Origin of the sequence: Pseudoalteromonas sp. SCSIO 43088, from assembly GCF_023650795.1 — a bacterium.
Classification (GTDB): Bacteria; Pseudomonadota; Gammaproteobacteria; order Enterobacterales; family Alteromonadaceae; genus Pseudoalteromonas; species Pseudoalteromonas shioyasakiensis.
On record NZ_CP072676.1, the window covers coordinates 403700 to 461370 of the forward strand.

The following is a 57671-nucleotide window of genomic DNA, read 5'->3' on the forward strand; positions in this document are numbered from 1 at the left end:
CAATACCAGCTTAATGGAACCGTGTGTTGAAATCGTCATGGCCGACGAATATAGCGGTGATCCGACTAGCGAGCCGCTGGTGGCAGTGAATGAACAAGTGGCATTTAAGCAAGGTTTCGAAGTGTATGGCAACTTTACTGCGTACCCGCCAAAGGGCAAAACTGCGCGTGTTATTGAGGTTGAGCTAGGTTTAACTGCAAACGACACACCGATAATTAAAAAGCGATTACGCCTTACTGGCGAACGTAAATGGCGCCGTTCACTGCTTGGCCCTGTCGCAACAGATCCTAGCCCAATTACGCCAACAGCTATTTGCTATAGCCGTGCGTTTGGGGGCAAAGCACATCATGATCAAAGCGATTACAGCCTCGAAAACCCTATAGGTGTTGGCTTTAAACTGAAAAACAAGCACGCAGTAGGGCAGCCTTTACCTGCGATAGAGTATGCCAACGAGGTATTAAGAAAACCAAGCCATCGAGTAAGCGTTGCTGGCTTTTCGGCAATTCCGAGTCATTGGTCACCGCGTATAGAGTTAATGCCAGATATTGACGAACAAGCACTTATGGCTGGTAAGTACCCGTTCAAAACGTCATTGGCTAGCAACTTTTACAACACAGCCCCGGCAGATCAACAAACAAAGCAAGTGTTTACAAAAGGCTGGGCGTTTTCGTTAAGCGGATTATATCCATTACAAGAATATGGCCAGCAACAAACTGTAGAGCTCCCTGTGCTTAAGCCACTAGTGCAAGTGGCTAATACGTTAACGAGGCATGATATCGACATGCACTGCGATACCTTAGTGATTGATTCGGACGCACAGTGCTTTTCGCTGTTATGGCGCGGGCATATCAACAGCGACAACGTGGCAAGTAGCAGCAATATAATTGTTGCTGAGCAAGGAGGTAAAGATGCAGTTTGATACTCTTTATCATGTTAATGCCGCGGGGTGCTATACCGAAAGCTTTTATACTTCAGTGGCAAACCAAATGTTGTATTCAAAGCCAAGCAAAGCGCTGATCCGCTGCGATATTAGTTTAGATGCCCCTTATGTATTTGTAGAACTGACTGAGCTTGCAGGGCTTGATAGGCAAACTCGTTGCTTACTAATTTTGTCTCATATTATTGAAAGTATTGAGTTAAAAAAACTTTGTTGTTCATTTAGGGTCAATAAAGTTCAGTTTATATTACCGCACGCCAGTAATGGCGAGCCGCTGATTGATGATGACACATTAAGTGAATTATTGACTGACGCAATGCCTGAGCAAACACCTGCTTTTGAGCAGATAAGTGATTGGCAGCTCGAAGCAACCGACCTCGATACCCTCGTAGTTGCCGTTGATTCGTGTAATAGTTTTGAATACGTGTCTGAGCAAGCCAAACACCACACAGTACAAGTTGTAAATGGCCCTAGCGGCGTAATTAATGGCGAAGGTGGCTATGCACTGTTGGTACACAGACAAGGTTGTTTAAAAGCCACGACTTTTGATGAGTCAATGCCTACTCAGCTTCAAAGCGCAAACATACAGGTTAGTGACTCCTTTATTTTTGCTGGCATGCAGTCGTATGAATGGCAAAAACAGTGGTTTAGCTATACCCAAAAGCACTATAAAAATGATGACGAACTAATAGAGTTTGCCGAACTAAATACCGTACTAGGTTATCAAGGTGTGGCAAACCAATCTGCGGCATTTGCATTAGCTGGAAGCTATTTGCATAACCCGCTGATGGCTGACACTGAACACGTTTTTGTGGTGTTCAATCAGCCAAATGAACAGCTATTTAAGATTTCAAGGAGTGAAAGCGAATGTCATATATAAATGCCATGGCTGGCAAAGAATCAGGCAGCGTACAATACGACATAGACGCACTCACTGCTGACGTACGAAGCGGCGGCAGTGTTACATGGCGCCATAATAACCCGACATTACTAGGTCTAACCAATAGTGCACGAAGCAACGGTGCACTCGGAAAAGCTAATGGTATTGCCATTTTTTCGGACCGCTCTGAAGGCGAATCTGCTTTTTTAGATGAAATAGCCAGACCTAAGTACCGAGAGCATACACTTGGTGAACTGGTTAATCGATTTATTCCAGATTATATTATTCCGCCACCACAATGGGATAACGAGAAAAACCAGCCAATTTTGCCGTGGAACGAACCGCAGACCAATATGAACGTTAACAAACCAATCGATAACCCTCGTGCCTTTTTAGATTTAGTGTCGAATCATTTAGGTTGGCAAGCAGGTACAGAGCAGCAATTAGTTAAAGATACAGAATCAGAGGCACCGCAAACCGCAACAGTCTCAGGACAAAATGTGCTTATTAATGGCCGCACCGCTGTGCATCAAGATAGCGGCGGTAAGTTAACAACAATCGATGTGTGCTTAACCACAATTGGTACCAGCGTTGTGCCTATTCCCTACGGCAATAAAGCCCAATCAAGTGATGTTACCTCTGTTGCAAGTTCAGTCAAAGTGAATGGTCAAGGAGCTGCTAATGTAAAAAGTTACTTTTCTCAAAGCTCGGGTGACTCTCCAGGTGATAAAAAAGGTATCGCTAGCGGAACGAACGACGGTAAAGCCGAATTTATCATGGGATCATTTAACGTAATGATTGAAGGCAAACCTGCGGCTCGCCAAGGCGACCCGATGATATCAAATAATAAAAATACCCCACCCATGCCACTTATGCAGTCTGGCGGCCCCGCACCAAGGGGGCTAAGAGTGCAAGTTAGGGATAGTTTGCAAGCTGAAAATGCAGGGAAGAAGATCATAGTTAAATTATCTGGAGCAGAAAAGCTAGACGAAGATGGGGTAAATATCCAATGAGTGATTTAAGTGTCGCAGACAAAATCAATATAAAAAATGCCCACAGAGAACTTGTTTTTGAACGCCAATCAGATGGTTCAAAAAATGTATCACTGATGGTTAAAGGTGAGTCAGTTGATAGAAGTCAAAAAGGTTTTTACAAAATTCCTTTGTATAAAGTGGATGCAAAAGAAGAAAGTGATAATACAGCTGATATTGAACTGGTTCATATATTCCCCATTAGATATGCACATCCAGCTGATGAAATAGATAATCATAAAACGAATCTCAGAGATGGTTACTTATACATTTTTGTTGATGGTCATTTATGGCGTGAACTCAAGGTTACAACTGAGCAAAACGTGACACGTTTTAATGATGTTAATCTTGCGTGGCAAAAAGGCATCATGACGTGGAAGCAAAATAAAGGTTTCAGAGATGCAACGGGCGAAGAACTCAAAACAGTTATTGTGCCTTATAAACTAAATGGGCAAACCTGTGAGGTTCAAGTAGCTTATTCAGAAGTGCAATGGTCTTGGAAGCAAATAGAGCTTTTTGGCGGCCTTAACCCTGAAGATCCAAGATTGAATTATGGCGAGCCAGTTAAACCCGGCGATAATAATAGCGATGCGCAACTATTACGGGGTGATAGGCTTTTCACGTTAGATAAACTCGGTGATTTTGAACAAGGCTATAATAGCGCCAAACTACCTAAGCATGTTGTGCTTGATGTTGTTAATCAAGCGGGTGTGTATTGTCCAGTTATTCCTGACCAGATAGGCAAAGTACGCCAAGCCGCAGCGGATATTACATTAACGCGTTCTGTTATTAGTTCACTGCCGATAGAGCAACTCGCAAATGGACAAATGGTGTCGAGTGTAGCTGAACTCACAAAAGAACAAAGGGGTCAGCTTGAATTAGCATCGTTTGTTCAACAAACCTTTTTTGCTTTTCCACAGTCTGTTTCAGATAAGTTAGCAACCTATGGTGAAGACAGTGTTTCTGAACAAGAGCAAGATATTGCTGCTGATTATAAAAAATGGGTAGATAACAAATTTGATAAAACAGCGTTCAGAAAATTTTTAGCAACAGCAAAAGTGTTCAAGTTAGGCGAATACATCAATGAATTAAGAGCTAATGTAAAAGATATAATAGAGGACGAAGATAGCGCCTCTAGTTTTTATCAATGTACAAGGGATTATGCATATCACACGGGCAATCGAAGGCTCGATATGTATCAACTTATGTGCGATGTTTTAGCCCCACTTAAAGATTTAACGGCAGACTTGCTTCGTTCAAGCGTAGTGTATGAGCAGGATGCACAAAAGCTTAAACAAATAGACAGTAATGACTTAGGCCAGCATATCATTTTAAAAGTGTTAGGTACCCACCCTGAAGACACTAGTAATCGTGAAAACTTATTGAAATTACACAAGTTACTTTTTCCTGACGAAAAGTGCAGTAACCCAGGCTTAACCGATTACTTAAATTTTAGAGACCCTGACGACCCTAAAAATATCGATTTTGATATGGATGAGTTTTATGCCCTTGAGAGCAAAGACGATGGGCTCGATGGTTACATTGAAGGTGATTTAACGCAAGTATTTAGGCGAAGCAGTCAAGCTGTATGGGGCTTTTTTAATATTATTATGGAAGTCCCCTCTGCTACATATTCAATGTCTCAAGGTAGCGGAACAATTAAAGATGTGTTTACTGCTCGTAGAAAAAAACAATCGACCCTTCAGCAAGAAAGTAACGAGGTTCAGCAGCAAATAGCAAACTTACAAGAACAGATAAAAAATAAACAAAATGAAATTGAAAGCTCCGAAAAATCACGTAATGAACTAATTCAAGAAGCGCGTAATCAAGGGATTGATGGCGATGACATCACAGATCAGTTAAACAGGCAACTTAAACAAAAAAATAAAGAATTAGAACATTACAAAACATTGCTAAAACAAGCCAAAACAAAAAGTAGTGTTACCCGCGCGCATTTATCAACACTGAAAAGTGTTGGACTAGACATGCTTAATAGTGAGGCACGTATTAAGTCAGTTGCGATGTCGTACAACCCGTATCAAAAAATAATGCATCTTGCACATATGATCTCAGACGACTTGCTTGTTGAGATAGATATTGATGTTAACGACTATTATCAAGGCAACTTGCCCGATTCAGTCGTACCGCTTAATTTTGACAGCCGTGCGAAGCGAGCTGAACAACGCATTTTAGAGTTTAATAAAATAACCGAAGGTATTGATGAAGCATTGAGTCAGGGCAGTTACCCTGGGAATGGTGGAACACGCCCGATTGTTAAACTTAAAGTTAACGATAAAGTAACCATACCCGCTCGGTTAGACCTTATTACGAATTTAGATGGCGCTTTAAATGAACTTGAGGCTATGGTTACTAAGCAATACTACCAAGCAAACAGCGCCAGAGAAAAAGTAATAAAAAAAATGGTGGTGTTAGATAAAAATAAGCTAGCTGCATTAGAAGTAGTAGAGAAGGGGCTTGTAGCTGGTTTAGAGAAGGTTGAAAAAGAAAAGCTTAAAACTGATTGGGATTTAGCTGGTTATAAAGATCACAATAAGTCTCTCAAAAAGTACGCACAAACAGCATTTGGTAAACAGCAACAGGGTAAAGTAGGCTCAGCCAGTATTGGCGTTCTGCCTTTTGTTTCTGGGTTAGAGGCCATTAACTTTTATACCGTCATAATGGGTGATGGCGTGAGTGCCATGGATAAAACATCAGCGGCATTAGATTTACTTGATGTAATGGTGGATATTGGTAAAGACCTTGTTGAACGTCGTTATGGTATGCCAAGTTCTGAGCAGTTGAAACTTTTCTCCAAAAACAAAGTGCCAGCTAGTGAGTTTACTAAAAAAATACTCAGAGGAAGAGTAAGTGTAATTACCGCGAAAGTAATATTGTTTTACGCCGCCAATGCAGCGACATTGCTTGCAGGTGCGATTAGTACCTATGTGGCTGTAAGAGATGCCGTTAATGAATATAACAAGGGGAATGTGGGTCTGGCTACGGCTAACTCCATTATGGCTTTAGGTTTTTTAAGTATGACCGCAGCCTCGGGCATTGCTATTGTCACTAAAGGGGCATCTGCATTAATTGCCGTATTTGGTATTGCTGGCTTAGTGATCATTCTTATTGCAGCAGGGCTGATTTATTATTTTAGTGAATCAGAGGTTGAAGCTTGGTTGCATGCATGCCCATGGGGTAAGGCAGCTTTTGTTAATGATGGTTCAACGAGTGTGCGAGCAGAACAATGGCGAAATCGCCCCGATTTAGCGCTTCTTGATGTATACAACGTACTTTACAAGCCTTATACAAAAGTCATCGCAAATAAACACGCTAAAACAGTCTCAATGGGCTTAACAGCTCCTGTAGCTGCAGTTAAAGAAGGTGTTGATACAAAGGTTAGTTGGCGAATGCTTCCTCCTGATAAGGGTATGCTAAATTATTACGCTGCATCATTACTAACTGATTATGACACTAGACTAGCAAGATACAGCAAGAATAAACACTTTACTGAAATTCCATTAGATTCGGTTATTTTCCTTAAAAGTATGTGGGCGTTGCAGCCTGCTCGAACGGGTTGGCAGGCCGAAATAAATAATCACACTTTGTTGGCAGAGCTTGGATTAAAACCTGGCGATCAAATCGAGCTTAAGATAGAGGCGACAGTGTACCCAGAAGGTAAAGGTCAACCAACAATTCAGGGCTTTAATATTATTTATGGCTTACCAATCGAATATTACAAAGTAGGTGAAAAGCCTGGGTTCTTCTCTTGGGGTGATGAGCGTAAGTTTACCCACCGTATTGGCAAAGAAACTAGCAAAGCCATCATTCATTTATAAAAGCTAAATTATAAATCTAAGCTTTAATAAGTAGAGTTGTAAAAAACACATAAGAAGTGCAGCAAATAAAGGAGTAACAATGAGTAGCGATGATAAAGGCTCTATAAAATCAAGCAAGCTGGATGATTTAATTGATAATCTTGTTAGTGATGAGGATCTTGAGCGCTATATTGCTGAACAAAACGACGGTTTAACTCATGAAGAACGAGAAAAAATTAAAAGAGAAAATCGTATTAACGCAATTAACCAGTGGTGCGCCGAAAACCCTGGCAGAGATCCTGCTAGAGCAAAGGATAAAACCATTAAACAGCTGGCGTTAGATGAAAAAGCTGATTTGCGAATAGAGAAATTTACAAGAGATAACCCTGAGGAAGCGGCAGAAATAAGTATAAGAGCTGAAAATAAAGTTAAATACCGTAAGGATAGACAAACCTATACAGAGCAACTGCCAAGAGACTATTTACATAAAGACAGTTATGAAACACGATTAAAAAAAGCAGAAGCACTCAATGGTTGCCGCTTTAAAACTCGTACCTTTAAAAGTAAGCGTTTTACTGATCAATATGCAGCAGAGCTTGAATCCCCAGATAGTGGCTCAACACTTGAGGGACATTGGGTAGAGAATGATGGTAAGCAGTTGGCTATTTCATGGTTTGGAGGGTGGTCAAATTTATTTACTGCTCTAAGTTTCCTGCTAATGGTCGCTGCAGTTATGTTTTTTTTCGTTGATTTGGTTGTTATTGGTTTTGTGTGGGGCGACTATCGATGGGTGCCATTTGCTATATATGCACCTATGTTTATCGTCGGTTTTTATATGCTGAAACATCGCGCAATATTAGCGCACCGAGATAATTTTTACTTTAATCGCCATACCGGCCTTGTAAAAACTCCGCATACTTTATTTAGAAAACCGTTTTATTTACCTTACGAAGACATTGTTTGCTATGGCGCAAATCAGCGTAATGTCGGTTCAGCCCGTGGTGGCTCACGTGTATTTGTATCACTCATGGTGCCATTAAAATACCCTAAACATTATCGCTTCACTAAGCCAACATTTTACGTTGGTGGTTCAAATCGTGATTGGGATTCACTGGCATATGCCACAGCCATGACCTTTATGGATACATCCATCCCGCTTGGTACTCACTTATATCAATCGATAGAGCATTACTTCAAAATTGATAAAGACATAACCGAAAAGCACGGATTCCCTGAGGAGCTAAAACCTTATTTAGATCCAGTCGATTGCCAAGTGAATAGAGAAGCCGTGTGGTAGTGAACTTTGTTAGGTTAGCATTTGTCGCTATTTTTCTTTTTACTTCAACTGAGGTATTCGCAGGCATGTTTGGTTTGTTCAATAAAAGTGATTTTTTGTTATCGGCTCTAGTTCAAGGGGTTTTACTTGATAATGGTAAGCCGGTAGCAAAGCAAAAAGTAATCCGTTCGCTTACTTATGGTAAAGAATATATTGATGAGACGATAACTGATGAGAATGGCCGCTTTCGCTTTGATGAAAAGCTAATAAGAACGGCCAAGCCTGCAAATATGTTTGATAATGACTCGCTTATTCAACATATCTACCTTGAAAATGGCACTCCAGAAGGTATTGTGCTTTGGTATACAAGTATTTCAATCCATGAAAATAGTAATACTCTTAAAGGGTTGCTTAGCGATCTTGTTTGCGAGCTCTCAAAAAGCCCGCAAACAGTTGATATTCAAATAGCGGAGGCGCCTGAGCATACGTTTGCTATTTACGGTATGTGTGAGCTGAGCAAAGTTAAACTTTAATCTCTTTCTAAAAGCACAGCGCCGCTGTGCTCTTCACCTAAATAGTCGTCTTTGTTGTAGATAGGGCATTTTGCCATTGATAAACAGCCGCAGCCAATACAACCGTTAACGCGCTCGCGTAAACGCTGCATGTATTGAATTCGTTCATCTAGTTGAGTTTGCCATACCTTTGAAAGAGCTGCCCAATCTTGTTTAGTGGGTGTGCGTTGCTCGGGTAGGGTGCTTAACGTTTGTTTAATGTCTTCAAGAGTTATCCCCATGGTTTGCGCAGCTTTTATTACGGCAATTCGGCGCAATACATCGGGTTTATAGCGGCGCTGGTTACCGTTATTACGCCAGCTGCGAATAAGCCCTTTAGACTCATAAAAATGCAAGGTTGAAACTTTTACGCCACTGCGTTTTGCCACAAAGCCAACCGCTAGGTTTGCATCAATAAGTTTCTTATCTGACATAATTTGCTCCAAGGTGTTGACCTAAAGTTAGCTTGAGGTTTTACGCTGCGCACATCATAAAAAAGGAGTGATAGTCATGCAACAAAAACCAATAACAAATACGGTAATTATTTATTCAAGTGCGCGAAAAAAGGGTAATACGAGTTTACAAGTTAATGATTATAAAGCGCAATATGGTGGTGATGTGGTATGTCTAGATGACTATGTTATCTCGCCTTATTGCTACGATAAGCAATATAAAAATGATGATTTTTATGCGGTATTTGAAGCGCTGTTGAATTATCAACACTGGGTGCTGGCATCACCTGTGTATTGGTATAACACCACACCGCAGTTTAAAGCGTTTTTAGACCGGATCACTGATTACATGGATGATGAAACACTCAGGCCAAAACTGAGAACACTGCGTGAAAAGCAGTTTTCATTGCTCTCAAATGCAGGATCTGCTCACGCACCTAACGCGTTTATCGAGATGTTTAAAAACACCTTTAATTACTTAGGCATGACCTTTAAAGCGCACCAACATATTGATGCTAGTTAAACGGGTTTAAACAAGGTAGGCTAGAGTAAAAAACAACAGGAACTTTTATGAAATCAACACTGTTAGGTTTATCTTTAGCCTTATTATCTTCGTTTAGTCATGCAGAGCAAGCTGAGCCTGCTATCAAAGGTTTTGGTTTTTATTATGATGTGCCAAACCATGCACCAATCTCTGATCAAACGGTTTTTAAAGTGGCATTTGATGTAGCTGATGCGGCAGAAAAAGGGGCGCAGAATAACAAAATGAACTCATTAGCCCGGTTCATTAATATGCATATAGCCCATGGTGTGAAGCCTGAGAACATTCAACTTGCTTTAGTTGTGCATGGTGGCGCAAGTGTTGATGTACTGGAAAACAGTTTTTATAAACAGCGCTTTGACAGTGACAATAAAAATCAGCAATTGATCTCACAATTGTTGGCACATAATACCGTTGTGTATGTGTGTGGGCAGTCTGCAACGCACATGAAGGTAAAGCAGCAACAGCTTATTCCTGGTGTGCAAATGGCGTTATCGGCAATGACGGCGCATGCACAGTTGCAGCAACAAGGTTACACATTGAATCCATTTTAATGAATATCTTATGCTTCGGTGATTCAAACACCTATGGTATTTCGCCCGTCGATGGTAAGCGCTTTGCAGCCGATGAGCGCTGGCCTAGTTTACTGGGTATTAAATTAGGTGCCGGCTACCAAGTTATTGAAGCCGGCCAGCCCAATCGTACACTGGTGAACGACCCGCCTTTCAGTGGTGATAAACTGGGCATTAAATACTTAGAACCTTACTTAGCGGCTTATCATTTAGATGTGATTGTTATTCAGCTCGGCACGAATGATTTAAAGCGCCGTTTTGCACTGTCGGCTGCTGATATTGCCAATGCCCTCGAAGCACTTATTTTAGATATAAAAAACTACTATTTGCACCGCGAATTGCCCAAAATAATGATACTAAGCCCGCCGGCGGTGTATGAGGTTGGCGCGTATCAATCTATTTATGCTGGAGCGGCTGCAAAGTCTAGCGAGCTAGTTGAGGCTTTTTCTGAAGTGTGTGTGAAACAGCAAACTCTGTTTTTGGATATCACAGCAATCGCTACGCCTAGTCAGCAAGAAGGTGTGCATTTAATTCTTGAATCACATAAGTCTTTAGCAGAGCACTTACAGTTCTTGATTGTAAAACAAAAAAGCCACAGGTTATAAAACACTGTGGCTTGGGTATTGATTCTTTCAATCAAGGGGTTTGGGAGAATCGCTTAAAACTCGTAGCTAATGCTTAAGCGTGTAGTACGAGGCATAATGTAACGACCATTCGGTGCATCAGCATTACGAGGGTCACCTTCAGTGATACCTTGCTCGTCAGTTAAGTTATCAACTGCTAATTGCACTTTAATACCTTCCATAGGCTCAACAATTAAGCCAATGTCTACTTTTTCGTAACCTTCTAACACAACAGTGTTTTCGTTGTCGCCCCAACGATCATCAACCGCTGAGATTGTGCCGTATAAGGTTGCATACATATCGCTTACTTCAAAGTCATAGCTTGGTGTTACACGTACTTGCCATTTTGGCTGACGTTGGCTTTCGTTACCTTCGTTGCTTGGGCTTTCTGTGATTTCTGTTTCTTGAAGCGTTGAGTTTAAGTTAACTGAGAAACCAGATTCGTGGTTGTAGTTATAATCAAGCTCAATACCGTATGCTTCGTTGGTTAAGATTTCAGCTGGTACACCAGGGCGACGAACAAAGGTGTCACCTTTTACTTCGTTAGTGAAGAATGTTGCATAGAAATCGGTGCTATCAGTTAATAGCTTATAACCAAACTCGGCTTGTGTTACTTCTTTAATTAACTTTTCACCACCTTCGTATGCGCTAAAGTTATCGCGGAAGTCGTCAAAGTAAGGCATTTTGTAACCACGGTTTACGCGGGCAAATACACCCATGTCATCGTTAATTGAGTAGTTAATACCCGTTGTCCACGATGTTTTGCTTTCGTCATATTGAACAGACTTGTCGATTACGCCATCAAGACCTTCATCAACCGAGTATTCCACTTCGTGGTTTTCAAAACGAACACCGGCATCAAGCGTAAAGTCATCGTTGAATTTATATTGAGCTGTTGTGTAAAAGGCATTGGTACGTGCATCGCCTGTAGAGTTGATATCATAGTTGAAGTCACAACCATCAACACTTGCATTACACTCGATGCCGTCTAGCATTTCGCCGCCTGCTTCAAGGACGTGATACGCTGTGTTACCTAAGCTCCACCAGTCATTTGCTGATGTGCTTGCTGTGTAATAACCAAAGGCCAGTGATAAGTTATCAAGCTTTTTAGCGAATGCTAAATCATTAGTGAATGCGCTAATTTCTTTTAATACCACCCAACGGCCAAGTTGTTGAACCGCTGTGTCTGCATCGTATTCTGTGCCAGTTACTGCACCTGTTGCTGTTTCACCGTTATCAGCCACTGCACCAACGGTTGTTGCAGAGCCTGCCGGTACTAAGCCATACGTGTTTGCATCACCTTTGGTGATGTTGAAGCGATCTGTGAAGCTCCAACCGTTATCGAATTCAAGTTTGATGCTACCGCCAGAAACATGACCTTTCCAACCACGGCCTTCACCTAAGTCGATCTGTTGCTCGTCATTATTTGCGCCTGTGTAGATAGTCGCTTGGCGATTTAAAGTACCCAGCTGCGTGTAGCTTGCGTCAACGCCGTCAACATTAAGTGGTGTTGGTAAGTACCAAGCACCGTGGTCGTCGGTTTGACGTGTGTATAAATTAATGGTGCCGTTTTCTAATTCTTTAGTGATATTAATTGTGAACTGGCTGCCTTTTTCTGATGTGAATCCAGCATCACGAATACCTGGAGAGCTTTTAACATAACCACCCACCATGAAGAATAAGTCATCAGAAATCTCACCACTTACCATAGCGTCAATGCGTTGTAAGTCGTAATCTGAAGTTGTGTATTTGAATACACCTTCGGTATCTTCACTACCACGTTTAAGGCGGAAGTTAGTTGTTAAACCAGGTTGACCATTTGATACAACAGGGTTTGGACCGCCGCGCAGTGCTTCCATCGTTTCGATTGTTTCATCTAAACGGAATAACGACGAGTTTTCTAAAAATGACAAAGTAGGCGCAGGATAAATTGGCGAACCTTCAAGGCTTAATGTTAAAAATGGTGCATCACCACCACCAGGGAAACCACGTACAAATACGTTCGCGCCAGACTCACCACCCGAGCTTTCTGCCCACACACCCGGCACGGCTTTGAATAAATCAGCTGTACTTTTTGGCGATAATTTAACAATTTGATCTGCATCTATATTGGTTACTGCATAGCCAGCATCAATTTTACGTACGCCAATACCTGCAGGTGTACCAGATACAATAATTCGTTCTACTTTTTCTTTAGCTGGTTGCTCAGTTTGCTCTTCGGCCATAACTGTTTGGCCACTCAAAGCTAGCAAAATTGCAGAGGCTAGCGCACTGCGTGTGTATGTAGTTGTCATTGTGTGTTCCCACTTTTTATGTTGTTGAAAGCAATGTATTAGCGAATATTTTGCAATTGTTAACACCTTGCTTTTATAAACCATAAAGATTTATGCAAACGTTTGCAATTTGTTTTTTCAATTTTTTGTCCTTTTTTTACCCACAGGGTGAGTTGGTCTGTTTTGCTTACTGAAAAAATATTATGCTCTTTGGCGCAGCGATTTGGTCGAAATGGTGGTATATTGCCAGCATATGTTTTAAAGGAAAGCAGTGTTTCAGTATCATGAATGATAGAAAATTAAAGTTAGCTGATCTTGCGAAATTAGCCGGTGTTTCTACGTCGACAGTTTCCCGTGCGCTCAATGATAACCCATTGATAAAAAAGGAAACTCGCGACAAGCTTCAACAGTTAGCAAAAAAACATAACTTTAGTTTAAACACGGCTGCTAGCCGCCTTCGCACCCAAAAAACCAATGTTGTTGCGGTTATTATTAACCTCGATGGTGATACAGAACAGTCTATTAACGACCCTTTCTTACTTAAAATTGTTGGTGAAATAAATTTAGCGCTAAATAAATTTGGCTTAGAGTTATTACTTTCTAATTCGTTTATGGCCAGTGATGATTGGGCAAATTACTTTATTAATAGCCGCCGTGCCGATGGCATTATTGTGGTCGGCCAAGGTAAAAGCCAAGCAAATATTGAAGCTGCAGCGAGTGCTGGTGTTCCTTTGGTTGTGTGGGGCGATCCAAAAACACCCAGCAGTTACCCAATTGTTGGCAGCGATAATTATTTAGGGGGTCGCCTAGCGACTGAGCACTTATTGGCAAATGGCGCTAAAAACATATTGTTTTTAGGTGACCCTGGGCACGCTGAAATTAGTGAACGCCACCGTGGTTATTTAGATGCTATTAATGAAGCCAAAGCCACTCCTCACGTGGTTTCTATCGATATTACTAGTAGTGCTGCTTATAAAGGAATTAACCAATTGTTGGTAGAAAAAGGGCTGTGCTTTGATGGCATTATGGCATGTAGTGACATGGTGGCTTTTGGTGCGATGAAAGCCCTGAAAGAGCGTTACATCAGCATTCCAAACGACGTTGCCCTCGTGGGCTTTGATGATATTGCCATGGCAGATATCAGTCATCCTTCTTTGTCGAGTATTAAACAAAATACTCAACGCGCTTCAGTTATTCTTGTTGAAAAGTTGTTAGCCCAGTTAGCAGGGCAGTCGGTAGAATCTCAAGTTGTTGAAATAGAACTAGTAAATAGGCAGTCGAGCCAGCGCTAAGCCTATTGAATGTTAGCAATATGTGTAATTTTAAATGCAAACGTTTGCATTTTGTTTTGCGCTAAACTAGACTGAATAAAAATAATCATAGGTTGAAGTGAATGAATCCTATAAGAATAACTATCGCGCTGGCATGCAGCTATTTTGTCTTTGCTATTATGCTCAATAGTGTGGGCACTGTTATTTTACAAGCAATCAATAGCTTAGATGTAAGCAAAACTCAGGCGTCTGTTCTTGAAGGATTTAAGGATCTTAGTATTGCCATTGTGTCATTTTTAGTGGCGTCATTTATCCCTCGTATAGGCTATAAAATTGCCATGCTTGGCGCTTTATTACTGGTTGCAGTGATGTGCTTGGTTGTTCCGAGCATTGCCGACTTTTGGGTATTAAAAGCGCTCTTTGCCGCAATTGGTTGCAGCTTTGCAGTAATGAAAATCTCTGTTTACTCTGTTATTGGTCAAGTGACTGATAATGCAAATAAACATTCAGCGTTATTAAACACCATTGAAGGGGTGTTTATGCTTGGCGTGCTGTCGGGTTATTGGATTTTTGCGTTATTTATAGACGCTGATGACCCGCAAAGTAGCCACTGGTTGAATGTTTATTACTTGCTTGCAGCGATTGTTGCGGTGGCGTTTGTTTCTGTGCTTGCGGCACCAATAAAATCGCCAGAGTTAAAAACTAATCAGCAATCGCAGCTTCATGATTTTATTGACATGTTAAAGCTGACTTACCAACCCCTTGTGCTTATTTTTGTTGTTAGTGCATTTATGTATGTACTAATTGAGCAAGGCGTGGGCACTTGGCTGCCGACCTTTAATAACCAAGTTTTAAAATTGCCTGTTGATGTCAGTATCCAACTTGCCAGTTTGTTTGCAGCTGCGTTAGCGCTTGGTCGTTTGGTAGCAGGGCAAGTACTTAGGTTTATTAGTTGGTTTAGTTTATTAATGGGCTGCCTGGTCGCTATGGGGGTGCTCGTATTATTGGTGCTGCCTTTGACTCACGATGTTGATGGTAGCCAAGTGAAAAGTGTGTTTGATGTGCCTTTTGCAGCATACATGCTGCCGTTGATTGGCTTTTTTATGGCACCGATTTACCCGTTACTTAACTCTGTGATGCTGAGTTCACTTGCTAAGCACAAGCATGCGGCTATGACAGGTTTAATTGTGGTTTTTTCAGCATTAGGTGGAACAACAGGCTCAATTATTACGGGCTTTGTATTCGATAAATTTAGCGGTCAGCATGCGTTTTATCTCACATTAGTGCCAATAGCCTTGCTATTAATCACCGTTTCAGTTTTTAAGAAAATCACTCTAAAACCACAGTATCAAGCGGCTTCAAGCGCAGAATAAGGGATTATCATGAACTTCGTTAATAGCCAATTATTTAAAGACGTACAGCTAGCAGAAGTGTTTGCTGATTCAAAAATGTTTGCCGATGCAGTGCCAAACTTATCTTGGCAAAGTGCTTGTGAGTTATATCAACTTGTAGGCCCTTTAAAAGGTGATGCGCTGCGTGAATTTGTGATGTCGAACTTTGTTTTTGCTGATCAGTCTATTCCGACTGCGAAATTAGATACCACATCAGTTAAACAGTATATTCTTGACCTATGGCCGCATTTGCATCGCAATGCTGATACTGATTTAGCAAGCTCACTAATGCCTTTGCAGTTTGATTACATTGTGCCGGGTGGCCGTTTTCAAGAAATTTATTATTGGGATAGTTATTTTACAGCTTTGGGTTTAGAAGATTGTGGCGACCTAGCCACCATTGAAGCCATGGTTAATAACTTTATTGACCTACAAGAACGTAATGGCTGTATTCCAAATGGTAACCGTGTTTATTATAGCTCTCGCTCGCAACCACCTGTTTTGGCGTTAATGATAGCGATGCTATGGGACGCTAAATATAAACATGAAGCAGATTTAACTTGGCTGGCAAACGCGGTAAAAGCACTTGAAGCTGAGTATCAATTTTGGATGCAAGGCTGTAACGATCTTAGCAGTGAAACGCCTGCTATTAGGCGTGTTGTAAAAATGCCTAATAAGGCTATTTTAAACCGCTATTGGGATAGTGCAGCAACACCTCGTCCAGAGTCATTAAAAGAAGATTTGCATGACGCTGAAGGGCTAACAACTGAGCAGCAGCAACGTTATTTTCAACATATTCGTGCTGCATGCGAGTCTGGTTGGGACTTTAGTAGCCGTTGGCTTTGTGATCATAATGATCTAAAAAGCATTGAAACAACCAATATCATACCGGTTGATTTGAATAGCTTACTGTATAACTTAGAGCATACTTTATCTCGTTTTTACCGTTTACTTGGTAAAGAACAAAAGAGCCAGTCGATTGCTGAGCTGGCTACACTGCGCTTAGATGCAATTAATACCTATTGTTGGAATTCTGAGGCGGGTGTTTATCGTGATTACAACATTAGACTCAATCAGCAAAGCAGTGTCGATTCGATGGCAATGGCTGTTCCTTTGTTTGTAGGCGCTGCATCTGTACAACAAGCTCAACAAGTGAAGCAAAAACTGATGAATGAGTTTTTAAAACCCGGTGGTTTAGTGACAACATTGTGTAGCACATCACAACAATGGGATAGTCCTAACGGTTGGGCGCCGCTACAATGGTTCGCTGTAAAAGGTTTAACAGAGTATGGCTTTGTCAGCGAGGCACAGGCGATCATAAAAAACTGGCTGAGTATGATCGAAATGCGTTTTGCAGAAGATAAGTGCCTCCTTGAAAAATACAATGTGTGTGAATTAGTTAGCCGTGCAGGTGGTGGTGAATACACAGTACAACAAGGATTCGGTTGGACGAACGGTGTAACTTCACGTTTTTACAAACTACTTGATGACTCGCTGTAAAAGGGGAGATGTGAGTATTGTTTGTTTACACTCTGTTAACTTTGGTGTCTGGCCATCCAAATGGGTTAGCAATGTTGTAAATTGCCAAAATAAAGGCTTATGAACGGTTGAATCATGTATCTAAATTAGGTATTGTGAATAAAATGTTTCAAGGAAGAAATGAGATGATTCAACCAACTTCTGTATTTCTAAAAACACAGCCAAGGTTACAAAACCGCAGTCAAAATTATCAATATTTAATTAAAATACTCGATGCGTTTTTTATGCGCGTGAAAGTTGATGCAAGCTTGCCTCAAGAGTCTATGCGCGAAGAGTTTAACCTTTATTTGATTGATAGCACTGACGCACATTGGAAAGACTTACTACCTGCGGAGTTAGTGCAACTTGCTAAGCAACATTTAGTGGTTATTTTTAATGCGGACGCTAATGCAATTTGCGAAAAAAACTTACTTTTAAATGGCATTAAAGGGGTGTTTTTTGCAGATCAATCACCTGAAGATATTTTTGCAGGGCTGGTCAGAGTGATCAATGGCGAGCTGTTTTTTAGCCGTAAAAGTATTTCTACTACCTTTAACCATATGCTATCAGCAATGTCTCGCAGCCAATTCAATGCTAGTAACGATTCGGTAAATACAGATATTGACCTCAGCTTACTGACTAAACGAGAAAAATCAGTGATTCACTTACTTGCCCAAGGTGCGAGTAATCGAGATATCGCAGAGCGTTTAAATATCAGCGACCATACAGTTAAAACCCATCTGTACAGTGCATTCAAGAAAACGGCATCGCGTAACCGCGTGGAGCTGGCTAATTGGGCACAAAATTACATGGCAGTGAGTTTGTCTTTACAAAATACACAGTGACAAACTATAGCCAGTTTAATCCCAGTGGTAGTGTTTGATCAGAATATTCGATATGAATCACTCGACGGTGTGTTGGCTTTAACGCTTTACTTGAGCTGTGCAGAAGTAGGGGCTTCATTACTAATAAATCTCCTGCCTGTGCAATACACTCAATGGCTTTTCTATTAGCAACATATTCGTCTATCTCTGCTTTAGATAAAATCCCATTTCGATAGCTGTTAGGGATAACTTTTAAGCAGCCATTTTCAGCCGTGGTATTGTCAAGGTGAATACGCAGGGTGACCATATTATCAAGTAACTCTCGAGGTGGCTGTACATGATGCTGCCCATCTTTAATAGACCAAAATTTCCAGCCAGTTAGATCGTGTTGTTGATTAACTGCGATTGTTCGGTCTTGGTGCCAAGGAACAAGCCAATTTTTATCGGGGTTTTTGTCGAATAAAATGACCCTCACAACCTGCGCATTCGGCGATAAAAATTGCGCGGCTTTTTGTTGTAAGTAGGGCATTCTTATTAGCTTTGCTACTGCTGCTAACTTTTTATCAGCATGACGCAAACCGTGTTTTGGGTGATGAGAAGGTAGTTGCTCTATTTCTGCTATTATTTCAGACACTTGCTCGATGCTTAAAAATCCAGCTTCAAGCAAGTAGCCTTCAAAATCATGTTTCCGTTTAGCTTCCATTATTCGAGCCTCGGTTCGATTTAGATGTGAGCTTATTCATAAAGTACAGTGGAATACACAGTATTAATAATCCCAGCCATTGCCATAATGGCGCAAAAAGAAACACCAGTGCTGATTGTGCATCATTAGAAAAATAGATTGAACCTAAGGTCACAGTACCAAATAAGACACACATAATAGTGACAATAAACGTGGCGATTTGTGTCACTCTTGTTTTACTGTGTTCAACCATCCACGCCATTAATAAGTAGGGCGAAATACCCCATAAAACAAAGCCAATTGGCAGGCTTTTTGAACTGTCAAAATTATCAATGGTGATAACCAGGGTAATCAGTGCGGCTAAAACAATAAGAGAATAAGCGCATTTGGAGAAGGTAATCCATTTCATAAATAAAACCTAATTGACTGAATGCTATAAGTATTTATTTCGATGGATAATTAAGCAGAAAGTTCAAATTGGGCGCTGTGATGTTCAGCGCCACACTAATTAACTCATTAAATTAGACCGTTTTTGCAGACCAAATGCCTTTGTTAATACCTTTTAATACAAGGTCGCTAAGCGCTTTTTCAATTGCTTGCGTGACGCAAATACTCATAGGCTCATTGTCGGTGAATCCGGCTTCTGCTTCTGCAAGACGTTTGTAGCTCACATAGCGAAAGAAGCCTGCGCGCATTTCTTGGCTGAGTACTTTTTTGCTTGTCGCAACGGATAACAAAACTTGGCCTGTGCGAACATCGACAGCGCGTAAATAAATTGAGATTGCATCTTCACGATATAACTCTGATGCGCCAATCCCGAAGTATTCCATACCAATCCCGCCGGTTTTGATATTTGTGTCGTAACTAATAATACCGCCTTCTAAGATTATTTTTGCTGTTGTGAGCGGTGGTAATTCAGGTAGCTTATCGTTTTCGGCTTGCGCAGCGCGAATAATTTTACGCTCAGTTAAGATATTTTGTAGACCTTCGCGTTCTACCGGAATAAACCAATCTGATTCATGCAGTGCTTGCACTAAAATAGAGTTAGCGCCTTGTGTTACTGCGGTAGAGAATGAGCTTACATTTGCCTGTGGTTTGTATTGCCCAGTTTGGTCACGAAATGAGTATACTGACACAGGAATGCTTCCCATTGGTTGAGGAAGGGCCTGCAAAGCCTGGAATGTTTCGGTTGGCTCAAGAGAGTCTGCCAGTTGTTTGGTCGGCGGGATTAAATTGCCCATTGATGAACAACCCGACAGAAGTAATACCATTGCTGCTAATGTGAGTGTCTTCATTATCCAAACCTCGGTACTTCAATTACTGTCACTGTGCCATCAGAGGTGTTGGTAATTCTAACGGTGATTGTGTCACTGGTACTGGTGATAATTTGAATTTCATAATCACCCGTCATAAAGGTCGAGTCACCATTAAAGATGCTGTCGTCGATTTCGTCACCAAATGCCATATCTGTGATTTCTCGTACCATTCTATTTAAGTAGGTACGCTCTAACGAATCTTGAAATTTTTCCCCGTAGGTCTGTTCGACAACCGGCGCTTTGTGCTTGTTTTGTGATTGCGCTTTATTAAGTAGCATGCTGGCATTTAATGGGCTGCCACCAAAGCTTGGGTTAATTGGGGTATAAACGAGTTCGGTTGCCCAACTAGAAAGAGGGCAGAGGATTATTATTAGTGTTGTTAAGTATTTCATTTTACCATCCATTTTTTGCCATATCGGGTGTTGATTGCTGCATTTGACTGCGTGCCATGGCATCCATCACGCTATACATGGCTTGTTTTACACGTTCATCTAATGGCTCTAAGCGACGTCCTAGATAGGTGACGTACACTATTTGGTTATTCATTTTTAAGACAAGTCGAGTCCCCGCTCGGGGTAATACCGTTTCTTTTATTTCGATATTAAAACCTGCTGTTGAAGGTAGATCGCGCCATAGGTTGGCAAACTCAAAATAAAATTGATGGCCAAATCGGCTAATACTTCTATCGAGTACTAAGCCATCGATTTCGAGGTCTTCGCCGTAACTAGCCGTACTTTGAGCTGCAAGCACGATGCAACATATGCGTAGTAAGTTTTTTATTTTCATAATGGAATGAGGGAGCAAGGCTCCCTCTTAAGCGATTATTCTTGGGTTACAGTTGCGGTATTGCCATCACCTAGTTGAGTGATAACAACTGTGCTGTTAGAGCCAATCATTGAGCCTTCAACAAGGTTTGCGTTGCCGTCTTGTACAACGACCAGTGAGTTACCCTCACCGCCTAGCAAGAATGCACTTTCACCGATACCTACAACAAAGTTTTCTGAGCCTGTTTGGCTAATATCAACAGAGTTGTTGCTACCTTCCATAATCAGGTCGATGGCATTGAGTTCACCAACTTGTGTGAAAGCAACTTGGTTGTTGTTGCTATCAAGCACGCTTGCGAATGTTAATGCCGCTTCGTTAAGGTCACCCAGCTGATTAACTGCAATGTCATTATCGTTTGAAGAGAGTGAGTCGTCTGGGTATGAAGACTGCACTAGTACAGTGTTTTCATTGCCGCCTTGAGCAATATCAACGTTGTTGTCGCTACCATTGAAGTTAGCAACGAGAGCACTGTTTGCGTCACCAATTTGGTTAGCAACAAACTCATTGCTATCGCCAATAGCACCTAAGTACACATCATTACCGTTACCATTTTGGAATGCAGTGAGTTCGTTGTCATTGCCAATAGCATCTAAGCCAGCGGTATTGCTGTCATGCTTTTGATTGACCAATAATGTATTGCCATCACCAACAATCACGCCTGACTCAAAGCTGTTGCTGTTGCCTTCTTGATCAGACTTAACCTCGTTGTCATTGCCTGTGATTTCTGCAACTAATGCGCTGTTAGAGTCACCATCTTGCTCAAACTCAACTTCGTTATAATCACCATGCAGCGAAGTAAGCTCAGCGCTGTTGAAGAAACCTGTTTGGTCAATAGTAATTTCATTGCCGTTGCCAATTACTTCATCAGAGGTAAACGCATTGAAAACACCCTCTTGCATTACTTCGATGCTGTTGTCATCACCTCTAATTACATTGAACGTTGCTTCATTTAATAAGCCGCTTTGCTCTGCGCTGATTGTGTTGCTGTTACCCTGTAAATCAAAGTTGTAGAACCAATGGCCACCATCACCTTGCGTTACAGTTGCGCTATTTTCATCACCAACCATGACGTTGATAGCTTCGTTGTTAACACCAAAGAATCCTGCACCTTCTTGCTCAACGCGAATAGCATTGCCAACACCAACGGTTTCAGACAATGCGCCATTCATGGTGCCGTTTTGGCTGTGCGAAACAGTATTATCGTCACCTGTGTTGTAGATAAGAGATAAGTTAGATGTTTGTGCTTGGCTTACTTCAACCATGTTGCCATCACCTACACTGACAGTTTCTGCACGATGACCTGTACCTTGTTGAGCAATAACCGCATCGTTACCAACACCGGTAACCGATACTTGATCTAGGGTAATTGAGTTTGATACACCCAGTGTTGAAACTTGGCTTGCAAGCTCAGTGCTAGATTGTGTTTTATCATCTGTGTTTGCACTTGCTGCAAAGCTTGAACCTAACGCAATAGTAATTGCACAGGTAAGTAGAGACTTTCTTAACTTCATGATTATTTCCTTTAAATTATTATTAATCAAAGCTCTAAAATTATTATTTTCGCTTTTAGAACCATGTACCAGCATGCCTTGCCGGGTTAATTTATGTGATATTCAACTGTTAGCTAACAATCAGAAGTGAATGAAGCAACTTTGTTAGTTGTGACTCTGAGGTCGTACAAATAACAAGAAATTTACTTTAGACAGATTTGGAATAATATAAAATCATCAGTTTTTGTGGTTTTTATAAATTATTTATTTTCAATTGGTTATGTGTGTTTGTTTAGGTTTTAGTATGGGTTTTGATTTAAAAGCAGTAAAAAAGTTGGGGAAATATTAATGGATCATTGAGGGTGCTTTTTTCACAAAAAAGTGTGAATTGGACGTATTTCTATTGATTCAATCAGCAAAAAAGTATGGATTTAAACTTAACATCATTTTTTTTCTTGCCTGTTATCTGCAATTTGCCATTTATGAAATATGCCACGTGATATTCATCATTCAGAAGTAATGAGCTTTGGTGGTCGGATCATAGTGATTCGATCAGTTCAACAAATTATGGATAGTAAATATGAAAACTAAATTATCTGTATTAAGCCTAGCCTTATTACCATGTTTAGGTGCTGCACAAATCAGCACACCAGCAAAAACAACCGTCGTTGGTGCAAGTGAAGACTCTGTACTTGTTATGTATAAAAAAGGCACCTCTGCTGCAATGCGTGCCCATGCTCGTAGCTTAGTTAAAGCCACCATCAGCGATATCAACAAAGATGGTGTCGATGATAACTATTCAGCTATTTTATCTGGCCGTTTAGCTAAATTTAAAATTGCAGGTATGAGCAGCAAAGAAGCTATCAAACGCCTACAAAACCATGCTGCTATTGAATATGTAGAGCCTGACTACCGTGTATCGATTGCCAGTGTACCTAATGATCCTGATTTTTCTTCGTTGTGGGGTTTACACAACGAAGGTCAAACAGGTGGTGTCGCCGATGCTGACATTGATGCAGTTGAAGCATGGTCAATCTCAACCGGTAGCCGCGAAGTTGTTGTTGGTGTAATTGATACCGGTGTTGATTACAGCCACGAAGATTTAGCTGATAACGCATGGATCAACCCTGGCGAAATTCCGGGTGATGGTATCGATAATGACGGTAATGGTTACATCGATGACGTGCACGGTATTAATGCGATTACCGACTCAGGTGATCCAATGGATGACCAAGGCCATGGTACTCACGTATCGGGCACAATAGGTGCGTCAGGTAACAATGGCACCGGTGTTGTTGGTGTGAACCACGAAGTATCAATTGCGGGCTGTAAGTTCTTAAGTGCAGATGGTACAGGTTCAACTTCTGATGCAATTAAGTGTATCGATTACATGGTTGATCTTAAAAATCAAGGCGTAAATGTACGTGTTTTAAATAACAGCTGGGGTGGCGGTGGCTTTAGCCAAGCACTGGCAGATGCTATTACGGCAAGTGAACAAGCCGATATTCTATTTGTAGCAGCAGCGGGTAACGATGCGGTTGATAACGATCAAAACCCTCATTATCCGTCTAACTACGAGCATGACAGCGTATTATCAGTTGCCAGTACTGACAACAGAGATAACATGTCGAGCTTTTCACAATGGGGTTTAACAAGTGTTGATTTAGGCGCACCAGGTAGTGCAATTTTATCAACGGTACCGGGCAATGGTTACGCTAGCTATTCTGGTACATCAATGGCAACACCGCATGTTGCTGGTGCAGCTGCATTAGTGCTTTCGATCAACCCTGATTTATCAGCTCTTGAACTTAAAGAGTTGCTAATGAATAGCGGCGACCAAAATGAAGCTCTGCAAGGCAAAACAGTGTCTGGCAATCGCTTAAATGTGAATCAAGCACTTGAGCAAGCAGATCCAACTCCAAGCTTCAAAATCTCAGTGTCGCCAAGTTCACAGCAAATTACTGCTGGTGAAACTGCAACATATACCTTTGAAATTGGTTCAATCGCCCAGTGGGATGGTGTCGTTAGCCTAGCACTTCAAGCTGATTTAGCGGGCGCAACACTATCGCAAACAGAAGCTGTACCTGGAGATGTAGTTACACTAACGGTGCCAACACAAGAAGCAACAGCATGGGGCAGTTATAGTTTTGTTGTTGATGCAACATCAGGTGAGTTAGCTAAACAAAGCAGTGCGTCACTGTTTGTTAACCCTGTTGGCTTAAATGACTTTACTTTCTCAAATGAAACACCAGTGTCTATTCCTGATAACAATGACACGGGTATTGATTCGGTGATTACTGTAGCTGATGAACTTACTGTGTTCTCAACGGATGCAAGTATTGATATTACTCATACTTACATTGGTGATTTAATCGTCACATTAACGTCGCCGCAAGGAACAACTGCAACACTTCACAGCCAATCTGGCGGTGGTGCTGATGATCTAGTACAAAGCTACTCGCTGGCTAACTTTAATGGCGAAGTTGCGACAGGTGATTGGGTACTCAATGTCAAAGATGTACTGTCTGCTGATACCGGTACTTTAAACAGCTGGTCACTGACGTTTAGCGCTATTGGCGAAGTGAGCTCGCAGCCTCCACAAGCTGGCTTTGCATTTGAAACATCAGGTTTAGATGTCACTTTCACTAATACCAGCACAGATAGCAATGACGATATTGTTGCTTGGGCGTGGGATTTTGGTGACGGTGCTTCATCAACAGATGCTGATCCTATGCATACTTACGCACAAGCAGGCAGCTATGAAGTGACGCTAACTGCGACAGATAGCGAAGGTCAAACAGATATGTTCACGCAAACGGTTGTGGTATCTGATGTTGAAATTGAGCTATCGGTTAAACGTGCTAACAAAACACGTTTAGGTACTATGCGTGTTGATTTAAGCTGGCAAACTGTGGCTGATCAAGTAAGCATCTACCGTAATGGTGAACTACTTGAAACAGTAGCTGATCGTGGTTTCTATCGCGATGTAGAGCGTAAAGCTGAGTTACCAAGCTATGAATATCAAGTTTGTGTATCTGATACTGTTTGTTCTAACCCAGTGACAGTGTCCTTCGACTAACATTGTTTCACTGCTCAAAGCCCAGTTTCCCCACTGGGCTTTTTTTATTGTTTTGCCTTCTTATATTGCGTAAGTAAAGCGAGTACATGCTGTTGACCAAATTGTGCTGCAAATGCTTCGGCGGTTTGCCCTGCTTTATTCGCATGCTCTGTGTCGCAGTCTTGCTTCATTAATGTTTTAGCGATGCTAAATTCACCTCTAAAAATAGCGGCCATCAATGCGGTATTGCCGCGTTTATCTTCAAGGCAAGCATTGGCGCCTAATGCTAATAGTTGCTTTACCGTTTGTTTGTGGCCATGATAAGTGGCAATCATCAGCGCGGTATAGCCTTTTTCATTAACACTGTTGATTGGTAATCCGGCCTCAACAAATTGTTCAATGATGTCGTTCTCTGCGGTTCGCGCAGCAGCAAAATAATAGGCAAGTAAGGTTTGATATTGCGTCTGTGAGTCTGTTTGCTGATCAGCATTAACTGGGTTGCATGTTAATAAAAGGCTCAGCAGTAGAAAAGTAAAAATTCGCATAGTTAACTCCTAAAAAAGAGGAAGGGTATGCCTTCCTCATCAAGGTTGGGAGAGTGAATTAAAGTGAGCTTGCTAGTTTTTTCACGGTTGCTAGGTTACCGCCGACGGCTTTGGTTAAGCGCGTACCGTATTCGCTGTCTGCTTTGTAAAAGTGGCTGAGCATAATGTGCTTTACCTTGCTATCTTTTACCTTCCCTAAATCACCCGCTAAGTTGTTGATCAGGTTAGTACGCTGTTGTTTAGTAAAGCTTTGATATAACACGCCAGCTTGAGCAAAGTTTTGCTGCTTTTTAATGGCTGCTTGCTGTACATAGCCAGCCAGCTTAGTCTGTGCCTTACGAGCAATTGGGTTTTCTTGCACGTTTTCATGGCTTGGCTGATAGTTCACATTGCTGGTGGTATGACCAAAGTTCATCGCACCGTCTTGGTTGTAATTAACCACTTCTACTTTGGCGCGGTTAATTGGCAACTGCTGGTGGTTTGCACCTAAACGATACATTTGGGTGTCGGCATATGAAAACACACGACCTTGTAACAAACGATCTTCTGATGGTTCAATACCCGGTATGATATTCGCAGGGGCCATAGCGACTTGTTCTGTTGCTTGGAAGAAGTTGCCCGGCATACGGTTTAGTGTCATGGTACCCACTTTAGTCTCTTTAACACCTAACCACATTTTTGTTGCATCTAACGGGTTGTAATCAAAGTCATCCAGTTCAGAAGGGTCTAATACTTTTATGTATAAGTCCCATTTCGGGTAATTACCGTTATTGATTTCTTGGTACAGATCACGGGTTAAATGCTGAAAATCTTTACCTTGTACTTCAGCAACTTGCTTAGCATTTAAGTTTTCAATGCCTTGCTGGCTAAGCCAATGAAATTTTACGTATTTTACGTCACCGTCTTTGTTGATCATTTTATAAGAATGCACTCCAAAGCCATCCATTTTACGCAGGCTTGCTGGTGTTCCATGGTCACTATAAACCCATGTCAGCATATGTGTTGAACCTGGTTCATGTGAGAAAAAATCAAAAAAGCGATTTGGATCTTGAATGTTATCAACCGGAGATGGTTTTAATGAATGCACCATATCTGGAAACTTAATCGCATCACGAATAAAGAACACAGGTAAGTTATTACCCACTAAGTCCCAGTTACCTTGATCTGTATAAAACTTTGTAGCAAAACCGCGTGGGTCACGCAGAGTTTCAGGGCTACCTTTACCGTGAATAACCGACGAAAAACGAACGAATACCTCTGTTTCTTTGCCTGCTTTTGCAAACGGCGCAGCAATGGTTAGGTCTTCAAGGTTTTTACTGGCAACAAACACACCATGTGCACCTGTACCACGAGCATGAACAACACGCTCAGGAATACGTTCGCGAGCAAAGCGTTGCAGTTTTTGAATTAGATGAACGTCTTCAAGTAAAACGCTGCCACGCGGGCCAGCTGTAATAGAGTTTTGGTTATCACCTACAGCTGCACCATTGTCTTTGGTAAGTGTAGCAGCGGATGCAGGAAGGCTGATTGCAAGAGCAAGTGCGCTTAAAGTCAGTGTGCGATTAAATTTCATAATAAACCTCTTCATAAGTCACCAAGGCATTGGCGTTTTGTTGCAGCCATTATATGAAGGTGTTTTAGTTTGGTGAAACTGATTGTTTCTATCGTGCTGATAGATTTTAACTATCAATGGTGGGCTTAATTTTATTAGTATTACAAAATGAATTTTTCGCTAAAACTGTGTATAATTTGCGCCCTTTAAATATCTGTTCACGTGTCGTATTAATGTGGGGTTGTGAGTGAAAGCATTGCTGAAACAGCATGGTGTAATTTTTATTCTTCTAAGTATGCTAACCGGGTTAATGGGGGCATTTGTTAACCCATTGATGAGCTTATTCATTGTCGAAGGGCTGCAAACACCGCCCGTGTATTTAGGTGTTTATATGGTGGCGGTCACCATTACTGGCTTAGTTATTAGTCAGTGGTTAGGTGGCATGGCAGATAAAGGCACCAGTGCTCGAAAGTTATTTATGGTGGCTGTATCAGGTATGGTGTGTGCGTTAGTGACCTTTGCGAATGCCACTGCATTTTGGCAAGTATTGCTCGCAGGCGTGTTGTTTCTTGCGATGGGCAATGCGGCAATTCCGCAAATGATGACCGTGGCAAGACAATGGGCGGGGCGTCAACAGAACATCGACATTACCAGTTTTAATTCCCGTTTACGTGCGGCTATTTCCTTTGCTTGGGTCGGCGGCCCGCCGCTTGGTTATTTATTAGCCGCTGGAGGCGAGTTTAGCCGCTCGTTTTACTTTGCTGCGGTGTGTGCCTTGGTTGCACTTATCTTTGCATTTAAGTTTATTCCTGACTACAGCGCTAAAAAATCGCAAAATGGCAGAGAGCCTGCAGCCGCAGCGAGTCTATCATTTTGGTTGCTGGGCTTAGCTATTATGCTTGGTTCAACGGGTAATATTATGTATTCATCGGCACTGCCGCTTTATAGCATTACAGAACTAGGGTTTGCTGAACATACACCCGGGCTGTTTATGGGGGTGGTGGCACTGTTAGAAATTCCTATCATGCTGTATGGGGCAAAGCTTGCTAAAAAATACAATAAAGTTGCGATGCTTGCAGTGGCATTTTGCTGTGCCATTGTATTTTATTTAGGGGTGTTTTTTGCCACTCAAGTATGGCACTTAATCGCGTTGCAAGTTTTAAACGGCCTGTTTTACGGTATTTTTGCGGGCATTGGCTTAACCGTCCTGCAAGATCAGCTTCCCGAGCGAATAGGGTTTACCTCAGCGTTTTACACGAACGCCATTAAACTGGGTGTTATGTGCGGGGCAGGGGCAGCAGGGGTTGTTGCACAGTTTTATAGTTTTAGGTTTGCAACCCTTGGCTCTATGCTAGCTGCAAGTTTAGCCCTTGGCTGCTTAATGTTGTTTAGCTATGTAAAGCGCCAAGAGCAGCAAGGAGCTGTTATGCCAGTACTGCAAGAAGGCCTAGTTGAATAACTAGCTTAAATAGATAAAAATCCGAGCATTGAGCTCGGTTTTTTGATTATGAGTAACTAATCATTAGCCATTTGATCCAGTAAATGCATAACTCGTTCACTGGCTGCTTCCATCTTATTAATGTGATTAATAGCTGCGTCTTTATTGCCAGTTTGCAGCATGACTAATGCTTCAACCCCATTGCGATGAACTTCACGGTGCGGCTCTTCTAATTGACGAAACGCGTTGTGTTGTTTGAAGCCATTTGATTGCTCTGAATTATACCATTTACCTAATCGGCACATGGTGTGATCTGAAAAGTCATCAATCGACTTATTACTTGTGCCATTAGCAACTGAGTAAACTTCACCTTTCCAAACAATATGATCTAGTTTTACGGTTTGCACAAATGAGCGTGTGGCTGCATTAATAATGGTTTCTTTCATTGAGCTACAGTTATTCATGATAGAACCATAGTCATTGTTTAGCGTATCAAAACTTGTTGAAAGCTGAGTGTTATTTTGCTGGATATCTTCAACCGAGGTCACCGTTTCGCCAGTTTTATTGATGATCTCTTTGACTAGATCAGATACTTCTTGGGCTGATTTATTGGTGTTGGTTGCAAGTGTACGAACTTCGTCGGCAACAACGCTAAACCCACGACCAGCCTCACCAGCACGGGCAGCTTCGATTGCGGCATTTAGCGCAAGTAAGTTGGTTTGATCAGAGATTTTAGAGATGGTTGATACAAAGGTGTTGATGCTATCGGCCATATCAGACAGACCCGTAATGTTACTGGTCATGCTGCCCATTTTGCCTGCCATACTCGCCATTTCACTGACAATATGTTGCAGGGCGTTATTTGAGTCATTTAATAGTTGGCTTATTTGTAAAGTAACTTGGCTTTCTTCTTCGATAACAAGGTATGAGTCGAGTACAGTTTGGCGTACCCCCTCAATTTGCGTGATACATTCAATCGAACTATTCAATAAGTTGGCAAGGAACAGTTGGTCTGCATCATCAGCTTGCTGATGTAATTTTGCTTCTAAGCGTTCGTTTTCGTCACGTAATACGTGATTGTCGGCTTTAAGTGCCTCAACTTCAGCTAATAGCGCGTTGTATTGATCTTGGAGTAAAGAGTGGCTTTTGCTAGAGACAAACATGTATGTTCCTAATTCATATGGTTAATACTTATACCAACCCTGATTATAGATCAAAGTATTAACTTATTATCAGTGTTTTTTATTAGAAAGAGGGTAATTACGACTATTTGATTAAGTGTAGTAGAAAAAGCTGACTATTAAAGCCGAAAAAGCCCAGTAAAAACTGGGCTAAAACGAGGGAGGAGAGTAATTAATAAAAAGAGTATTTTAAAGTAAGCGACGTTGTACGGCCGTTAATAGTACGGGCGCGGATAATGTCGTTATCTGGTACTGAGCCTTCTTCTGCTTCTGTGATACCTACGGTGTCGAACAGGTTGTTCACGTTAAGCGATAGACTTAAGTTTTCAGACAGATTGTAACTTACAAAACCATTCACTTGTGTATAGCCATCAAACTCAAGGTCGTTACTGTCTTGTGCGTAAGCATCCGTTGTACCAATAAAGCTTAGACCAGCAGCACCTTTATCAAAGTTGTAAGTTGCCATTAATGAGTAAATAAGGTCAGCTTGACGACGTGGTGTATTACCGACTAACTCTGGCGATAACGCATCTTTAGCAATTTCTGCGTCTGTCCAAGTAAAGTTACCACGGAAATCCCAATCACCTACGTAGTAGGTTGATTCAACCTCAATACCTTTTGCTTCGTACTCGCGGTCAAAGAATTTTTGTGATGTTGCTTCGAAGTTTTGCTCTTCAGTCTCTGCGTAGAATGCAGTTGCAAATACTGATAGTGAATCAAAACGTTTTTTCACACCGATTTCGTATTGATTTACTTCATCAATCGCATCGGCTTCGGCAACCGAACCATCTGCTTCTACTTTACCGAATAGTAAGCGGTCTGCATTTGCGCGGCCACCTTTACTTAAGCGGGCAAATGTCGCAAAACTTGGGTCAATTTGGTAGTTCGCACCAATTGAGTATGAGCTGTAGTGCCAGTCGTAGTTAACAATGCTTGGGTTCGCGTTATCAATACCAACAACACTTTGCTCAGGAATTGAGATGGTACCGTCGCCATTCATATCAATTGTTGATGTTACGGCGCCTGCGTAGTTACCGCGCGCTTCACCTGAATCATAGCGAGCACTTGCATCAATGCTTAAATCGCCAAACTTAGTAGCTAAGTTAATGTAAGGTGCGCGTGTTTCGTACTCTGTATCATAGTTACGCTGACAGCAGTTACCCCAGTAAGGTGTACCATAAGCGTACAAGCCATTATCTGAGTAGCTGTCGCCATTCGCAGCGTAAACGTCAAGTAATGCAGCGTTGTCGCCTTTTAGCTCCATAACATATGAGTTCCAAAGCCACGACATATCAATCGATTGGCTTGATGCAAAGTAACCAAAGGTAACGCTAGTTTCATCAGAAAACGATTTAGTGAGCTTAAGGTCATTAACAATTGAACCCATGTCGTTTAGCGTTACATCAAATGTATGAATACGCATTGCTAAATCGTCATCGCCATAGGCTTCGCCTGCTGAACCACCATTTGCATAAACAAGCGATGCACCATCACCAGCAATACTAGAAGCAATAGAGCTTGCGCTTGCAACTTCAGCTGGAATAAGAGAAATAAAGTTACCGCTTACTGATGATGTTCTAAAGCGGTTTTCGATGCGCCAGTCGTTTTCTAAATCAAATGCAGCTTCAAAACCTACTGAAGTAACAACTGGGTTCATACCGTCGGTCATATCGCCTGTGCTGATTTGGTTATCACCATTTAAACGCAGAGTTTGTGTGAAAAGCGCTGAATGGGGCGTATCTGATTGTGCATCGAAACCTGGGATTGAATCGCCATCTGAGTACATAGGCATAGGTAGGTAACCTACGCTCTTATCATCGAGGTGTTTAAAGTAAACACGAACATAACCAGCATCAAATTCTTTAGTTAGGTTTGCCTTAATTTGGCCACCTTTATTTGATGTATAACCGGTTTCACGTGGGCCTTCACCTTGGCGAACAAAGCCACCAATGTGATAGCGCACAGTGTCGTTTAAATACGTACCATACTCAAAGTCTGTACGAATTGAATCATAATCAAGGCCTACAGTGGTCGATACACTGCCTGATTCGTTCTCACCCGTTTTTGAAATAAAGTTAATGATACCACCTGGGGCATCACTTGCTGCTGTTGATGCTGAGCCACCACGGATTGATTCAACACTTTGCACTGTTGAATCTAAGCGCATGAAAATGTCTGCGTTACCAAAGGCAATATCGCCAAACTGCATTACAGGTAAGCCATCTTCTTGTAGTTGCAAGAATTTAGCACCGCCCGATGCAACCGGTAAACCACGTACCGCGATATTTGCGTTACCTTCACCACCCGTTGATTCTGAACGTACACCCGGGATTGTTCTGAATGCTTCTGCAGTAGAACGTGGTGTTGATACTTCAATTTCAGCTAATGTAACACTGCTAACCGATGAGCTTGATGCCATGATGGTTGTACGGCGTGGTACACCGGTTACAACGATAGTTTCAAGGCCGCTTTTTTTAGCCTCAGGTTGTGCTTGCTCTTCTGCGTGTAAGTTTTGGCTTACTGCTAATGCAAGCGCGCTTAATGTATAAAGGGCATGTTTGTGTGTTGTCATAATGTGCCTCGTCTCAATCCCAGATGGTTTGTTGTCTAAATTGTTATCTTAATCGATTAAGTAAAGATAACAATAATTTTACACAGTGCAAGTCTTTTTAGCGAAAAACTTGCACAATTTATGTTCGATAATTGATTTTTAACGACTTTTATTTAGTGGCTTAATGCACTGTGCTGCGCTAAAGCTTGCTCAGCAGGGTTTCGTAAGTAGTTATATAGCATGGCTAAAAACAGTAAACATGCGAAACCTGTTGCGAGATAAAAGCCGTAACGAATGTGGCCAAAATAGTCACTGATCACACCCATTAATAATGGGCCTGCTGCCGCAGAAAGGGCAGTAAAAAACAAAATAACCCCAGCAACTGCACCGTGCTGTTGCACCGCAAAGCAAGAAATACCTTTTGAGTTTAAAGTTGGGTAGATCATCGACATGAATAGCCCAGATAAAGGGAGTAAGAACACCGCCCAATCAACGCCGCCGAAAATTAAACCTAGATAACACAGTGCAATTCCTAAGCTTAAATACAGCATTGCCGCTTGCCAGCTTAAGTGGTTCAGCAGCCATACCGCTAAGAAACGCCCAGCAGCGCGTAAAATGAAAAATAAGGTCAGTGCATAGGTTGCCAGTAATTGCCACGGGCCGTTGTAATCGCCAAGTAGAGTAGGCATCCATACATAAATAGCCACTTCGGTTGCAACATAAAGGGCAATCGCTAACGAAAAGCCCAGTGCATATGGATTTTTCATCATACTCATGGTGGTTGCAAGAGAGGCCGGTTTAGCGTGTTCTTCAAGCTTTTTAGGTTTAGGGTAATCTGCACGCCAAGCAATTAAGGTTAAAATTAAACATAAAACCCCAGCGATAACGTAAAGGTAGGTCCAGCTTACCTTTTGGGTGATTAAAAAGCTGACAAGGGCAGGGCCTACAATGGCGCCAACACCAAAGAAGCCTTCGACCAAATTCATGGTTTTTGTGTGCTCTAAATTGTTTTTAGAAATATCACCTAACAGCGCCAAAGCACCGGTTTTAAATAACCCAATAGCAAGACCAATACAGCTAAGTAACACTACAAATATGCTAAAACTACTGCTAACGGCGAACAGAAAACAACAAATAGTGAATATGCCGAGCCCCAGCATGATGGTTTGCTTGCGACCAAAACTGTCGGCCAAAAAACCTAAGAACAGGCCACTAAAAGCAATAAGTGCCATAGGTGCATAATGGAAAGCACTGGCTTGGGTCATGCTTAAATTAAATTCTTCGATAAGCTCAGGAATGATCATACCAACCGCATCAGAGGTCATCGCAAACATAAAAAACATCATGTATGTCAGCCATCTAATGGTTTGCAAAGGATCGTGTGTTCTATTCATTGTTGTATCCCCACCGAAAGGTCTGCGCCTTTACTATGTATATTAGTGTATAAAAACTATAAAAACTGCTTGAATAATTTGCTGTCGTGGTTAAAGATATATCTTAATCGATTAAGTTTCAACTTGGTATTAACAATTATGATCAACAATAAAGTGCAATTAATCACCTACGCAGACCGTATTACTGGTCAAGGTATTGATGAATTAAGTAATTTATTAAATGGCCCACTTAACAATGTGTTTGCAGGTGTACATTTGTTGCCATTTTATAATCCGATTGATGGCAGTGATGCTGGCTTTGATCCTATTGATCATAGTGAAGTAGACTCGCGCCTTGGTAGCTGGGACGATATTAAAGTGCTTGGTGCAAACTATGACCTTATGGCTGACTTAATTGTTAACCATGTTTCAGCACAATCTTTCCAATTTAAAGATGTACTCGCTAAAGGCAAGCAATCTGAATTTTGGGATTTATTTTTAACTAAAGACGATGTATTCCCAAATGGCATGTCTGAGGCTGAGCAACAAGCAATTTACCGTCCGCGTCCGGGTAGCTGCTTTACACCTATTGCGTGTGGTGATGGCCAAACCTATGATTTTTGGACCACATTTACCGATAACCAAATTGATATTAATGTGAAATCAACGGCGGGTATCGAGTATTTAAATACGGTGCTTGGCAAATTCGCTGATAATAATGTCAACATTATTCGTTTAGATGCGGCAGGCTATGCGATTAAAGAAGCTGGCACAAACTGCTTTATGTTGGATGAAACTTTTGAGTATTTAAATAAGCTTTCGGCACAAGCTAATGAAGCGGGTATGGAAACCATTGCCGAGATCCACAGCCATTTCCAGACTCAGGTTGAAGTCGCAAAGCGTGTAAATATGGTTTATGACTTTGCTTTACCACCCCTTATTTTACACAGCTTGTTTAGCAATGATGCGCAAGCTTTACTGAATTGGTTAACTATTTCGCCGCGAAACTGTTTAACGGTACTCGATACCCATGATGGCATTGGCATCATTGACGCAGGCCCAATGGGTGATAAACCGGGTTTATTAAATGCAGCAGAAATTGATAACTTGGTTGAAACCATTCATGAAAAGAGTGAAGGGCAAAGCCGCTTAGCAACTGGTGCAGCAGCAAGTAATGTCGATTTATATCAAGTTAACTGCACATATTACAATGCATTGGGCGCAGATGACTTTGATTACTTATTAGCGCGTGCGATTCAGTTCTTCGCGCCAGGTATTCCACAAGTTTATTATGGTGGCCTGTTCGCTTGTGAAAACGATATGGAATTACTGGCTCGTACCAATGTAGGTCGTGATATCAATCGCCCTTATTTAAATGCGCAAGACATTGATGCTGCGCTTGCTAAACCTGTGGTGAAAGGGTTGATCAAGCTAATTCAATTACGTAATGAGCACCCAGCATTTAACGGTGAGTTTATTGCTAAAGGTGAAAGCAGTGTGTGTCGTTTAAGCTGGCATGATGATACCAGCTCAATCGAGTTAAAAGTTGACTTCGCTAGCCGCGAAGTGATCATTGTTGATCACCGAGACGGCGAAAAGAACATTGTTGATTTGGCTGACTTTTTAGCTTAACTACTTTGACCCAATTGCAGTTGATAGTCGATTTCGGCTGTTTGCTGCTCTTTCGATAGAAACAAGGTCGCAGCAATGCGGCCTTTTTCTTCGCTATTTTGATGGACAGTGGTGAGTTTTGGCACAAATCGTTGGCCTTCATCTATGCCATCAAAACCAACAATTCTGACATCTTCAGGAATCGATAAGCCCATTTTTAATGCTTCGCGCATGGCGGCAAGAGCGATTAAATCACTCATGCACAACAGTACGTTTGGTCTTGGTGTGCTGCTAAGCGCTTCTTTGGCGGCAATGCTGGCATAGCGCTCGCTGCTTTCAGGAATATTCCATGTTCTATCATCACCCAGGGTGATGCCAGCATCGCTGATTGCTTGGTGATAACCGCGCAGTCGTTGATGAGCAATCGACTGACCGGCTTCAAACTCATGATGTTCGTATACTCGGCATAATACGTCGTTATCGAGTAAGCGCAGGCCTAAAATAGCAACCCGATCATCGTTTTTTTGTAGTGCATGCTTGGCAATATCGAAACTGGCTTGTTGGTTATTTACGTTTACAGAGGCATCACGACCGATATTAAAATCAACCGTTACAACATGCTTGGCAACCTGTTTTAACTGTTCAACAAGTTGTTTATTACGAGGGCGACCATAACAAATAAAGCCATCAACAAAATCGACTACGCTATTTAGGTTATCGCTGTTACCAGAAAATAATAAAAGATTAATGCCATTTTTTTCGAGCACCGCCGATACACCGCGCATAAAGCTGCTAGCAATCAGATCTGATACCATATATTCAACGCTGTCTGGCAATACTAAAGCAACAATATTAAAAGTGCCTCGGCGTAATGATTGCGCCGCCTTGTTTGGGCCAAAATAGCCGAGCTTTTTACAGGCCGCCAAAATTTCTTCGCGGCGTGCTTTTGATAATTGATCAGGACGATTAAACGCATTTGATACGGTGGCATTTGAAACGCCTAACTCTTTGGCAATACTTTTTAGCGTCCAAGTTTTTGGCTTTGTCATTGTAGGTTCTTAATCGATTTACTTAATGGTAAATTACCATATAAAGAGTCGAAAAAAAGTGTTTTTAGTCATAAAAATAGGCGTACCATAAAAGAATGAGTACGAGTGTGAGAAAAAGGCGAATAGTGAGTGATTTCTAAGTTACCAAAATGGGTTGAGATTGGCGCATTTATTTTGGCGCTGGTTGCTGGGTGTGTGAATGCGGTTGGTTTACTTAGCTTTGAGCATCAAGCGGTATCCCATTTATCAGGAACTGCAACCTTGCTTGGCGCAGACCTAATGCATGGCAATAGCCTTGATGCTTTACATTTATTAGGTGTATTACTGTCATTTTTAGTTGGGTCTGGTATTGCTGGGTTCTTGTTGCATAGTTCAGCACTTAAACTAGGTCGTCATTACGACACGGCATTATTGATTGAAGCAGGGCTTTTACTGGGCGCACTTTGGTTATTGTTTAATGGCTCGGGTTACGGGCACTTTTTGGCCTCTGCGGCATGTGGTTTACAAAACGCCTTAGCAACAACTTACAGTGGTGCAATTGTTCGTACCACCCATGTAACGGGTATCTTCACTGATTTAGGTATTATGTTTGGTCGCGTTTTACGTGGCGAGGCACTTGATAAACGTAAGGCTAAACTGTTCGGCCTAATCATTTTAGGGTTTATTCTTGGCGGCTTAGCAGGGGCATGGTTATTTGCAAAAATGAGCTTTGCGGCGCTTTATGTGCCAAGTGCTATTTGTATTTTACTTGCCTTAACTTATCGCGTTTATTCTCATCGCAATCCAGAGCTTAATGGTTAGCGATACTTTTAGGTGTTGCGCCAAAGGCTTGTTTAAACACACGGCTAAAATGGCTTGGGTTATTAAAGCCTAATTGATAACAAACTTGGCTAATCGCTTCACCTTTTTGAAGTAGTTTATACGCTTTTTGTAAGCGTAATTGCTGTTGCCAAAGAGCTGGTGTAACACCAAATGCCAGCTTAAATTGCTGATAAAATTTACTGCGGCTCATACACGCTATCTTGCATAACACATCAATATCAATATTCTCAGCAAGATGCTGTTCTATATAACTTACTACATGGCTTAATGGGGTTGCGAGCTTGCCTTGCTTACAACTTGCTATCATTAAGTCTCGGCTTTGCTGCTGTAACAGACGGGTTATGAGTTCATTGAGTGATAGATCAATTAAGTAATCGCGGTGTTGTTCATTTTCACTAAATAGAGTGATCATGCGCTCCAGCAGTTGTTGAGTTTGCGGATTATGCTGGGCGTGCACTAACTTGGCTTGATATTGAAAAAAGTCATCCTGGGTAATTTGCTGGTTAAAATTAAGAGCATCAACTACTTGGCTTATTTTATCGGTACTGATTTCAATCGCTAAACAGGTTGTTGGCTGATTGAGAGATGCATTGGGAAAATCGATTAGCACCCCTTGCTCTGGGGCAAGTACAAATGACTGGTTTGGTAAAAACTCTTCATGATAATCACTGTCGGCGACATGCATGATTTTTTTACCGCTGATCATGCCGCAAAATAATAATTCAGTGGAATGTAACGCCACTTTTTGGGCATCTAAATAGGTGTCGTAAATACTTAATTCAGCATGTTCGCCCGCAAAACTGACTTTATTTTCAATAAGCACATCAATACGTTGCCGTTTTTTATCTAAACTTCTATTGCTAACTGATGTGTTCATTGTTGCCTCGCTGTCGTCCTAAATTCTGGACAAATAGTCAAAAAGTCTGGACTAGGAATCAAGTGTGTTTTCAGTAACTGAGCTAACTTCAATTGTTAGCGGTTCATTAAACAATAACCTACCGCATGATTTAGTCAATGCTAAATAAAACACAACAATTTGAAGAGAGAACACATTATGATTTATGAAAATCCAGGTAGTGAAGGCGCAAAAGTTAACTTTAAAGCGCAGTATGAGAATTATATTGGTGGCCAATGGGTTGCCCCTGTAAAAGGAGAATACTTTGAAAACATTAGCCCAGTAAACGGTAAAGTGTTTTGTAAAGTACCTCGTTCATCAAAAGAAGATATCGAACTGGCACTTGATAAAGCCCACGATGCAAAAGCGGCATGGGGAACAACGTCGGTCACCGAGCGTAGCAATATCTTATTAAAAATTGCCGATCGTATTGAACAAAACCTAGAAATGCTGGCAGTGGCCGAAACCTGGGATAACGGTAAAGCAATTCGTGAAACACTTGCGGCAGATGTGCCACTCGCGGCTGATCACTTTCGCTATTTCGCAGGTTGTGTGCGCGCGCAAGAAGGTTCAATCGGTGAGATAGACGAAACCACGGTGGCTTATCATTTTCATGAGCCACTAGGTGTAGTAGGGCAAATTATTCCTTGGAACTTTCCATTGTTGATGGCTGCATGGAAACTTGCACCAGCCCTTGCTGCGGGTAACTGTATTGTTTTAAAACCAGCTGAACAAACGCCAGCATCTATATTAGTGCTACTTGAAGTGATTGGTGACTTATTGCCTGCAGGTGTTCTAAATGTGGTAAACGGCTATGGTAAAGAAGCGGGCGAAGCGCTGGCAACCAGTACTCGAATCGCGAAGATTGCCTTTACTGGTTCAACGCCAGTGGGTTCACATATCTTAAAATGTGCTGCTGATAATATTATTCCTTCGACGGTCGAGCTAGGTGGTAAATCGCCAAATATCTTCTTCAACGATGTAATGGAAAAAGACGATGAATTTTTGAGTAAAGCGATTGAAGGAGCCGTACTTGCGTACTTTAACCAAGGTGAAGTGTGTACGTGTCCATCGCGTTTATTTATTCAAGAAGATATTTACGAGCAATTTATTGAGCGTGTTCTTGCTCGAACTTTACAAATTAAACGGGGTAACCCACTTGATACTGAAACCATGGTGGGTGCTCAAGCATCACAAGCTCAGTTTGATAAGATTCTAAGCTACATCGAAATTGGTAAAAAAGAAGGGGCCGAAGTCCTCGCTGGCGGCGAAGTGGAGCAACTGTCTGATGAGTTTAACGGCGGTTACTACATTCAACCTACACTATTAAAAGGCACTAACGACATGCGCGTGTTCCAAGAAGAGATTTTTGGGCCGGTAATTTCAATGTCGACTTTTAAAGATGAAGACGAAGCATTAGCCCTTGCTAATAGCTCAGAATTTGGTTTAGGTGCTGGTGTGTGGAGTCGAAACATGAACCGTGCTTATCACTTTGGTCGTAAGATTGAAGCGGGCCGTGTTTGGACTAACTGCTACCATATGTACCCAGCACACGCTGCGTTTGGCGGCTATAAAAAGTCAGGTATAGGCCGCGAAACACATAAACTTGCCCTTGATCATTACCAACAAACTAAAAACCTATTAGTAAGTTACAGTGAGAATCCACTGGGCTTCTTTTAAAAGCAATTTCTTATTGTTGTCGAAACTACCCAAACGCCACATCTAGTGGCGTTTTTATTTTATAGCGGGCATAAAAAAGCCCGGCGAACACACAAGCCAGGCTTTTCGACAACAATTTGGTTGAGTCACCGCAAGTGCAGTGACTCGGAATAAAAAAGCTTAGAGAACACACAAACTAAGCTTTTGACAACAATTTGGTTGAGTCACCGCGTGTGCAGTAACTCGGAATAAAAAAGCTTAGAGAACACACAAACTAAGCTTTTGACAACAATTTGGTTGAGTCACAGCGTGTGCAGTAACTCGGAATAAAAAAGCTTAGAGAACACACAAACTAAGCTTTTGACAACAATTTGGTTGAGTCACCGCAAGTGCAATGACTCGGAATAAAAAAGCTTAGAGAACACACAAGCTAAGCTTTTGACAACAATTTGGTTGAGTTACCGCGTGTGCAGTAACTCGGTATATAAAAAGCCCAGAGAACACACAAGCTAGACTTTTTGTGACAACAATTCGGTTAGCGCAAACACTCTCAATGGTGTGAAGCTGTTTAGCTTAAAAGCGCTGATGGGTTAACTTTAGAGTAATCCTTCTAAACCGACAAACGATTAAAATAAACCTGATAGATGAATTTTTTTAATCTATTCACATGTGAAGTCCTTTTTATTGCCACAACAATGCCTTAGTGATTAAATAGGGTGTTTTTTAAACATAATAACTACTTAAAATGGATTTTAATGAAACGCTTGACGCTTTACTCATCACTCATCTTTACAGCTCTAAACTTTAGTTTTGGTGTGAACTTATCTCGCGCCGATGAGGACAGTACAGTCACTCACTCTGAAATTAATTGGTCCAAACTTGCTATAAAAGATGTTGATGCGGCTTATCAGTTGTCGGTTATCAATCACCCAGGTATGCACGATATGCGTAATTCTGGCTTTGCCAAACAGCTCGAAAAAGCAAAGCAAGAAGGCTTAAAGCTGGCTGTAAAAGCGCATAGTTCACAAGGTTTTGCTGCGGCTATTGCACGTTTTAGAACTGTTCTACAAGATGGTCATGCTGGAGCGGTTGATACCCTACCTAGAGAACTAAAGCCACAAAGAAGTTGGCCGGGCTTTTCAACAGTTTGGCGGGGTGATGCGTTGAAAGTGTATTACAGTGAATTAGATACGGTTGCCAAAGGCGATAAGCTCGTAAGCTGTGATAATACTGCAATTAATACTTTGCTCGTTGAGCGTGTTTTTCGCTATTACGGCGAAGTAGAACAACCCGGTAGTTGGTGGAACCATGGCTGGCGACTAACGGTTGATGATGGAAACCCGTTTTTGTCGCCACTTGAAAGCTGCACGTTTGAAAAAGCCGACGGCTCTACTTACAGCTTAAAGTTAAACTGGCGTATTAGGCCTGATAGTGTCAAAGAAAAACTTAAAAATGCTTACAACGGCGATAAGTTACCAATTGAGCTCAATTGGCCTTTAGAGGATATTGCTTGGATCAGCATGCCAACTTATGCACCCAATGAGCAGCAGCAAGCAGATTATCAAACAATGCTGAGCGCCATTGAACAGCAACATAGTAAGTTAATGCAAGCTAAAGCTGTGGTGCTTGATCTTCGCCATAATCAAGGTGGCTCATCAATGTGGAGTGAACAAATAGCCTCAGCACTTTGGGGCAGTGAACAGTTTAAATATGGTCGCTATGAGTTACACAAAAATACCCAAGTGTGGTGGCGAACTTCTAAAGGTAATACTGACTATTTTGGCGATGTAGTCGCAAGCTATGATAAAGCTAGCCCTTGGCATCAATGGTTAAAGACAACCCACAAAAGTATGCAAGCTGCTTATGAAAAGGGTGAACAATTTTATGTCGAGATAGTCTCAGCAGAGCAACAAGCAATGCCAAAAAGCGCCAGTCAGTTTACTACACCTGTTTATGTGATTGTGCCAGGACAATGTGCCAGTGCTTGTTTAGATGCGCTGGATAGTTTTAAACTTTTTGCAAACACACAATTAGTTGGCGCACCAAGTAGTACAGACTCTACCTACATGGAAGTGAGGCTCGAAACCTTACCTTCAGGCTTTGCTAAAGTGATTCTGCCGATAAAGGTCTATGTAAATAGACCCAGAAAAAAAGGCTTTTACTATCAACCTGATATTAAATTCAATGAACTTGAATGGACCACACAAGCGCTTGTTAAAATGATTGCTGAGTTGTAATTAAGCATTATCTTTAGTAAAGCGTTTGGTAGACCCCTGAGGGGAGTTGAAGTGTTGACCTTACGTGAAGAAGAGCAACACTTTTTAAATAAATGGTATTAACAAGCTAATTCAGTAACAGGCTCTTCTGCTAACCAGTTTAGAGCCGCTGTTTTTGACTTAAATACACTCATTACCATGCCAGCTCGTTTATACAAATTGCAGTAGGTATCACTCAACAAGCTACCGCCTTCAAGCCCTTCTTTTATCACTAAAGCTGTTTTGGCCGGTGCGATGCCTTTACGTCGAAGCTCGACAAAATACACCATTAGTTTTTCAAGTGCCCCGGGGGTTGCCATGCATGAGTTTTCAAACTCAACCAATTCAAACCATTGACCATAATCAGCGCTGAGTTTGTTGATGTAATCTTTTTGCATAAAAGAGTGCGCGTCAATAATCTCTTCGTTGAAAGGCCCTGTGGCAGTAGTTAAAAGCACATGCTCACGTTGATAAAACTCTACGAGACCATGGGGTTTAAAATCTTTGAATGGATAATGATTGGTTGATACTTTTTTATGCATCCGTTCAATCCCTGAATATTTATTGACCTATTGATGATAGCAGTGAAATAAATTAATTCAATCTTTAGGTTTAATTGGCCGTTAAAATAATAACAAAAGTATTAGTTTGGATTACCAAGTAGACCCCGCCTGAATGTAAATTGCATTCTGCTCAGGGCCATGGGCTACATCTAAGCCAATACTAATACCGTAATGTTCATCAATTAAATAGCGAAAGCCTGCACCTACAGTATCTATGGTTTCAGCTTTCGATAAGTCAGAAAAGTTATCGGCTGCCCAGCCCATACCAGTAAACACATTGAGCTTTATTTTGTGAGTGATTTTATAGCTCGCTTCTGCTTCGGTAACAAATACATCAAGGCCTTGATAGCGAGTTGCAGACACACCGCGAAGGCTAATACTTGGCGGAATATAAACCGGTAAGCGTTTTTCACCACGGTTGTTAACTGAGTCATACTGCATGCGCAGAGCAAAGTTGAATTTATCGGTGTAACGCCAGTAATTTAAGGCGGTAAGCTTTAAGCTCGTGTAATCAACTTTACTGCCAATAGCCTCATCATAATATAAATATTCGGCCTTATAATTAAAACCGCGCTCAGGGTTAAGGGGGTTATCTCGGCTATCGTATTCTATTAATGGACCAATACCTGACGTATTTACATCAAGTGAAAGGTGGTCCTTGATTATATTGTTTTCGAGCAGAAAATCTTCGATAGGGTTTTCGGCTAAGCTTATTTCTACTTTACGATAAATCTGTTTAAAGCCGTAAAAGAAGTTACTGTCGTCATAGCGTAACTTAAGGTTTTGAAACACCGCTGGGCCTTCAATATTCAACGATAATGGTGTGAGTAGCTTGATCTCGTCGAAGGTATAAAAATCAAGGTTTATACTCGCCCAGCCAACAATCCCTTGATAGCGAATTCGGTCTTCATCCCAAAAGGTAATGTGGCCAACAGCACCGCCTTTGGTACCATTTTTAGTGCCCATCAGGCCCACTAAACTAATGCTTTGTGGTAGGGTAGAGCCTTCTTTTTTCTTCTTTTTGGCCCTTTTTTAATGCTTAATGATTAATACTATTCATCATTTCGAGCTGTTTCACAAACTGCTCAATTTGCTGGTTACCCGGTACCAAGCGGGCTAGGTTTCTGGCATAAAACAGCGCTTGGCTGTAGTTTTCTTCTGCCACATACCACTGCGCCAAACTGTAGCTGATATCTGGGTTATTGGGTGTTAGATTAAAAGCGCGCTCAAGGGCTGATATTGCAGCTGGCATATTGCCTAAATCTTGTAATAGTAGCGCGTAGGTAAACTGATAGTTTGCATTTTCTTGTGCAAACTGCGCGGCTTTTTGTAAATGAATAAGAGCTGTGTCTTTTTGTTTTGTGCGAATAAAGCTCATTGCCAGGGCATAATGAATATCGCCGCTTTCTGCGTTAACGTCTAAGCCTTGTTTTAAGATAGCTTGCGCTGCTTTTTCATCGCCTTGATTTCGGTATAAATCAGCTAAATTGACATAAGCAGGAGCAAAAATAGGCTCAACACTGATTGCTTGTAGATAATGTGCTTTAGCTTGCGCTGGCTTTTGTAGTGTGAGCGCCAGATTACCTAAATTGGTATGGGAATAGCCACGCTCTGCTTGGTACTGTTGAATGCTTTTGTACTCATCAAGGGCTGCATTTAAGCGTTTGCTGTCTTGCTCATTAAGACCCGTAGGGAACGGCTGAGTTAACATACCTGCAAGTGCTCTTGCTGCTTCAGCTCTGATTGGTAAATGCTCATCATCTAAAAGCGGGTTTAATAAGCGCCAGCGCTGATTGATATCAAATGGCATGGTCGCTTCAATAGCTGCTTGGCGTTTTAATGGCTCGCTGTCTTTTACTGAGCGAGCAATCGCAACGACAGCGTTGTTATCTGGGCTTGCGGCTAAACGGCTTAATGCTGATGCGCGAATAATGTCAGGAAAGCCTTTATCTTGCACGATTTTGGTCAGCATGGTTGAGGCATTAGGTAAACGGTTATCGGCGGCATAAAACGCCTCAGAAAAATGCGCAGTGCCAAGGTGTTTTGAATTTGGATGCCAGTCTTTTATTTTGCTAACCGCCCACTGCGGCGTCTTGTCTTCATGGCAGCTATTACAGGCATTTGGAGCATTTGTTTTTAATGTTAAATCTGGGCGTGGTACCCGAAAGCTGTGGTCGCGCCTTGCATCAACTTGCATATAGGTGGTGGCAGGCATATGACAATCAACACATTGGCTACCTTCACTTGCCACTTTATGACCGTGATGTTTCGGCGTATCGAACACCTCTTGGCTATGACATTGCGTACAGGTTTGATTGCCCGGTAGCTTTAATTTACCCGAATGAGGGTTATGGCAGTTACTACAGGTAACCCCTGCATTGAACATTTTACTTTGTAAAAATGAACCCCATACATAGTCTTCATCCCACACTTGACCATCAACATGATAAAGCTCAGGAGTAAGTAAAGAGCCTTGAAAGCTTTGTAAAAAACTATGTGGGTCTTTGCGGTCGTCAAGCTGTGAGCGGCGAGCATGACAGGTTGCACACACTTGCACTTGCTCGCTTTTTACTAGTGGCTGCACGCTTTGCATACTGCCATCGGCCTGTTGGGTAAACAGCGGAGTTTGCTTTTTAATATTATGAGTAAAGCCCTTATCGGCAATACTGCTATCGCCATCAGCCCATTTTAAATGCGCTTGTGTATCACCATGACACGCTTTACAGCTTACGTTAATATTTGAATAACTAGAATCAAAGCTATTCGTTTTAAGGTCAAATTGCTTTTTGAAATCAGTTGAGTGGCAATCAGCACACATGTGATTCCAGTTTTGGCCTTTTTGCGACCAATGAAATAGGTCGTGTTTTTTCTGCTCAGGGTGCAGTACAAACCAGCGCTGACCGCCTTGTGCTTTACTGCGCGAGTCCCATGCAAATGGAAACAGCTGAATGTGACCTTGGCCCATATCAAACATGTATTGCTGCAATGGCTCATAGCCAAATGTGTATAAAACCGGGTAATCAGTTAGCTTGCCATCAAGGTTTGGCATGCTTATAAAAAGTTGTTGGTCTTGTTGATAAAAGCGCGCTTGCTGGCCTTGATAGTCGAGGGTTTGTTCGTTGAAATTACCAAGCACCGTAGTGGGAGTGGCTTTTTCCATAGCATGAAAATGATGGGATGTTTGCCAGTCTTCAACTTGGCTTTGATGACAGTTAATACACTGGGGTTCTGCAAACGCATTAAATGCGAAAAAGCTGCATAACAGCCAAGCCAATCTCATCACTGAATAAATCCTTTTTATTTTTACCACATGCACTTAGAGTTATATCAGTTTGTTGCTGATAAGCAAAGTCGGCTTATTAAAACGAGGGTATAAAAAAGCCCGAGAAACTCGGGCTTAGTAAGTTATAAACTTTTCTTCGGTGGCAGCGCGACGTTAGCAAAGATAAGACCCGCTACTAATGACATGAAAATTAAAAAGGTTTGTTGGCCAATATGGTCTGCATAAACGAAATCTTGGCCTTCAATAAGTGAGTTCAAGCCAATATAGGTTTTACTACCAGGTACCAATACGATTAGTCCTTGCATAGCTACAATTGAGGCTGGAGCATTAACAACGCGGTTGAATAAGTTGCTAAAAACGCCCACGGCTAATGCGCCTACAAATGTGCCTAATGTGTAGTCTAGGTACATGGCTGAACCAATACTTGTACCATACGCTATAAAGCCAGATGCAATAGACCAAACAGCATGCTTTAGCTTGGTTCTAAAAATCACGATTAGGCTGCTACACAGCATGAAAATAGCTAGCCAAGCTGTCCATTTAGGTAAAGGCTCGGGTTGCACAAAGTCACTTTGGCCAAAAATAGCAAAACCAATGCCGATACCAATAAAAGCACCAAAATAGAGCTTAAACAGCAGCATGAATGAGTCCATCACCCGAGCTGTACCAGATACTAAATGCCTTGCCGCTAACTCTGCCAAACCTAGGGCTAATGCTAAGCCGGGTATAAACACAATGATGGCAGAAAGTACCACTAGTCGTATGTTAATTTGGGCGTCAATATAGACACTAATAGCACAGGCTATAATCGCCGATACGATGGCAACTAATGGTTCAAGCATATGGGCAACACGTTTAGAGCGTGTTGACCAAAGTACAAATAAATACACTACTAAGGTAATAAGCGCTGACCAAAATACATCATTCCAGCTAGTACCCATCAACATGGCAAATGCACCACCCGAAGTCGCAAACGCAACGCCAGTCATAAATTTATTATATGGGTTTGGCATGGTGTAAATAATATCGAGCTGTTTATCGACCTCTTGTAGTGTCAGCTCGCCATTAAGCATTTTGTTTACTAAGTCATCGGTATCTGCCAGCGAGCCTAAGTCATGATCGCCCGGGTCAACACGCGCAACATGGGTGTACTCTTCTTCGTGCCCATCTGTCCAAATAACAAATGTCACTGATGTTGGCGACATAACAAAAGATGATTTCAAACCGAGGTAAGTCGCAACTTCCATTAAGTGCGCTTCTAGTCGGTATGCAGGTGTACCGTATTTATGAAGCATTTTGCCAAGCTTCACGATAAATTTTCGTTTTTCAGTAAACGTTGCGGTTTTCAAAGGCGTTTTGAACCAAAGGTTAAATTGTTCAGTTAAGGATAGACCAAAATTCAATAAGATATAGTCCAATAGCTAGACTATATCGCTTAAATTGACCAGCGCGATTTTAGCGACAAAAGCCGCTATGTCTAGTGTTATTTACGGCAAAATTACTTATTTTTTGCTTCAATCCACTGCGCCATGTATTGGGTTGAACGCATGGTGTGATGTTTGAGCATTTGGCCGGTAAAATTTTGCTGTCTATGCTGCGCTAATGACTCACTAATGGCGGTGATTTTAGCGATTAACTGCGACTGAAGTTTTGATTTATCATAATATTTTTGCAATAACTGCTGGCCATTTTGCTGTGCCTGAGTAAATAACGCTTCGTCTTGATAAAGTGCCACTGCTGCATCTGCAAATTGCTGTGCATCTTCACAGATTACGCCTGACCAAGGCTCATCTTGATGCATGCCTTCACTGCCAATAGGAGTTGTTACGCTCGGCGTTTGCATGATCATCGCTTCGAGTAACTTACCCTTAATACCAGCCCCAAAACGCAGTGGTGATAAACATACTCGGGCATCTTCCATCACTTGATAAGCATCATCAGCCCAGCCTTTGATCAAGAAGCCGGTTTTTGGATTGTTAAGTGCTGTTGCCTTTGGTGGCGGGTAAGAGCCATAAATGTGGAGTTCGGCATCGGGTAATTGTTTGCGGATCAGCGGCCAAATCTGTTGTAAGTACAACACTGCATTCCAGTTTGGCGCATGACGAAAATTACCAATGGTCATAAAGTGTTTACGCTCTGAAAATGATTTGGTGCTGGTGGGGATATGCTGTAAATCAACCAAAAATGGTAGGTGGTGAAGTAGGGCGTTATCGACTTTGAAAACGTCATTGAGTAGCTGCATCTCGTAATGCGAGATAATTAAGCTGATGTCTGAGCGTAAAATAGCGGCGATTTCTCGCTTGGCAATATCGCAGTGTAAATCACTATGGCTGAATTCTCGGCCTGCTTTATGAGCGTCGTGACGGGCATTTCTTAGACACTGTAAATCTTCGGTATCGAGAACTTTAAGAGCGTTAGGGCAGTATTTGTCGACTCGCCAACCAAATTGCTCTTCCATCATAAAGCGGTCAAACATCACAATATCAGGGTTATAAGCTTGTACGTACTCATCAAAGCTAGAGCAGTTTAATGCAATGACCTGTGTGGTAATGCCATCTTCGCTGAGATCCACCATGTGTTCGGTTTTTTGCGCAGGGCTTGCAAATTCGACTTGCCAGTTTTCTGCACGAAAGGCGCGCAGGAGTGACATCATGTGGGTGCCGGCTGCCGACGAATTAGGCTCAGGCCATACATAGCCGATCACTAACACTTTTTTCATTGACTTGAATCTCGTATTTTTAAGTTAACATCCACTAAGGTGCGAACTGGCGGTGTTGATTTATCTAATAGTTCTTTTAGCACCTGACAGGTGCGTTTACCGATTTCATCGGCATTAATGGCGATGGTTGAAAGAGATGGCAGCATTAAGCGCGAATCTTCTAAGTCATCAAAGCCAATAACTTTAATGTCTTTACCCGGCTCTAGGCCGTGTTGGCGCATAGCTTCAATCGCGCCGTAAGCAATCACATCATTAAAACAGACAATGGCTTTGGTATTTGGCGCTTGTTTTATAAGGGTATTGAAGGCTTCTCGGCCACCTTGGCGGTTTGTCGGCGCTTGAATAACAGGTTTTTTGTCAGTGATATTAAATTGCTCAAGCGCAGCTAAAAAACCACTTAAACGTTCATGGTAATCAGATATTTCTGCGGGGCCGCCTAAAAAGGCTACCTCTTCTATGCCTTGCGATAAAATATGGCTGGTCGAAATATGCGTGCCTTTTTTGTTATCAGGCAAAATACACGGCGCTGCTGAAAAGGGAATTTCACGCATGATATTAATAACCGGAAAACCACTATTTATTAAATCATCTTGCCACTGTTGTTCAGTCCCCGGTGCCGGACACATAATAAACGCCGATACGTTGTATTCTTTTAGGGTTTTCACCACTTGAGTTTGCCTTTCGACACACTCCGCAATATTCACCAGCATTGGCAGCATGCCAAGCTCAAAGATGTGTTTTTCGAGGCCAACAGCAAGCTGAGCTGAATACGGGTTGGTTAAGTCATTTATAACCAACGCGACTAGGTTTGAGCGCTTGCTACGAAGTGCTGCAGCATCGCGGTTATACACATAGCCAAGCTTATCAATGGCAGCCAGTACTTTTTCTTTACTTTTTTTACTGACCTTATCACTGTTGGTAAGGACCAAAGACACGGTTGATTTTGAAACCTGTGCTTGTTCAGCTACATCCCAAATTGTGACTTTGCCTGTCGATTTTTTCATTTTTATTAGCAAAAAGTGGCGAATAGAGTGCTTTTATTTTAGCGTAATTTAGCTGTTTAAGTCACTGATTGGCTGCCAAAAGGGCCTAAACTCTTTATGAAATGCTGCAAACATGTTCTACTTGTTTACAGAATCGAAAATAAAAACGAAAAAGGAACGAACATGAAAGCATTTAAACTGCTTTTTGCGCTAGTTATTGGCGCAGCTGTTTGCACACCCAGTTTTGCTAATCAAGGTTATCAAACTCCATCGCCCGCACTGGCTGCTGTGGTTGATGCTAAGCTTGCACCGAGTAGTTATTTATCCAATGATGGCCAGTGGCTGGCGTTATTTGATAGAAAACGCATCGATACGTTACAAGACTTAGCCAAAGAAGAGTTGAAACTTGCGGGTATTAAGCTTAATCCTGCTAATTTTTCGCGCTCAAGAGTGCGTAATAAGTTCACATCTTTAGTGCTTAAGCATGTTGAAACCGGTTCTGAAATTGTTGTATCTGGTTTGCCAAATGGCATTTTACGCTCACCAAGTTGGTCAAGCGATAGTCAATACTTGGCGTTTGTGGTTGAGCAAGAATCGAGTGCTAACTTATGGGTTTATAATGTAAGTACTAAGCAAGCCCGCCAGTTAAGTGATACACCACTTAATTCAGTGCTAACGCGCACGCCTTATACTTGGTTGCCAGATAGCAGCGCCATTGTAGCTAATGCAGCGGTTAATATTGGTAAAGCACGTATCAGCAACGACAGCTCGCAGATTGTGCCAGTTATTCAGCAAAGTAGTGGTGAAAAAGCGCCTGCGCGTACTTATCAAAACTTGTTAACTAGCCCATATGATGAAGCACAATTTAAGTTTTTTGCGCAAAGCCAGCTGACTTATATTCCGCTTAGTGGTCAAGGCCAACCAATTGGTCAACCGGGCTTAATTAAATCGTTTTCGGTCTCACCTGATTCAACCAATATTTTGGTTGGCATGATTGATGAGCCTTTTTCTTATCAAGTGCCTTACAGCCGATTTGCTGCGACTTGGCAAATTTGGGGAATGCGTGGCTATACGCTTGCAGAGCTTGCGAAGCAGCCTTTAGCAGATAACATTCCACAAGGTTATGACAGTGTGCGTACTGGTCGCCGCGAATTTCAATGGCGAGCAGATCAAGGCGCTGAAGTAATTTGGGCTGAAGCACAAGACGGCGGTGATATGAAAACCGACGTTCCTCATCACGATTACCTCTATAGCCTAAGAGCACCATTTAAACGTGATGCTAAGTTATTTGCTAAAGTTGAACGCCGCTTTGATTCAATTACTTGGGGCAACGGTAATGTTGCTCTGTTATCTGAATGGCGCTTTCGCGACCGACAAGTTCGCACATTTGTTATTCAACCTCGTAATGCAGATAAAAACCGCGTGTTATTTTCTGAGCGCAGCTATAACGATGCCTACAAAAACCCAGGTTACCCAATTTATGAAAAGAATGATTTGGGCGCTGATGTATTGAAGGTTGTTGGCGGGCGTTATCTTTTCTTACGCGGTAATGGTGCATCTGAAAAGGGCAATATTCCGTTTTTAGACCGTTATGATGTAAAAACCAATTCCACAACACGCATTTGGCAATCAGAAGCGCCATACTATGAGCGTGTGCGTGCCATGCTTGATGATGAAGGCGAGCGTTTAATTACTATTCGCGAATCTAAAACTGAGCAACCTAACTTTTTTATTCGTGATTTAGACGATAAAACCCTGACTCAACTTACGACTTTTGAGCACCCTTACCCAGAATTTAAAGGGGTGACTAAAGAGCTAATTCGATACAAGCGTGATGATGGTGTTGAGCTTAGTGGTACGCTATATTTGCCGCCGGGTTATGATTCAACTCAAGGCCCGTTACCGGTTCTAATGTGGGCTTATCCGCTTGAATATAAAGATAAAGCCGTTGCGTCACAAATGCGCGAATCGCCTTATGAGTTTACTTATATCGGTTATTGGGGGCCAATGCCTTATCTTGCAAAAGGTATTGCTGTATTTGACGACCCGAAAATGCCAATTGTGGGAGTTGACGGTAAAGAGCCAAACGACTTATTCCGTAAACAGCTGGTGGCAAGTGCTAAGGCTGCGGTAGATGTACTTGTTGAAAAAGGTGTGGCAGATAAAGATAACATTGCCATTGCAGGCCACTCTTATGGTGCCTTTATGGTGGCGAATTTATTAGCGCACAGCGACTTATTTAAAACCGGTATTGCCCGCAGTGGTGCTTACAATCGCACTCTAACGCCATTTGGTTTCCAAGGTGAAGAGCGTGATTTTTGGCAAGCACAAGATGTATATGCGGCGATGTCACCGTTTTTCCACGCTGAGAAAATCAATGAGCCTATGCTGATGATCCACGGTCAAGAAGATCCAAACTCGGGTACTTTCCCAATGCAAAGTGAGCGTATGTACGCTGCATTAAAAGGCTTAGGTAAAGAAGCTCGCTTAGTGATGTTACCTTATGAGGCGCATGGCTATCGTGCTCGTAAGAGCTTACTGCATGTGCTTTGGGAGCAAGAGCAGTGGTTAGATAAATACTTATTAAGAGACGAAAAACCTGCAGAGCCAGTTGCCGCTGAAGGTGTTACTCAGTAATTTGTTAAATATTAAAAATCCCCGCCTTATAGCGGGGATTTTTGTATTGCCTACTTGCATATTCCTATTCGTAGATAAGCGGTTAGCAAATGAGAGGAAATGTTGTTCATGTTTATAATTCCAGATACCGACAAGAAAATTCGAGCAAAGATATCTAGCTATAAATCGGCTTTTAACCGAGAGGTTAGAGATTATGGCTGTATCTCAGATGGCTATGGTAAGCGATATTTAATTTTTCCTTTGTTGCTCGTACTCAATGATATGAAAAAAGCTGAGCAACACATACAGTGGCATGATTCACAGTTCCCTGATGATATGGGTGAGCCAGTGCAAATGTTTTGTCGTTCGATACTAACGTTTCGGATTGGTGATATTAATAAGGCGTCTTACGAACTAGCTGAAACTATGTTTTCGAATGTATATTTATTGCCATGGATACTTGATGAAAAAGTAGAGCCTATTGATATGCGCCATCTAACAAACTTCTCAATGTTAGAGTATTGTGAGGAAGTACCACACAGAGTTCTCGATAGCATATCAGAGCAAGAGCGGGAGTGGATTTACAGCTGCTATCATTCAGAGGCTTTTGTAAAAGCAAGAACACGTTATATTGAAATCTACACGCGCTTAAAGCATGTTTCAGAAATAGATGAAAGCGTAAAGCTATCTGATGAAGCTGATAAGTTACTATCAGTCCTAAAACTTTAGCAGGCAATAGCTTAAGGGGAAGGCCTTAAGTGCTTGGTTTCTGCTATGCATGCTATTTTAGTCAATTAAATTAGGCCTTTGATGCGGTCGTTACAAAACAAGGATGCACATGAATAAGTTTATAATTCTAATATTATTTTTAATATCGTCTTGCTCATTACATGCAAAACAAACCAAAAGTTTAGAATTTTCTAAAGTGCTAGACAAGGAGATCCCTTTAATTCTTGAAAAAAGCAAAGCGCGTGGTATTGCTATATCGATTGTTCAAGGGAAAGAGGTGCTTGGTTCATATTCTTATGGCTACGCTGACGCTGAAAATAGAATCCCAATCACACACAAAACTTTATTCAATGTTGGCTCTATTTCTAAAGTGATTACAGCTTGGGGCGTAATGAAACTAGTTGAACAAGGTAAAGTTGAACTTGATAAACCAATTAACGATTACTTAAAAAGCTGGAAAATACCGAATTCTCAGTTTGATGCTAACAAAGTAACTTTACGTAATATTCTTTCTCATACAGCAGGGCTTTCATTAAGTGGTTATATTGGATGGAGCGCTGAAGATCCATTACCTACTCTTGTAGAGTCATTAGAAGGCATTAACACGGGTGGTGGAGCCGTTAAAATTATTCATGAACCTGACACTAAATGGTCATACTCAGGTGGTGGTTACACGATAGTTCAGCTGTTAATTGAAGACCTGACTAATCAATCTTTCAGTAATTTTATGACTGAAAACGTTCTTTTACCCCTCGGAATGACAAACTCTTCGTTTGATATTAATAGTATTTCTCCGGCAATGCTGGCTAATCCTTACGATGAGAATGGCAACAAAACAGCTATGGTGTATTTTACAGAAACTGCTGCCGCTGGCTTTATAACAACGGTAGATGATTTAGCTAAGTTTAATCAGGCAGTGCTAAAAAATGAGCAAGGTAATTATATTGGTTCAAATATTTTATCAAAACAGCTTATTGCAAATATGATTCAAGCTCAGCCTCACACAGAAGGGCGATGGAGTATGAGTTATGTCGTAGACTCTGAGAATAAGAGTCTAGGTTTTGCAGGGTTTAACAGAGGCTGGACATCATTAACTCGCTCTGTGACAGATAAAAATATTGGTTATGTAATATTAAACAATAGTAGCGTTGGTGGAGTGAATAATGAAATTGATCAACTTCTGCTGTCTGTAATTAAAGGTAGTTAAACTGAAGCGCACATAGCAAGCATCTTAGCTCTGAGTAATCGGTTTTAATTGCTCGCTTAACCAATCAATAAACACTCGGGTACGCCTTGGTAAATGGCGTCGATTTGGGTAGACGATATTCATAGGCATGGGCGGCAAATTATAGTCAGGTAAAACTTGGATAAGTTCACCACGGCTGAGCTCGTCAAGAACTCCATGACGAGGCACTTGAATAAGGCCAAGCCCTGCTAAGCACGCTGCTTTATAGGCATCCGTATTGTTAACTGTGAGCTGTGATTTCATGGCGAGAGTTTGCCAATCGCCTTGTGTATCTTGGTATTCAAAGCCGGGGTCAAGTTGGCCGAGTGTTTGGCTATAGCGAACAATGTAGTGCTCGGCTAAATCGCTAAGCTTTGTGATGTTGCCATAGTTTTTAATATAACCTGGGCTTACACAGTTAATCATCGGGCAGTGGCCAATTCTTTTCGCAATCAGCGATGAGCCTTCTAAATGACCGACTCGCACTACACAATCAAAGCCTTCTTCAATTAGGTTAACTCGTCTGTCAGAACTGCTCAGTTCAATCTCTAATTGTGGGTGTGCAGATAAAAAGCTGTCTAGATTCGGCAGCACTAAACGTCTGCTAATTGGCTGTGGCATATCTACTCTAAGACGCCCTGATAACGCTTCGTCTTTTTTATGAAATAGGGTTTGTAGTTCGTCTATATCAGCAAGCATATCTTTGCAGCGCTGATAAAAAACCGTGCCTTCGTTAGTAAGCGTAACTCGCCTTGTTGTGCGGTTTAGAAGCCGAGCACCTAACGTATCTTCGAGTTGTTTGACCAACTGCGAGACAGATGATTTAGGCATGCTCAGTGCAAGTGCTGCAGCCGAAAAGCTTTTTAGCTCTGCAACCTGAACAAAGGTTTTCATGGCATTCAGTTCATTCATGATTGTTTGTTATTTACGAACAGTTAATTCAATTTTACATGGTTTATCTGGTTTTGCAGTGTAAATATACTGGTTGCTCAAAATAACTCCAAAGCAAAAGGGTAAGCACGATGAGCAACAAAATTGTAGTGATCACAGGTGGTAATCGCGGTTTAGGTAAAAATACAGTTTTAAGTTTGGCACGTAAGAACATTGATTGCGTATTTACTTACAGAAGCCATAAAGATGAAGCGCAGCAGGTTGTAGAAGAAGTCGCAGCGCTAGGGGCAAAAGCCGTCGCCATCCAACTTGATGTGAGCGATATTTTAGGTTTTGCTGAATTTAAACAAATACTTGAAAGTACCTTGGCAACACAATGGCAAGCGTCTCGATTTGATTATTTAATCAATAATGCAGGTCATGGCAGTGATAGCGCATTTGCTGATACCAGTGAAGCTATGTTTGATAATTTGATGAATGTACATGTAAAAGGGGTGTTTTTCTTAACGCAAACACTGCATGAGATGATCAATGATGGCGGGCGTATTATTAACTTATCTTCAGGGCTGACACGTTTTGCATTACCAGGAAAAGCAGCCTACGCCACCATGAAAGGGGCCGTTGAGGTATTAACCAAATACATGGCAAAAGAACTTGCTGGTCGCAATATTGCCGTGAATGTCGTCGCACCCGGTGCAATTGCCACTGATTTTGGTGGCGGTGCTGTCCGTGATAATGAGCAGGTTGCTCAATTGGTCAGTTCATTTACAGCCATGGGGCGCGTTGGCCAAGCTGATGATATTGGTCCTATGATTGCGCAATTACTCGGTGATGAAAACCGTTGGGTGACCGGGCAGCGCATTGAAGCATCGGGCGGAATGTTTTTATAAGTCTGTTAGCAATCGCGTGTTTGTTTGCTTATTTAAGTGAATGTGATTTAATCGCTTTCTCTTTTTAAGCAATAAACATGTGATTGCATTTATGCTCGATTTAGCAGTACTCGCGGTTTTTATTCCGACCTTTTTCTTTGTTTCTATTACACCTGGTATGTGTATGACGCTTGCAATGACGTTAGGGATGAGTGTGGGCGTTAGACGTACGCTGTGGATGATGGTCGGTGAGGTGTTAGGCGTTGCCACGGTAGCCATTGCTGCGGTGATTGGGGTTGCCAGTATTATGCTTAATTACCCTGACTTATTTGCCTTTTTAAAATACCTAGGTGGCGCGTACTTAATATACTTAGGTGTTAATATGTGGCGCGCTAAAACCAGCTTTAAACCTAATGATGATACACAGCAACAAATTGGTAGTGGGCAATTATTCTCGCAGGGTTATATCACTGCCATTGCAAACCCAAAAGGGTGGGCATTTATGATTTCTTTACTCCCTCCGTTTATTAATGTTGATTTAGCGGTTGCCCCTCAGCTTGCCGTATTAGTGAGCATTATTATGCTGAGCGAATTTATCTGCATGTTGATTTACGCAACAGGCGGAAAGAGCTTAAGGCTGTTTTTAGATAAAGGCGATAATGTGAAGTGGTTAAACCGTATTGCTGGCGCGTTAATGATGTGTGTGGGCGTTTGGCTGGCGCTGGGTTAACGCTAATTTGGATAATACCCATCCGCATATGGCAAATGGGTATTACCCTTGATGAGAGTTAATCAACTAATTCAACTTGCTTAGACACATGGTTAAAGCACAGTCTTAATGTATCAATGGCAGTTTTTGTTTTTGCCGCTAAGCTGTCTCTGGCTGGTGTTACAGCATAAACAGTGTAATTTGGCATTGCCCACTCAGGTGCGATTTCAACCAGCTCTTTCGATTTTAGTAAATGCCTGACTTCTGGCTCTGGTAATACGCCATAGCCAACACCATCACACACTAATTTAATTAAGCTTTGCATATTATTTACGGTGATCTTTGCTTTCGGTAACGGCTTGCTTGCCAGCGTTGACGGGTTAAACGCATTACTGTCGGCGTTGCTGTGGGCGATACGGGCAAAGTTGCCAAGGTCTTCCCAATTGGCTTTATCGAGTTTGCTAATTGCATGGTCTTTATGAGCACATAGCTTTAACGGCCAAGTTGCTAATTTACGTGCAACGAGGTTTGAGTCAGTTAATGGGCCAATCGCAATCGCTAGGTCAGCGCCGCATTTGATCATATCAATTGGCTCATCAGTCAAAATTAACTGAATACGTAAATCATCAAACTCGTTAATTAAGCGATCTAATGGCTCGCTTAATAGGCCACCGCCAAACCCCACTGGCGCAACTAATTTGAGCTCGCCACTGGGTTTATTTTGTAATTGTTGCAATTGCGTACTGGCCTGATCAGCCAGTGCCAGTATTTTTAAACAGCTTTGATAATACAGGTGGCCCGCTTCGGTTAAAGTCAGTTCGCGCGGG

At 41.7% G+C, this 57671-nt stretch carries 47 protein-coding genes (2 of these 47 running past the window's edge); 24 read left to right on the forward strand and 23 right to left on the reverse strand.

Translation table 11 applies throughout. The features are described from left to right. The 6 genes from J8Z28_RS19625 to J8Z28_RS19650 form a co-directional block, all read left to right on the forward strand. Window positions 1-919 carry the 3' portion of a DUF2169 family type VI secretion system accessory protein gene (locus J8Z28_RS19625; RefSeq protein ID WP_175081699.1) on the forward strand. The gene continues 113 nt to the left of window position 1, outside the view, so only the last 919 of its 1032 coding nucleotides appear in the window; its start codon lies beyond the left edge, outside the window; the stop codon is at window positions 917-919. Next, the gene (locus J8Z28_RS19630) at window positions 909-1817 is read left to right on the forward strand and encodes a hypothetical protein (RefSeq protein ID WP_250660862.1); all 909 of its coding nucleotides are present in this window, start codon (window positions 909-911) and stop codon (window positions 1815-1817) included. The genes J8Z28_RS19625 and J8Z28_RS19630 overlap by 11 nt, the downstream gene beginning before the upstream one ends. Then, the gene (locus J8Z28_RS19635; protein WP_250660863.1) at window positions 1805-2830 is read left to right on the forward strand and encodes a DUF4150 domain-containing protein; all 1026 of its coding nucleotides are present in this window, start codon (window positions 1805-1807) and stop codon (window positions 2828-2830) included. Before J8Z28_RS19630 ends, J8Z28_RS19635 begins: the two co-directional genes overlap by 13 nt. Continuing rightward, window positions 2827-6684, forward strand: a complete 3858-nt coding sequence (locus tag J8Z28_RS19640; RefSeq protein WP_250660864.1) for a toxin VasX — start codon at window positions 2827-2829, stop codon at window positions 6682-6684. The genes J8Z28_RS19635 and J8Z28_RS19640 overlap by 4 nt, the downstream gene beginning before the upstream one ends. Before the next feature lie 79 nt (window positions 6685-6763). After that, window positions 6764-7960, forward strand: a complete 1197-nt coding sequence (locus J8Z28_RS19645) for a dolichyl-diphosphooligosaccharide--protein glycosyltransferase subunit 2 (protein ID WP_250660865.1) — start codon at window positions 6764-6766, stop codon at window positions 7958-7960. A gap of 65 nt (window positions 7961-8025) precedes the next feature. Continuing rightward, entirely contained in the window at window positions 8026-8472 is a 447-nt protein-coding gene (locus J8Z28_RS19650; protein ID WP_250660866.1) for a DUF6795 domain-containing protein, read from the forward strand. Here J8Z28_RS19650 and soxR read toward each other — a convergent pair. Further along, the gene (gene soxR / locus J8Z28_RS19655; protein ID WP_054562542.1) at window positions 8469-8924 is read right to left on the reverse strand and encodes a redox-sensitive transcriptional activator SoxR; all 456 of its coding nucleotides are present in this window, start codon (window positions 8922-8924) and stop codon (window positions 8469-8471) included. The two genes, J8Z28_RS19650 and soxR, sit on opposite strands and share 4 nt — an antisense overlap. 76 nt (window positions 8925-9000) lie before the next feature. Here soxR and J8Z28_RS19660 point away from each other — a divergent pair, with 76 nt between their 5' ends. From J8Z28_RS19660 to J8Z28_RS19670, 3 genes are read left to right on the forward strand one after another with little or no spacing between them, the layout of a single operon-like run. After that, entirely contained in the window at window positions 9001-9465 is a 465-nt protein-coding gene (locus J8Z28_RS19660; RefSeq protein WP_062565811.1) for a flavodoxin family protein, read from the forward strand. A 47-nt stretch (window positions 9466-9512) separates the two neighbouring features. Continuing rightward, window positions 9513-10037 carry a DsrE family protein gene (locus J8Z28_RS19665; protein ID WP_138624998.1) on the forward strand — a complete coding sequence of 175 codons (525 nt, stop codon included), beginning with the start codon at window positions 9513-9515 and terminating at the stop codon, window positions 10035-10037. Next, a complete protein-coding gene (locus tag J8Z28_RS19670) occupies window positions 10037-10660 on the forward strand; it encodes an SGNH/GDSL hydrolase family protein (RefSeq protein WP_175081694.1) in 624 nt (207 codons plus the stop codon). The genes J8Z28_RS19665 and J8Z28_RS19670 overlap by 1 nt, the downstream gene beginning before the upstream one ends. Window positions 10661-10713: 53 nt before the next feature. Here J8Z28_RS19670 and J8Z28_RS19675 read toward each other — a convergent pair whose 3' ends face one another. Then, window positions 10714-12972 carry a TonB-dependent receptor gene (locus J8Z28_RS19675; RefSeq protein WP_250660867.1) on the reverse strand — a complete coding sequence of 753 codons (2259 nt, stop codon included), beginning with the start codon at window positions 12970-12972 and terminating at the stop codon, window positions 10714-10716. 263 nt (window positions 12973-13235) lie between these two features. On the opposite strand from J8Z28_RS19675, the gene J8Z28_RS19680 reads away from it, so the two are divergent. The 4 genes from J8Z28_RS19680 (at window position 13236) to J8Z28_RS19695 (ending at window position 17976) form a co-directional block, all read left to right on the forward strand. Then, complete coding sequence (locus J8Z28_RS19680) at window positions 13236-14243, forward strand: LacI family DNA-binding transcriptional regulator (RefSeq protein WP_063701328.1); 1008 nt, start codon at window positions 13236-13238, stop codon at window positions 14241-14243. A 101-nt stretch (window positions 14244-14344) separates the two neighbouring features. Beyond that, window positions 14345-15595 (forward strand): MFS transporter, encoded by a 1251-nt coding sequence (locus J8Z28_RS19685; protein WP_063528058.1) that lies wholly within the window; start codon window positions 14345-14347, stop codon window positions 15593-15595. A gap of 9 nt (window positions 15596-15604) precedes the next feature. After that, the gene (locus J8Z28_RS19690; protein ID WP_250660868.1) at window positions 15605-17113 is read left to right on the forward strand and encodes a trehalase family glycosidase; all 1509 of its coding nucleotides are present in this window, start codon (window positions 15605-15607) and stop codon (window positions 17111-17113) included. 164 nt (window positions 17114-17277) lie between these two features. Beyond that, window positions 17278-17976: a helix-turn-helix transcriptional regulator gene (locus J8Z28_RS19695; RefSeq protein ID WP_058584663.1), complete on the forward strand. Its 699-nt coding sequence runs from the start codon at window positions 17278-17280 to the stop codon at window positions 17974-17976. 4 nt (window positions 17977-17980) lie between these two features. On the opposite strand, the gene J8Z28_RS19700 is transcribed toward J8Z28_RS19695, so the two are convergent. From J8Z28_RS19700 to J8Z28_RS19725, 6 genes are all read right to left on the reverse strand, one after another. Then, window positions 17981-18658, reverse strand: a complete 678-nt coding sequence (locus J8Z28_RS19700) for a phytanoyl-CoA dioxygenase family protein (protein ID WP_250660869.1) — start codon at window positions 18656-18658, stop codon at window positions 17981-17983. Continuing rightward, the gene (locus tag J8Z28_RS19705; protein WP_250660870.1) at window positions 18648-19046 is read right to left on the reverse strand and encodes a hypothetical protein; all 399 of its coding nucleotides are present in this window, start codon (window positions 19044-19046) and stop codon (window positions 18648-18650) included. Before J8Z28_RS19705 ends, J8Z28_RS19700 begins: the two co-directional genes overlap by 11 nt. A gap of 112 nt (window positions 19047-19158) precedes the next feature. Further along, window positions 19159-19932: a CsgG/HfaB family protein gene (locus tag J8Z28_RS19710; RefSeq protein ID WP_105173629.1), complete on the reverse strand. Its 774-nt coding sequence runs from the start codon at window positions 19930-19932 to the stop codon at window positions 19159-19161. Then, the gene (locus J8Z28_RS19715) at window positions 19932-20357 is read right to left on the reverse strand and encodes a curli assembly protein CsgF (RefSeq protein ID WP_502934625.1); all 426 of its coding nucleotides are present in this window, start codon (window positions 20355-20357) and stop codon (window positions 19932-19934) included. The genes J8Z28_RS19710 and J8Z28_RS19715 overlap by 1 nt, the downstream gene beginning before the upstream one ends. Then, window positions 20347-20739, reverse strand: coding sequence for a curli production assembly/transport protein CsgE (locus tag J8Z28_RS19720; RefSeq protein ID WP_055021612.1), 393 nt, complete (start codon window positions 20737-20739; stop codon window positions 20347-20349). The genes J8Z28_RS19715 and J8Z28_RS19720 overlap by 11 nt, the downstream gene beginning before the upstream one ends. Window positions 20740-20774: 35 nt before the next feature. Then, window positions 20775-22289 carry a curlin gene (locus tag J8Z28_RS19725; protein ID WP_250660872.1) on the reverse strand — a complete coding sequence of 505 codons (1515 nt, stop codon included), beginning with the start codon at window positions 22287-22289 and terminating at the stop codon, window positions 20775-20777. 559 nt (window positions 22290-22848) lie between these two features. Between J8Z28_RS19725 and J8Z28_RS19730 the strand changes: the two genes are divergently transcribed. After that, on the forward strand, window positions 22849-25347 hold the full coding sequence (locus J8Z28_RS19730) for a S8 family serine peptidase (protein ID WP_250660873.1): 2499 nt from the start codon (window positions 22849-22851) through the stop codon (window positions 25345-25347). 44 nt (window positions 25348-25391) lie between these two features. Here the strand turns inward: J8Z28_RS19730 and J8Z28_RS19735 are convergent, their stop codons facing one another. Both J8Z28_RS19735 and J8Z28_RS19740 read right to left on the reverse strand, forming a co-directional pair. Continuing rightward, entirely contained in the window at window positions 25392-25871 is a 480-nt protein-coding gene (locus J8Z28_RS19735; protein ID WP_250660874.1) for an ankyrin repeat domain-containing protein, read from the reverse strand. 58 nt (window positions 25872-25929) lie between these two features. Continuing rightward, the gene (locus J8Z28_RS19740) at window positions 25930-27444 is read right to left on the reverse strand and encodes a catalase (RefSeq protein ID WP_250660875.1); all 1515 of its coding nucleotides are present in this window, start codon (window positions 27442-27444) and stop codon (window positions 25930-25932) included. 226 nt (window positions 27445-27670) lie between these two features. Here J8Z28_RS19740 and J8Z28_RS19745 point away from each other — a divergent pair, with 226 nt between their 5' ends. Next, on the forward strand, window positions 27671-28882 hold the full coding sequence (locus J8Z28_RS19745) for a sugar efflux transporter (RefSeq protein ID WP_250660876.1): 1212 nt from the start codon (window positions 27671-27673) through the stop codon (window positions 28880-28882). Between the two features lie 56 nt (window positions 28883-28938). Here J8Z28_RS19745 and J8Z28_RS19750 read toward each other — a convergent pair whose 3' ends face one another. From J8Z28_RS19750 to J8Z28_RS19760, 3 genes are all read right to left on the reverse strand, one after another. Further along, entirely contained in the window at window positions 28939-30024 is a 1086-nt protein-coding gene (locus J8Z28_RS19750; RefSeq protein ID WP_250660877.1) for a methyl-accepting chemotaxis protein, read from the reverse strand. 190 nt (window positions 30025-30214) lie between these two features. Next, a complete protein-coding gene (locus J8Z28_RS19755; protein WP_250660878.1) occupies window positions 30215-32614 on the reverse strand; it encodes a TonB-dependent siderophore receptor in 2400 nt (799 codons plus the stop codon). A gap of 152 nt (window positions 32615-32766) precedes the next feature. After that, complete coding sequence (locus tag J8Z28_RS19760) at window positions 32767-33987, reverse strand: MFS transporter (protein ID WP_105173623.1); 1221 nt, start codon at window positions 33985-33987, stop codon at window positions 32767-32769. A gap of 138 nt (window positions 33988-34125) precedes the next feature. Between J8Z28_RS19760 and gtfA the strand changes: the two genes are divergently transcribed. Continuing rightward, entirely contained in the window at window positions 34126-35598 is a 1473-nt protein-coding gene (gtfA, locus tag J8Z28_RS19765) for a sucrose phosphorylase (protein WP_250660879.1), read from the forward strand. On the opposite strand, the gene J8Z28_RS19770 is transcribed toward gtfA, so the two are convergent. Continuing rightward, the gene (locus tag J8Z28_RS19770) at window positions 35595-36626 is read right to left on the reverse strand and encodes a LacI family DNA-binding transcriptional regulator (RefSeq protein ID WP_250660880.1); all 1032 of its coding nucleotides are present in this window, start codon (window positions 36624-36626) and stop codon (window positions 35595-35597) included. The genes gtfA and J8Z28_RS19770 overlap by 4 nt on opposite strands. Before the next feature lie 129 nt (window positions 36627-36755). Here J8Z28_RS19770 and J8Z28_RS19775 point away from each other — a divergent pair, with 129 nt between their 5' ends. Further along, window positions 36756-37427 (forward strand): YoaK family protein, encoded by a 672-nt coding sequence (locus J8Z28_RS19775; RefSeq protein ID WP_250660881.1) that lies wholly within the window; start codon window positions 36756-36758, stop codon window positions 37425-37427. Here the strand turns inward: J8Z28_RS19775 and J8Z28_RS19780 are convergent. Beyond that, the gene (locus J8Z28_RS19780) at window positions 37417-38325 is read right to left on the reverse strand and encodes an AraC family transcriptional regulator (protein ID WP_250660882.1); all 909 of its coding nucleotides are present in this window, start codon (window positions 38323-38325) and stop codon (window positions 37417-37419) included. The two genes, J8Z28_RS19775 and J8Z28_RS19780, sit on opposite strands and share 11 nt — an antisense overlap. Before the next feature lie 177 nt (window positions 38326-38502). Between J8Z28_RS19780 and exaC the strand changes: the two genes are divergently transcribed. After that, window positions 38503-40023, forward strand: a complete 1521-nt coding sequence (gene exaC, locus J8Z28_RS19785) for an acetaldehyde dehydrogenase ExaC (protein ID WP_062565794.1) — start codon at window positions 38503-38505, stop codon at window positions 40021-40023. Between the two features lie 734 nt (window positions 40024-40757). Next, window positions 40758-42239, forward strand: coding sequence for a S41 family peptidase (locus J8Z28_RS19790; protein WP_250660883.1), 1482 nt, complete (start codon window positions 40758-40760; stop codon window positions 42237-42239). Between the two features lie 98 nt (window positions 42240-42337). Here the strand turns inward: J8Z28_RS19790 and J8Z28_RS19795 are convergent, their stop codons facing one another. From J8Z28_RS19795 to J8Z28_RS19820, 6 genes are all read right to left on the reverse strand, one after another. After that, entirely contained in the window at window positions 42338-42799 is a 462-nt protein-coding gene (locus J8Z28_RS19795) for a hypothetical protein (RefSeq protein ID WP_063529935.1), read from the reverse strand. 111 nt (window positions 42800-42910) lie between these two features. Further along, window positions 42911-43786: a BamA/TamA family outer membrane protein gene (locus tag J8Z28_RS19800; protein WP_250660884.1), complete on the reverse strand. Its 876-nt coding sequence runs from the start codon at window positions 43784-43786 to the stop codon at window positions 42911-42913. 73 nt (window positions 43787-43859) lie between these two features. Next, window positions 43860-46100 carry a tetratricopeptide repeat protein gene (locus tag J8Z28_RS19805; RefSeq protein ID WP_250660897.1) on the reverse strand — a complete coding sequence of 747 codons (2241 nt, stop codon included), beginning with the start codon at window positions 46098-46100 and terminating at the stop codon, window positions 43860-43862. A 125-nt stretch (window positions 46101-46225) separates the two neighbouring features. Continuing rightward, window positions 46226-47452 (reverse strand): threonine/serine exporter family protein, encoded by a 1227-nt coding sequence (locus J8Z28_RS19810; protein ID WP_082401625.1) that lies wholly within the window; start codon window positions 47450-47452, stop codon window positions 46226-46228. 149 nt (window positions 47453-47601) lie between these two features. Next, complete coding sequence (locus J8Z28_RS19815; protein WP_250660885.1) at window positions 47602-48822, reverse strand: glycosyltransferase; 1221 nt, start codon at window positions 48820-48822, stop codon at window positions 47602-47604. Next, a complete protein-coding gene (locus J8Z28_RS19820) occupies window positions 48819-49826 on the reverse strand; it encodes a LacI family DNA-binding transcriptional regulator (protein ID WP_250660886.1) in 1008 nt (335 codons plus the stop codon). The genes J8Z28_RS19815 and J8Z28_RS19820 overlap by 4 nt, the downstream gene beginning before the upstream one ends. A 162-nt stretch (window positions 49827-49988) precedes the next feature. Between J8Z28_RS19820 and J8Z28_RS19825 the strand changes: the two genes are divergently transcribed. From J8Z28_RS19825 to J8Z28_RS19835, 3 genes are all read left to right on the forward strand, one after another. Then, window positions 49989-52442 carry a S9 family peptidase gene (locus J8Z28_RS19825; RefSeq protein WP_250660402.1) on the forward strand — a complete coding sequence of 818 codons (2454 nt, stop codon included), beginning with the start codon at window positions 49989-49991 and terminating at the stop codon, window positions 52440-52442. Window positions 52443-52550: 108 nt separating this feature from the next. Beyond that, window positions 52551-53150: a hypothetical protein gene (locus J8Z28_RS19830; RefSeq protein ID WP_250660403.1), complete on the forward strand. Its 600-nt coding sequence runs from the start codon at window positions 52551-52553 to the stop codon at window positions 53148-53150. 109 nt (window positions 53151-53259) lie between these two features. Next, window positions 53260-54357, forward strand: a complete 1098-nt coding sequence (locus J8Z28_RS19835) for a serine hydrolase domain-containing protein (RefSeq protein WP_250660404.1) — start codon at window positions 53260-53262, stop codon at window positions 54355-54357. Between the two features lie 24 nt (window positions 54358-54381). On the opposite strand, the gene J8Z28_RS19840 is transcribed toward J8Z28_RS19835, so the two are convergent. Then, the gene (locus tag J8Z28_RS19840) at window positions 54382-55287 is read right to left on the reverse strand and encodes a LysR family transcriptional regulator (RefSeq protein WP_250660405.1); all 906 of its coding nucleotides are present in this window, start codon (window positions 55285-55287) and stop codon (window positions 54382-54384) included. Between the two features lie 110 nt (window positions 55288-55397). Between J8Z28_RS19840 and J8Z28_RS19845 the strand changes: the two genes are divergently transcribed. Both J8Z28_RS19845 and J8Z28_RS19850 read left to right on the forward strand, forming a co-directional pair. Next, entirely contained in the window at window positions 55398-56156 is a 759-nt protein-coding gene (locus tag J8Z28_RS19845) for an SDR family NAD(P)-dependent oxidoreductase (RefSeq protein WP_250660406.1), read from the forward strand. Window positions 56157-56247: 91 nt separating this feature from the next. After that, window positions 56248-56865 (forward strand): LysE family translocator, encoded by a 618-nt coding sequence (locus tag J8Z28_RS19850; protein ID WP_250660898.1) that lies wholly within the window; start codon window positions 56248-56250, stop codon window positions 56863-56865. A gap of 58 nt (window positions 56866-56923) precedes the next feature. On the opposite strand, the gene J8Z28_RS19855 is transcribed toward J8Z28_RS19850, so the two are convergent. Then, window positions 56924-57671, reverse strand: the 3' portion of a protein-coding gene (locus J8Z28_RS19855; protein WP_250660407.1) for a LysR family transcriptional regulator. 161 nt of this gene lie beyond the right edge of the window; only the last 748 of its 909 coding nucleotides appear in the window; its start codon lies beyond the right edge, outside the window — the gene reads right to left on this strand; its stop codon occupies window positions 56924-56926.

Excerpts from the sequence above, each read along its gene's own strand:
- J8Z28_RS19630 (WP_250660862.1), top strand. The coding sequence starts at position 909 with ATGCAGTTTGATACTCTTTATCATGTTAATGCCGCGGGGTGCTATACC.
- J8Z28_RS19635 (WP_250660863.1), top strand. The coding sequence starts at position 1,805 with ATGTCATATATAAATGCCATGGCTGGCAAAGAATCAGGCAGCGTACAA.
- J8Z28_RS19640 (WP_250660864.1), top strand. The coding sequence starts at position 2,827 with ATGAGTGATTTAAGTGTCGCAGACAAAATCAATATAAAAAATGCCCAC.
- J8Z28_RS19645 (WP_250660865.1), top strand. The coding sequence starts at position 6,764 with ATGAGTAGCGATGATAAAGGCTCTATAAAATCAAGCAAGCTGGATGAT.
- J8Z28_RS19650 (WP_250660866.1), top strand. The coding sequence starts at position 8,026 with ATGTTTGGTTTGTTCAATAAAAGTGATTTTTTGTTATCGGCTCTAGTT.
- soxR (WP_054562542.1), bottom strand. The coding sequence starts at position 8,924 with ATGTCAGATAAGAAACTTATTGATGCAAACCTAGCGGTTGGCTTTGTG.
- J8Z28_RS19660 (WP_062565811.1), top strand. The coding sequence starts at position 9,001 with ATGCAACAAAAACCAATAACAAATACGGTAATTATTTATTCAAGTGCG.
- J8Z28_RS19665 (WP_138624998.1), top strand. The coding sequence starts at position 9,513 with ATGAAATCAACACTGTTAGGTTTATCTTTAGCCTTATTATCTTCGTTT.
- J8Z28_RS19670 (WP_175081694.1), top strand. The coding sequence starts at position 10,037 with ATGAATATCTTATGCTTCGGTGATTCAAACACCTATGGTATTTCGCCC.
- J8Z28_RS19675 (WP_250660867.1), bottom strand. The coding sequence starts at position 12,972 with ATGACAACTACATACACACGCAGTGCGCTAGCCTCTGCAATTTTGCTA.
- J8Z28_RS19680 (WP_063701328.1), top strand. The coding sequence starts at position 13,236 with ATGAATGATAGAAAATTAAAGTTAGCTGATCTTGCGAAATTAGCCGGT.
- J8Z28_RS19685 (WP_063528058.1), top strand. The coding sequence starts at position 14,345 with ATGAATCCTATAAGAATAACTATCGCGCTGGCATGCAGCTATTTTGTC.
- J8Z28_RS19690 (WP_250660868.1), top strand. The coding sequence starts at position 15,605 with ATGAACTTCGTTAATAGCCAATTATTTAAAGACGTACAGCTAGCAGAA.
- J8Z28_RS19695 (WP_058584663.1), top strand. The coding sequence starts at position 17,278 with ATGATTCAACCAACTTCTGTATTTCTAAAAACACAGCCAAGGTTACAA.
- J8Z28_RS19700 (WP_250660869.1), bottom strand. The coding sequence starts at position 18,658 with ATGGAAGCTAAACGGAAACATGATTTTGAAGGCTACTTGCTTGAAGCT.
- J8Z28_RS19705 (WP_250660870.1), bottom strand. The coding sequence starts at position 19,046 with ATGAAATGGATTACCTTCTCCAAATGCGCTTATTCTCTTATTGTTTTA.
- J8Z28_RS19710 (WP_105173629.1), bottom strand. The coding sequence starts at position 19,932 with ATGAAGACACTCACATTAGCAGCAATGGTATTACTTCTGTCGGGTTGT.
- J8Z28_RS19715 (WP_502934625.1), bottom strand. The coding sequence starts at position 20,357 with ATGGATGGTAAAATGAAATACTTAACAACACTAATAATAATCCTCTGC.
- J8Z28_RS19720 (WP_055021612.1), bottom strand. The coding sequence starts at position 20,739 with ATGAAAATAAAAAACTTACTACGCATATGTTGCATCGTGCTTGCAGCT.
- J8Z28_RS19725 (WP_250660872.1), bottom strand. The coding sequence starts at position 22,289 with ATGAAGTTAAGAAAGTCTCTACTTACCTGTGCAATTACTATTGCGTTA.
- J8Z28_RS19730 (WP_250660873.1), top strand. The coding sequence starts at position 22,849 with ATGAAAACTAAATTATCTGTATTAAGCCTAGCCTTATTACCATGTTTA.
- J8Z28_RS19735 (WP_250660874.1), bottom strand. The coding sequence starts at position 25,871 with ATGCGAATTTTTACTTTTCTACTGCTGAGCCTTTTATTAACATGCAAC.
- J8Z28_RS19740 (WP_250660875.1), bottom strand. The coding sequence starts at position 27,444 with ATGAAATTTAATCGCACACTGACTTTAAGCGCACTTGCTCTTGCAATC.
- J8Z28_RS19750 (WP_250660877.1), bottom strand. The coding sequence starts at position 30,024 with ATGTTTGTCTCTAGCAAAAGCCACTCTTTACTCCAAGATCAATACAAC.
- J8Z28_RS19755 (WP_250660878.1), bottom strand. The coding sequence starts at position 32,614 with ATGACAACACACAAACATGCCCTTTATACATTAAGCGCGCTTGCATTA.
- J8Z28_RS19760 (WP_105173623.1), bottom strand. The coding sequence starts at position 33,987 with ATGAATAGAACACACGATCCTTTGCAAACCATTAGATGGCTGACATAC.
- gtfA (WP_250660879.1), top strand. The coding sequence starts at position 34,126 with ATGATCAACAATAAAGTGCAATTAATCACCTACGCAGACCGTATTACT.
- J8Z28_RS19770 (WP_250660880.1), bottom strand. The coding sequence starts at position 36,626 with ATGACAAAGCCAAAAACTTGGACGCTAAAAAGTATTGCCAAAGAGTTA.
- J8Z28_RS19780 (WP_250660882.1), bottom strand. The coding sequence starts at position 38,325 with ATGAACACATCAGTTAGCAATAGAAGTTTAGATAAAAAACGGCAACGT.
- exaC (WP_062565794.1), top strand. The coding sequence starts at position 38,503 with ATGATTTATGAAAATCCAGGTAGTGAAGGCGCAAAAGTTAACTTTAAA.
- J8Z28_RS19790 (WP_250660883.1), top strand. The coding sequence starts at position 40,758 with ATGAAACGCTTGACGCTTTACTCATCACTCATCTTTACAGCTCTAAAC.
- J8Z28_RS19795 (WP_063529935.1), bottom strand. The coding sequence starts at position 42,799 with ATGCATAAAAAAGTATCAACCAATCATTATCCATTCAAAGATTTTAAA.
- J8Z28_RS19800 (WP_250660884.1), bottom strand. The coding sequence starts at position 43,786 with ATGGGCACTAAAAATGGTACCAAAGGCGGTGCTGTTGGCCACATTACC.
- J8Z28_RS19805 (WP_250660897.1), bottom strand. The coding sequence starts at position 46,100 with ATGAGATTGGCTTGGCTGTTATGCAGCTTTTTCGCATTTAATGCGTTT.
- J8Z28_RS19815 (WP_250660885.1), bottom strand. The coding sequence starts at position 48,822 with ATGAAAAAAGTGTTAGTGATCGGCTATGTATGGCCTGAGCCTAATTCG.
- J8Z28_RS19820 (WP_250660886.1), bottom strand. The coding sequence starts at position 49,826 with ATGAAAAAATCGACAGGCAAAGTCACAATTTGGGATGTAGCTGAACAA.
- J8Z28_RS19825 (WP_250660402.1), top strand. The coding sequence starts at position 49,989 with ATGAAAGCATTTAAACTGCTTTTTGCGCTAGTTATTGGCGCAGCTGTT.
- J8Z28_RS19830 (WP_250660403.1), top strand. The coding sequence starts at position 52,551 with ATGTTTATAATTCCAGATACCGACAAGAAAATTCGAGCAAAGATATCT.
- J8Z28_RS19835 (WP_250660404.1), top strand. The coding sequence starts at position 53,260 with ATGAATAAGTTTATAATTCTAATATTATTTTTAATATCGTCTTGCTCA.
- J8Z28_RS19840 (WP_250660405.1), bottom strand. The coding sequence starts at position 55,287 with ATGAATGAACTGAATGCCATGAAAACCTTTGTTCAGGTTGCAGAGCTA.
- J8Z28_RS19845 (WP_250660406.1), top strand. The coding sequence starts at position 55,398 with ATGAGCAACAAAATTGTAGTGATCACAGGTGGTAATCGCGGTTTAGGT.
- J8Z28_RS19850 (WP_250660898.1), top strand. The coding sequence starts at position 56,248 with ATGCTCGATTTAGCAGTACTCGCGGTTTTTATTCCGACCTTTTTCTTT.